The organism is Candidatus Bathyarchaeia archaeon (genome assembly GCA_035935655.1).
GTDB lineage: Archaea > Thermoproteota > Bathyarchaeia > 40CM-2-53-6 > 40CM-2-53-6 > 40CM-2-53-6.
This window is the reverse complement of sequence record DASYWW010000018.1, coordinates 1-42,684: the sequence shown is the minus strand read 5'-3', so window position 1 is coordinate 42,684 and position 42,684 is coordinate 1. Positions and strand designations below refer to the sequence as shown.

The window sequence follows — 42,684 nt, the reverse complement described above, 5'->3', positions numbered from 1 at the left end:
ATCCAGAGGCGAAAGCCTGGTCTAGCGATCCTTTATGTCCCCTTTGCTGGGGGCTGGAGGTGACAGAAAAATTACCCCGGGAGTAATTGGCTCGTCTCCTCCGAGAGTCCTCATCGACGAGGAGGATTGGTTCTCCGTCGTCGTCCCTTCCCATCCTGGGTCCGCAGCAGGACCCAAGGGCGCGGCTGTTCGCCGATCAAAGGGGAATGCGAGATGGGTTTAGACCGTCGCGAGACAGGTCGGCCTCTACCTGCTGGGTGTGTTGGTTGCCTGAGGGGAAGGCGCCCCTAGTACGAGAGGAACGGGGTATCGTAGCCTCTAGTTTACCGGTTGTCCGACAGGGCACTGCCGGGCAGCCACGCTATCGAGGATAAGGGCTGAAAGCATCTAAGCCCGAAACCTCTCCCGAAAATAGGCAACCATTCCAGTCCACACTATTCCGGCGCTGGCGACAGCGTCGTGGGACTGTGACGAGTGCTCCCATAGAAGATGGGGTTGATGGAATCGGGGTGTACGCGTCAAGGCTTCGGCCGAGGCGTTCAGCCCGCGATCCCCAATAGCCTAAGGTGTTGGGCCCATGTGGGATCCACGTTCGGAGCGATATCAGAACGAAGCCCTCCTGCACAGCACGATATGTTCATGTTGGGAAAGGCGGCGAGCCGGTGAGCAGTTACAGGACCATGGTCGTGGTCTTGAGGAAACTCCACCCACATGGCGGAGACCGTTGTGGTCGTAAGAGATGCCAGGTGAGAGCCTGTGCGGGGGCGCAGAAACGAGACCTTGCCAGCCTGGTATGACGATGATGTGTCCTCTTCCCGGGGAGCATTGACGGACGGGTTGGATTGAGGATGAAACGGGTCCCTGCGACGGTGTGAAAGGGGCAGTAGACGCCTATGATCCTCCGCTGGAGGCGCGGGTTCCCCGATTAGACAGATGCTGCTTAAAACAGAAGGTGGGTTACAGCCGGGACGCCGCCCCCAAAAACAAGCCCTTCATCTTTTTCATTAGTTCGAGCTGTTGCTCTCTCGCCCACTCTCGGACACGGGGTGTCTGCAAAAGTTATAAGAAATTCTTTTCTAGATCCAGTTTCTGTCTGCTAGGGGTTCCGGGCTTGTTTTTGCGATACGGGCTTGTTATCAGCTTGTCCTATAGATCTCCGATCCCTGCTGTTTCCCCTAGGATTAAGCGTGGGAAGTCATGATCTAGAAATCATGGGGCTCAAATTCGAGATCAGGGCTGAAAATGGGCGAGTCTGCCTGGACAAAGCGTAAGCTGCTATCTATTCTGGGTTCAATCCGCTTCTGTTGTTTCTTGAGTTTTCGGCAATATTATGATTGGATAACTGGAGAGAGAATAGTTTGTCCTCCCCCAGCTATCCGTTCCTATCAGTCTAACAAAGTAGACGCCAGGATCGTCGTAGCCATGCATCACGTTCAGTGTACCGTTCGATCCAGTTCCGTCGCCGAAGAACCATGTGGGAACGATGGGTGGTGGAGCGCAATGGTGGATTATCGTTCCGTTCGGATAGAAGCTTGTTCCTGCTCCGCATTCAAGATCACCTTTGAAGCTGACTGACTGATCAACTGAAGAACATGGAGAAGAGATCTCCGCGCGAGCTCTTATGTAGGCATATTTTTCCGCGTGATAAAGGACGGACCTGTAGTTTATCCCATATTCCCAATGGCCACCGATGATCGAATGGCCAGTTGAATCGCTTGCACGCAGACAAACCCCGTAGATGATTGCGCCATATTCGATTGCAAGCTGGATATTCTCGCCCTTTATTCTTGTCCCGTTTGACAAGTACCACTTCACATGGATAGGCGCTGTTCCACCTGTCACCGAGGACTTGAGACTCAAGAGGCAACTTCGAAGGATCATTGCGCCCTCGCAAGTCTCCCTACCTGTAGATCGATAGTCGACGGATTGAAGCGGTGTGGCGGGTGAAGCCGTTGTGGGTAATGTTGCTTGAACAGAGGATAGCAAGACGAGACCCACGCCTATTATGAGGACTAGAGCCGAAGTGCGTATTCGCAAGGACGCTCGAATGAGATCAAAGCCTTGCAAGCTTGTTTCCACTCTATGTTGGGTATGAGCATCCACAATAAGAGCTGGCTAGGTGATCCGTTATCAATAGATATCAAGCGAAATATTTCCACGTCAAAAAGATCGACTTTCATCGTCAACATTCATGTCAAAGCCAGCTCCAAACTCTTCCGAGATAGGCTGTGCCGGCTCAAGCTAGCTAAACAAATCAGCTCCAGACCCCAGTGAAAATCCTTGAGAGAAGATTTGATGACAAGCGGCTTGGATCTACTCCGATGAAATCGTCACAAGTGCACCTACGGTGTTCCAGTTTCTTGTAGTCGCCTTGACCGACAGCACCTTTTCAATCGCGTTGTTCGAAAGTTTGGTTCGCCCGTATCCGTTCGGACAATATAGATAGATTTCTCTACCTTTTACCAGGAATCGATCGGGGAAGGCACCCAACGAGTCTAACTTCCCCACGGCTCCTTCAGCGGGTAATTCTGCTGAGAACGTGACGTGTAACTTTGAATGATCGACGCTCTTTTCGCTCAAAAAGGGATTATGGGCGGCAATTTTTTTCAACTCATTCGCAGTTCTCACGATAACAGACACCGGAAAACCAACATCGCTCAAAATCTTCTTTCTGATGATCTTGGACAAGTCGTCCGCCGATGTTTTCGCAGCTTCGAAGATCACGTTTCCACTTTGAAGATAGGATCGTACATGTCGGTATCCTAACGCTTCGAATGAAGAGCGTAGCTTTTCCATATCGACGATTTTTTGCCCGCCCACATTGATTCCGCGTAGCAATGCAACATAGGTTGCCATGGATTAGACCGAAGTCTATAACCGAAACTCGAGACTATAGAATGTGCGATCCAGTGATCAAGTAGGAGGATATGTTCTAGCCGCGGCAAATGCGTCTCCGGACTAACACGACAGCGCCTGCGAGGATGGCAGCGCCGACTCCGGCTAAATAGCCCCACAATGGGTTCTGCGTCCACCACGTCGGATTGAGGGGAGAACCGCTGGGAGGATTGGTGCCGTTGGAAGGATTGGGCGAGTTCTGGCCTGATTTCGACAGCGTAACCACGCCTGAAGGCCCCCCGGTGCTTGTCAGGCCGGCAGGGTCCTGCGCCTCCACTCTAAACATGTAACTCGAGCCTGAGCTCAGGCCTGAAACGGTGTACGCGAGGACGTTGCCTGGGACAGTAGCGGTGACGGTTGCGTTCTTGATGATCAGATACTTACTCACCAAAGTATCGTCGGTAGCACTACTCCACTGAAGTGAAACACTAGATGAGTTCACCTTCGTCAAGGTGAGCGTACTCCCGTTTGGCCATTCTGGCGGTTTCCCGTCTTGGGTGATATCACCATAGAACTTGATCAACGGGTAATTGTCAGAAAGAGGGCTCTGGCTTCTGTAGTGGTAGGGGAGAGAGAACTCGACTATTCCACGGTACAGTGTATCCCCGATACCGTCCGGTTGCCCACAAATATTCTGGTTCGCGCCGCTGCAATTGTCCGATCCTATGTAGTCAGACCAATAGTTCCCGCCAGAAGGGTATCCATTGTCCCATGCAAGAACGATTCCCGGTACGTGATCTGCTTGGTCTTCAATGTTGTAAATGAAATTGTTGTGATACACGATCGTGTTGTACACATAGGATGTGCCTACAGTGTAATCGAAGTCTCGGAAGCTTATCCCAGCAACGTTGTACGTCAAAGTGTTATCGGTGACGTTAAGACCATTACCCCCTAGGATAGATATCCCAATCAAGTTCCCCGAGATCCAGTTCCGCTCAATCAAGCCATTCACGAAGTTAGCAAGGGTCAACCCATCTCCACGATTATCCTGAACGCGATTTTGCGACACGACAGGATTGACAGCATTATCCAACCGAGCCCCCGTAAAATTGTTAGAGGCAAAAAGATTGCTAACTATCGTCGTGTTTGCTGAGTTGTCCACGAAGAGCCCATTCTGACTCTGCGAAACAACGCAATGTGCGAGGGTGAGATCCGTTGACCGAAGAACCCTTAATGCATCGCATCTGTTTGTTGCAAAATCACTTTCCGAAACGTTCACTGCTGCGGATTCGACTACCATTAGACCGTCACAGTTGTCGTTGATATGGCTGCGAACGAGCCTCGCTTGGCTAACGTAGGCTAACAGGAGCCCGACACCGGCCTTGCCGACAGTTGTCACGTTTGATACATCAACCATAGAACAGCTGGCAATGATCAGTTGACCAACGGTCTTGTTGGCCAGTTTGAGACCAGCACACCGACTGTAGTACAGTACAGGCTCTCCGTTGACAAGATTGTTTGCTTGAATGGAGTGCGAGTCGAAATAGGATGGATAGTCATAAGGGGGCGTGGGAGCCTCCATTCGGATCCCAGCTCCGGTCATGATGTTGCCCGAGAGCGTGGTCGAATTTGCGCCAATTCGAATACTCGTGCTCGTCGTCTCCAGAACGTTATCACTAATCCCAATCTTCGAACCTCCAACCACTATGCCCTCAGTGGTATCGAAAACGCTATTCCCGCTAATCGTTGCGCCGACGGCGTACACGTCGATGCCCAAATACGATAAGTTGCGGCCTAGAATTGTGTTTCCTGATACTCTCATGCCTGCTGGGCCGTGGGACGAGAAGATCGAGATTCCTCCGTCGATGACCAAATTATTCGATATTACAAGATTGGTGCTAAACGGGCCTGGATCAGGGTCCGCTACTGATATGCCCCCATATGATACAGTATTCCCTGACACCGTGACATCTTGGGACCCCTCAACTCTAACACCCTGAACAGTCCCGTTCAATTTCGAGGTTAGAACGGATCCGTGGTTCGCGTTGATGAGATAGACTCCACCAGACCCCAGCGTCAGAATGTTCTGCACGATGAAGAACTCAGTAGTATGCTGAATCTTGACCGCTGCCTGGCCCTGTGCAGCTGCTATCGACCAGCCTTCAATAAGGTACGGATTCTGCGCAGTTCCACCGCCGGAAACCACACCATTTGACCCAACGACAAGGCCAGAATTTCCGTCAATCAGAATTGGCACATGAGGCTTGGTGGAGAATGTGGCTGAAGCAAGCCGGACCTGGAAGCCCCCCGATATCGCAACAAGAACGAGCAGTGCCATTAGCCCTAGGAAGCGTCCCCCAACGTTCAGCCTCAAGTTTGGTGAGAACAGCCTGCGATAACCGGACAGTGAAGGCCCACTCGATTGGTAGAGTCATTCGAAGTCATAAGCGTTGGGGATAGCCGCGAATACAAACAGACGGTTGACCATACGATTCCCAGCTCGCCAAGGGAAAGCCGTGAAAGAACACTAGACAAGCTAGCTTGCCGGCACTGTGTCAGTTAGGTTCTCAGATATGTTACGCTTGAATCTTGGATAGAACCGAGCTAGTAGAATGCCATAGACGAGGTAGGCTACTAGTCCTATTACGGTAGAAATGACGTCATACAAGGCGCCAAACTCGGAACCGAGACTTGTCACGCTGAGCACTATCCATAGTGCGATACCAAATACTATTCCTCGAGTTCGGAGGCTGCGGTTTTTCAAGTATCGATCATGTACTAGCGAGAAGATGAGTCCCAGAATTGCGCCGCCAATGACTCCGGAAAGAAACACGTCGACAGCGATCACGTAGATTGTAGCTGCCTCTAAACTTCCAATCGGGCTTGTTGGCGCGAAAACCGTTCCCTCAAGGGTTCTTCCGATAACGTCATAGTTTTCAACAAGGAAAAAGTCGCCAACGGCGGCAATTCCTCCTGCCACCAATCCCGCAACGATGCCAGCCCTAGCTGCCTCGAATCCCGAAATCACCAGAACTATTCCAATTGCAGCCAATACAGCGCCAGGAGTGAGGCTGTTCACCGCGAAAAAGATCACTGACAGCCCAGTCAGATTTATTCCGAGGTAGACGAGCCGCTCGTTCCAGCTCGTATGAATAATATCCTTCGCGACAATCTTCCGATACCTAACAAGAGTCGTTGCTAGAATGATGAAGCCGATTACACCGACGAAAAAATCCGTAGTAAGACTAGACTGGTAATCGCCGAATGTTAAGAGAAGTCCTATTTCGTCTCCGATGAGACCCGCGCCGAGACCGAAGATTATCGCGTATGTTCTGACTAGCCTTGGTCGATTGAAGGCGATGCCAAGCCAACCGGATAGAGTGACCATTCCCAGTCCGTACCAGAAATGATGAAAGTGGATTCCTCCTTTTACAACGACTACGTTGGGGTTCTGTATTGCGAAGGCCCGAGCGGCAAAGAAACCTGTCATGAAAGCAACGGTTCCGACGAAGGTGAGACCGCGGCGATTGATGCTCAGCGGAGCAAGAACGGACAGTCTTCGCCTTACGAAACTCATGTGGAGCCGCCCCCTCATGCTACGAACCTGCGACTGGATATTTATTGAGAAGGCCCCAATGAGCATGACAACGATTTGGGCACGCGTTCCGAGTCGGACATCCTAGGTCAAATGGAATATCTGGATTTGTGGTGGGGCCTGAATCGGTTCCGAGTAGAAAGGATGAGGAGGAACGTGTTTCTTCCGGGCCAATAGAATACCCAACACTAGGACGAGCGTAAAGAGAAACGCGGCGACCATTGTGAGAACCAGTATCTCCAGATTTTTTCGATTAAGCGATTCTTGTTGCATTTGTATTTGCTCTGCGTAAGGATAGACGGACGAATACGGGACCCCCAAGGGCAGCGAGAGGTCCGTTGTTGGATGTCCCTGGCCGTTGAGCGTTGAAGAACTTGCGAGCCAATCGTAGACATAGGCCAAAGCGTAGAAGTCAAGAGTAGACGGCGCTTCAAGCGAGTTCACGGGATTCCCGGCTGTTTGCCCATATGACAGGAACATGAGCTCAAAGGTTCCGTCGTCTGTCCGAGAAAGTGTTGCATGGCCGAGACCAAGCGCGTGGCCGAACTCATGGCTGGCGATATTGATCATGTCCGTATCAGTCAACTGTGTAGTGTTACTCGGGTCGTAAGCGGCGAGCGTCGTTGTTGTTGGTGCCAAGAAGACTCTCGAGTTCTGAATCCTGAGAGAGGTTAGCCCTAATCCCGCGGATTGAGGCCCGAAGGATTCGACGAATTGAACCTGAATATCGGGGCTACCGCACAGGGATTCATTGATGCCTGAAATGCAGGTGACGAAGTTGAGTTTGCGAAGATAATTTGAACCGTAACTATCCGTGTAAGCAGCGATGGACATGGTCCATCGACTAATTGCTCGACTAACATCCAGTGTGTATGAAGACCTGAACCAAGCCGCGCTCGATGAGGGAATAATCACCGTGGTGATTGTTGGGTCTACCCACGTGCCGCCCTCGGTCGGGATACTGCCTCTAGAAGCCGCGTGAGCGTCTAACGCTGAGCCGAGGGAGATTGTTGGGATCAGAAGGATTATGAGAAGAAGGAGTTTCCTCAAATGCAAAGGCTTCTTTTCCGACCGCGGTTGGCACAAAGAGGTGCCTGCTTGAAGGGTTTTTCCTACGAGAATATTCGCAAGCGTTCTTTGCGTATGGAAAGCCCAGAAACGCGAAAAAAGCACGATTGCTATCTGTGGATGTTCTAGCATTTCAGGTAGGTTCAACCGAACGATTGTCGGGTTATTCGTCTCAAACTGAACAACGGGCTTATCTACAGCCCGACTAGAAGACACTATACGGATACCCACGTGATGTAATGTCGGACAAGCGTTTTGTCCAAGGTTCCGGTATCAACGCTTTCAACGGAAACGAGCTGATAGTAAAGGGAGCGCTTGAGAGCAAAGTCGGCTTGATGGCCGGCTATCCTGGCTCGCCCGTCGCAGAAGTTTTCACGATTCTAGAAGAGAACGCGGAGATTCTCAGAGAGTGTGGATTATGGGGAGAAATGTCGAATGACGAGTCCCAGGGTGCTGCCGCACTCAACGGCGCGTTGGATGTGGGTGTTAATGCGGTTGCCGTGATGAAGAGTGTTGGGCTCAACGTTGCTGCTGACCCGATCAACATCATCAATTACGCTGACAAACTCGGCTTGAGTGGAAAGAGAGGAGGGGCCCTCATTGTCTGTGGTGACGATCCGCATGCCTCTAGCACTCAGGTGGCCGGTGATAGTCGCCAGCTTATGGAGCATCTCAAGATGGCGATTATCGAGCCGAGCACTCCGCAAGAGGTCAAGGACTGGATTGGAGAAGGACTTAGACTCTCCCAGTATTCGAACTTAGTAGTAGGTTATCTTATTACAACTTATCTGGCTGAGGGCGGAGGCAGCGTTACTCTTTCAGAAAATCAGCCCTCGGAAATTACGTTCAAGAATCCGATTACCCTCGACATTTCAAAGGTCGATATCAAACGCAGAGTTAGCATACCCCCCAACACTTGGGACTTGGAGAAGGAAATTGTTAGAGATAGATTCCCGAAGGTGCATGAGTACGTTAGGGATCATAAGTTGGACAAGATTTTCTATGATGATGGTCGGAAGCACCGGATCGGATTCATCGCGGCGGGCATATCCTACAGTTACTTGGAACAAGCTCTCTGGGAGCTGGGACTGGATGAGCAATTTCCGATTCTGAAACCTGCGGTTACCTATCCTCTTGAGCCCGAGATCGTTGGCGAGCTGTCAAAGAAGGTCGAGAACATTATTGTTGTTGAAGAGAAGAGTCCAGCAATAGAGAACCAGGTCAAAACGATCTTGGATGACTTGGTGCAGGAGGGAAGGCTCTCTAGCATGCCAAAAGTCTGGGGCAAGTTCTTTCCTCAAGGCGATGGATTCCCGGAAGAGAGCGGGCTAACGCCATCAAACCTCATTGAGAAAATTGGAAACTTGCTCTTGGAGCTTGGCGATCCTGCTGTCAAGATTGACCAGAAGAAAATTCACAGCGAGCTTGATCTTCTCGCTGAAATCAAAGCATACGGGCTTCTCGTGCCACCCCGATCCCCCGGATTTTGCGCTGGTTGCCCCCACAGGGAAACTCTCAGTGCGGTTCATTCTCTAAGAGATACACCTGAGCACAAAGACATCTTCGCGCATGGCGACATTGGTTGCTACTCAATGTCGTTCCTTCCACCTTTCGGTGAAATGCACAACCTGACGGCGATGTCGCTGGGCGGTGCTGCCGGAGCCGGAATGGACCCGTTTGTGACGAACAAACAGTACGCGCTGATGGGAGATTCGACTTTCTTCTGGAGAGGAATGACCGCAATATCGAACTCGATCAAGGAGGGACAAGATATCCTCTATCTCATTCTCGACAACAAGAACACGGCAATGACTGGCCACCAGCCTACTCCCGAGACCGGACACAATCTGATGGGCGACAAGACCACTCCTCAGGACATTGAGAGTATTGTTCGCGCGATGGGGCAGGGGCAGATCTACGTGAAGAAGATGCCCCCCTCCAACCGGGAGAAGTACATGAAAGAACTGGACAAGGTTTTCGAAAAGCCAGGTGTCAAAGTTATCATAGCCGACAAGGAGTGCGGCATTACTTTTCACAAGAGAAAACGATCAGAGAGAAATAGGATCATCGAGAGACAGGGGTTCGTCAAGAAAGAAACATTCGTCAACATCTCCCAGGAAGTCTGCGAGAACTGTCGTGAGTGCACCAAAAACACAGGCTGCCCAGGACTGACAATTATCGACACTGATTATGGGGAGAAGATCGGCATTGACCAGTCGATTTGCGTGTCCGATACTTACTGCACTAAGGTCATGGCGTGCCCATCCTTCGAGAAGGTAATCGTCACAAGAAACAAACCGCCGAAATCGAGGGTCAAGAAGATACCGCTCGACAACATTCCGACGCCTGCTTCCCATCGATTCAACGATACTTGGAAGATTTTCATCAGCGGGGTTGGTGGAATGGGTGTGGGAGTAATGTCCTCAGTTCTAGCTCGGGCTGGAACCAAGGAAGGATATCACGTCCGGTTTAACGACAAGAAAGGTCTCGCAATCAGAAACGGAGCAGTCTCGGCACACGTTCTATACTCTAATGGGAGAGCAAAGATCTCAACAATCGTCCCTAACGGAAAAGCCGACCTCTTGATGGGCGTTGACATGCTCGAAGCCGAGAGAAGTCTGGTATACGCTAGCCAGGTCCACACGACGGCAGTGGTGAATACCACCGTCGTCCCGACCATTCCGATGCTGGCGGGGATGATGAATTATCCTCCGGATGCGGAGGAGAATATTCGAAGACACACGAATTCTGATGAGTATTTCGGCGGAAGAATCAGCGAGATCTCCGAGCTATACTTTGGAAGCAAGCTGTTCACCAACATTATGCTTCTCGGCGCGGCCTTTCAGAAAGGCCTGATACCCGTTAGCGAACAGAACATTGTTGACGCCATAATGGAAACCGTCCCGGCCAGCCAGAGAGCGAGGAACATGGAGGCCTTTCGCTTGGGCCGGAAGATGGTGGTAGAACCGCAGCTTCTCGAGTTCAAGAATATCGTGGCTGATGAGAGGATCCTCACATTATTCGGGGCAAAGGAAAGCTACCAGTCCATTCTTGATATGAAAGCCAAGCAGCTCTCCCATTCCTACTGGATGTTCTGGCGTGGAAAGAAGATCGCAGACGAATACCGACGGCTAGTAATGAGCACGGTTGGTACGATGAGGCTGGACGAAGATGCTAACAGAGCGATCGCTAGGAGGATATATGACCTCATAATGTGGGGAGACCTTCCTTACGCCGAGAAGTACGTGGACAAGGTTCTAGAGGTGTTCAGGAACGATAGGGAGGACAAGGGCTACGCGGCAACGAGGACGGTTATGCTGGACTTGCACAAGGTTATGGCGATCAAGGACGAGATATACACTCCACACCTGCTAACCGACACTGAGAAGCTCGACCGGGACAAGGTACGATACAATATTGATGACGAGAATGGTGACAAGATAACCTACGAACACATCAACAGACCCGAATTCGAGGTCTTCGGCAAACAGGTCCGATTCGACCTACCGCAATGGCTGGCCCACAACTGGCTGATGAAGATCTTCAAGCACATGAAATGGACTAGGACCATCCTTGACAGTTGGGGATGGCACAAGAAAGAACGCGCGTTCCGCGAGTGGTACAAAGACGACGTCATAGGGTTCTATCTGAAGACTGCACCTTCAAACTATGAACTGGCTCTCAGAGCGTTGAGGGTGATCAACGACCCCTACAGACCAAACGAGTTCGCTGTAACAGGATTCCGCGAGGTCATCTATCCAAAGATGGAGAAGGCGAGACGAGATTTTGAACAGCTTGTTGAGCCGGGACAACAGCTTCCTGTCATCCCGATGATGACATAATCGCCTGATCTTTAGTCTACCCGTCAAGTTTTATCCGAGCAATATTTCGGAATGGATATTTCGAGATCCACCTGATTCTGCTCATCATGATCGATTGAGAGAGTATCGGTTATATCACGCGGGATGCGTCTAGCTAGAACTGACCGATAGCGTTTGAGTTCAGAGATCGTCCATCCGATCAACCCCCTCAACGAGGTACTAGCCAGGCGGCAGTACTACCAGGGGTCTCTCTACGCATCGGCGATCAGAGATCCACGTTTTTCCTCCGGGTTCGGGATGTACCCCCCTCCTACTCCAAAGCTGCCGAAGACAGGGGGCTCGATAGCCTGGATACTGCTCAAGTTCGGATTCGTAGGCGGATTAGGAATATTCCTAAACCAGTATGTTCTCCTTGTCTTAACCGGGTTTTTTGGGCTTTACTATCTAATCGGTGCTGTCCTCAGTAGCCAAGCAGCAGTTCTCGTCAACTTTGTCCTAAACAACTTTCTCGTGTTTAGATCGAGAGAGACCGCCGGGGGTTTCGTCCGGAAAGCGCTGCTCTTCAACGCGGTTTCGTCTTCTGATCTGATCGTCAGAATTCCCCTACTCTTCGGTCTTACAACTGCCCTCGGAATCCCCTATCTATGGTCCAACCTTGCGAGCATATTCTTGACTTTCGGAGGAAGATTCTTGGTAAGCGAGAAGAAGATTTGGGCCAAACATGTTGGCCCAAAAAGCCCAGCGTTACGCTAGATCACGAGCGATGTTCTAATATCGCCTGACAAATGTTTCGACTGGATGGACCAGCTCCAGAACAGGCTGAAGCTCGAGTTGGAACAGCTCTCCAGGCGGAGTTCTCGAGAATCCATCTTCTCCCTTCCGAACGAGGTCGTCAACAAGCGCAACTCGTTTCTTGATGTAATCGCTCTCATCCGCAGCGGGCAGTGGGCCAAAGACTTGGGGTGATGCAAGTCGGACTGCGGCGTACATTGACCAAGCAAGGTCGCGGATCTCCCACTGAGCGTCGGGGGCGCAGCGGAGGTTGAAGAAGTGGATGAGTTGGCGTGGGCTCATGCTCATGACGATGTTCGTGGTCGCCGCGTTCGGCCGGAGATAACGACTGTCCTCTGCTTTGATGCCTTTGGCGACAAATCCTTCTTCGGCTTGACGTGTCAAATCCATAACATCCGTAAAGTTCAGTTCCAGCACGTGTCCGTGAATCTGAACCGGTACCTTGAGGTCTTCTGGAACTCCGGGCGGTTTTAAGAAGCCGTAGCTACGTGTGACTTTCACGTACCGCTGACTGTTTCCACACCATACAGGTTTTCCCTTCCTTCTGACGTAAATGATGTGGTTCGGTACCTCAATACACCATACTATTCCACGGTACTGGATAACCTCATGGTGGCTTGAAGTTGTACCATTAAGGCGGATCAACGGGGTGGTTCTATTTTGAATAATGCTGACTATGTAGAACCCCAACCGATTCCGTCGTCTGGGGCCTACGTAGGAAATATTCGCGGCATGTCCAAGCTTGAAGGCTAATTCTTGAACATCGTCTGCCAAGCGCATTGAGGTAGTATAGTATCTTGTCCATCCGCTCTTCTGGTCGACTGAGCCATCTCCCTCGATGAGCGCTTTGAATAATAGACGAAGGTCTCTTGGGTTTCGGTTCAATGCCCAGCGGGGAATGAACTTTTGGTGTGCTTTGCCAAGGGGCTTAAGGAACTCTAGAAGTGACTTGTCCTCGATACGCCATCTCATGCAGCCATATTTGTCGATCGACCGATAAGCACTGAAGGGTAGACGCTTGATACAGGACTCGATGTTCTCCGATGTGCTACCGGTCTTTTGAGCAATCTCGATAATATGCCTCGTCCAGCTTCGTTGAGGCGACTCACAAACGCATCCTTCTGATATGAAGTAGCCTAGAAACTCTAGAAAATTCTGATAATCAATCGTGATGTCCTGTCGTAGGTAGGTTGACTGTCCTGAAGCAAATTGCTTCGCAATTGTCGCACCAGGAATGGTTAGGTCCGACTCGTCCTCTCCCCCGTGCCACACTCCGTCCTTCTTGAACTCAATTTGCCCGTGAGGAATCCGGGAGACCGTCGAGGCTTCGAGGAGTTCCCAACGGGTGCGTCCATAGATTTTTACAAATAGTCTGTGATTAGGCGTTACACACAAGTCGACTTGTTTCGCCTGAAAATGATCCATAGGGCCTTCGTAAGAATAGAAAAACAACGATGTGGGAAGATGGTACTCGATCTCGAACGTTTTCGGGTTGAGTGTAGCTACCGCAAGGTCAAGGCTCAGTTCATGATGGTGTTTCCAACCGACTGCCGTAAGTATCTCCGTTTCGGGGTCGTAGCACTGTTGTGAGAAGGATGCGATTCGGTGTCTGACGATCTGGTGGCTTGCGGCTCTGCTAATCCCTTGAAGGTCGAACGTGAAGCTTCCGTGACGAAGCATGCTGTCCTTGCTCATCTTCACTCCCGCCTCCTCCAAGTTCGCGTTGAGTTCGGGATAGTTGGTGTAGCTGAACAGGATTGCTTTGCTTGGCATCCAATCTAGCTCTTGGTGATTGGTATTGCGAGGGCTGAGGCGATTATGGGAGCGGCCTCGCTTAGAGTCTCGACTAGGTCTTTCGTCAACGGGAGATGGTTTGTGCTTCGGGCTAGTTCGACTAGCACTCGCAGGTTTGTTGTGATGAGCCATCTCTTCTCGTCGATCTGGCTTGTCTCAAAGAATTTGGAAGATTCCATGAGGGAGAGGATCTCCTTCTCGTCCGCCTCCGCCAGCCACGTTATGCTGTTGTGCTCGAGAATGTCGTAGTGTCCCAGCTCGAGGGCACGCTTCAACAATCCGCCAATTCTCTCTGCATCAAAGATTTTCTCCCCGTCTAGAACCTTGTCTTGTGAGGTGTGGGTGAACAGCTCGTAGCCTGGGTGCGGAGAGTAGCATGATCGCATTGCGGCGGCGCAGACCCTTTCGAGGTCAGGCTCATAGCCAACAAGGCGAACACGCATGACGAGAAATCCTTCCGAAGAACTGGTGTTCGGCTTCAATAAAAGCGCTTGTAATCCGGACTGTTCCAAGGGCGAAAATCTCACCTGAAGCATATCTTTGTGACTCTCTGGAGGTTTTGGAAGAGACAGTATCCTTAGCTACGCGCTTTGTCCATAGCCGGGACATACGCTAGGGAGACGGTAGGTCAATGGCCGAAGATGAAGAGTCCGACAGCGAAGCGAGACAGGAACGTGAACAGGACCCTCCGGATGATGCCAGAATAGAGCCTTTCCTGGATATGCGGGATCCTACTTTTCGTCGAATTCTTCGGTCCGCGACGAGCAAGTTCAACCAGATGATATGCCCGCTAATGGCTTCCGTCTGTGTACGGGACTTGTGCATGTTCTGGAATGACCACTCAAAATCATGCTACATTGTTGATACATTGAAGATGAACATCTACCATACAGTCTGCCCGAAGTGCGGGTCTACCAATATCGAAATGTCCGCGAGAGAACAGCGATCCGGAAAGGCGAAACTGTACCGTTGCGACACCTGCGGCAACGAATGGGGAGCAGTACACTAAGCCCAGCTGTCTTACTCACATCCTCGACATTAGCCAAAGACCCTCCAGTTATTATACGAATGAAGAACAGCGGAAGCCAGTCAAATCCTAGGCCATGAGAAGAGCGCGCGAAACATGACTGACATGCTAAAGGGAAGCCAGGTGCTCCAGAAGACCTACACCTACATTGAGAACGTGACGAAGGAATCTCGCAAGGCGTTGATGGAGAACTTCAGCCAGAAGCACAAAGGCATCAGTATGAACTCGGCACCTGACACTCTCCGCCAGAGTGTGTTGGACTGGTTTCCTCGTCGAGATCCGATGCTAAAACTCACTCACGAGAAGACAAGCCCGGGAAAGCCAGGTGAGGTTCGGATGGACTTTCGCGGAGAAACGAAGGCTGTGAAGTTCAAGGTTCACCTTCACGCGGTATTCGCGGTCAGTGGCCAATCGCCTGATTCACCGGCGTTTCTGAAAGAAGTCAACCTCTCGGTCGACCCTAGAGAATTCTCTATGTAGAGCCGAGACTCAATGAGTCTCGTCAGCACATTCACTCTATCCAGTCTAGAGCTGACCAGATTTTTCATTGCCATGGTTCTCATACTCTTCACCGCTCATTCTTTCGGCTTCCTACTCTATGAAGCCAAGCTTCCACGCGTAATCGGAGAAATCTTCGGTGGACTAGTTCTCGGCCCAACCTTTCTCGGGTATGTTGCACCTGATGCTGAGAACTGGATCTTCGGCGCGTTCCCCTCGGAAGGCCAGCTGATTTCCGTAATCTCCTACATCGGGCTGGTTCTTTTGATGTTCATATCTGGTTTCGAGATCCAGAGAGCCTTCTCGAAAGAGGATCACAAGATCGCTACCTCGTTCTTGATTGGTGCTACTGTTGTTCCGTTCATTATTGGAATGCTTATTCCCTTCGTCTACAACTTCTCGCCGTACACGGGGCCAAACGGGAACATGCTCTCGCTGGCCATAATCGTCGGCATCGGGGTCTCCGTCACGTCAATCCCGGTGATCTCGAAAATCTTCATTGATCTGAAGATCATGGACACGCGATTTGCCAAGATCGTTCTGGCGATTGCCACAGTCGAGGATATCATCCAGTTCGGGGCGCTGGCTATCGCCACAAGTGTTGGGGCTTCCGCCTCTGCATCACTATCCCTGATTGGCTACACTGCTTTTGTAACTGTCGCGTTTTTCGGAGGGGCTCTGCTGGGTCTACCCAGACTGATCCGCTACACGATAAGGTCCAGGTTTGACGTTCTGATCAAATATCACCCGTCAAGGTATGCCCTGTTTCTCTGCTTCTCAATGGTGGCATTGGCGAGCCTTCTCAACGTGAACATTGTCTTCGGCGCGTTTCTAGCCGGAATAGCAATTGGAATGATGCCCGAGGAAGTCTTCGCGCTCGCGAAATCTCAGGTCAAATCAATATCCTTAGCCGTTTTCACACCCGTTTATTTTGCCGTTGTCGGATTGAAGCTTGATCTAGTTCACTCATTCGATATTCTCTTCTTTCTGGGATTCATGCTGTTCTCTACCGCACTCAAAGGTGGAGGGGCGTTAGCGGTGGGAAGGCTGATCAAACAGAAGAGGCTGCCGAGCCTCAACCTTGCTATAGCTCTCAATGCAAGAGGCGGGCCAGGAATCGTTCTCGCAACCGTCGCCTTCGACCTTGGTCTAATTTCGGAAACATTCTTCGTTGTACTCGTTCTGACGGCGATCGTTACCTCGTTGATTGCAGGATTCTGGCTGAGGTACGTGAAGAAGAAGGGGTGGGAATTGCTCTAGATTGGGCCCCTATCTTTTAGCCTGAGTCTCCTCTAGTTCTTGGGCTGGACGTTGACAAAAGACTCCGGATCCGAAGCTTTTGCAATAATGAATTACGAGAGGGGTAGACAGCTTGAGCAGACTGAGACCGGTCTGGCGCTAATCATTTTCGGAATATTGTTCTCTCCGATCCCGGTAGTAGGCCCTGTAGGGGGTCTAATCGCTCTCGTCGGAATCATGCTGACGATCATGGGGCGTGAGTCCTATGGCAAAGCTCAAGCTAAGAGCGTGGTAATTGGAGCAGCCCTTTTTGTCGCCGGTGTCTTTCTGACCTTTGTCGAATCAGTTGTCTATACCCTGTTCTTCCTTTCTGTTCCCGGGAGCATCTTTTCTCTCATATGGGCTCCTGACGATGCTCTGACGAAAGCTCTCGTTCCCTATTTGACAACGTTCTTCGCAATCGGGGCTGCGGGTACGATCCTGACGAGTATAGCGCTCATGTTCTTCATCTTTTTTCTACAAAAGATGCCGGGACGACTACTAACGCTAGCGGCGGCCGCTGCTGGAGTTGCGATGAGCGTTCTGGTTTTCTCACTACTAACTTATGACATAACGATTAATTTTCCTGGCCAACACGATTCGTTGTTGATAGCATATCGAGAGGGGTCGGATCAATATGTCGCTCAAGCCTTTGAGTTTCAAGCTCTGATCGTAGGTCTCCTCGGATTCGTTCCAGCGATAATTTACGCGGCGATATACTACAGACTCTATTCCAACCTCAACTAGTCTTATGCCAAAAACAGCGCTTGGAATAACCTCCGAAAGACACTTCAGCCTGTCTGAGGACATTTTGAGTGGTAAGTCTTGAAAGAGGTCTCGTCTGAGATAGTGATTGAGGCCCCTGCGGAACGGGTCTGGGAGGTATTGACAGATTTTGCCAAGTTCCCAGAATGGAACCCGTTCATCAAACAGATGGCAGGGGAGCCAAGGATAGGGGCGAAGCTTGAGGTTCGGCTTGAGCCTCCTGGAGGAAGAGCGATGAGCTTCAAGCCGAAGATGGTCAATGTGGAGACGAATCGTGAGATGTGTTGGCTCGGAAAACTCTGGATTCCGGGCTTGTTTAATGGTGAACACTGCTTTACGATTGAGGCATTAGATGAGAAGGGAATCCGTTTTGTTCAGCATGAAAGGTTTACAGGATTGCTGGTTCCATTCATGGCGAAAAGCCTCGACAGAGACACAAAAAAGGGATTTGAAGCGATGAATCGTGCTCTGAAGGAGCGAGCCGAGAAAACCTATTGATTGCCGACAGATTCTTTTAGGAAAAGATTCAGCAGATGGTTTGGCAATAGAAGTTGAACAACATTTCTATTCGACCCATTCAGTTGGTCTACGTGACACCGTTAAGGAAACTTAGGGATGAAGTTTCGAGTCGTTGACTTAGGCAGAGACTGGAAAGGTCCTCAGCCGATACCAAACCTAGCCGAAGCGCGGAATACCTTTCTTACAGATTTGAAAGACGACGAGTATGTCTTGTTCATAGACAGTGATGAAGAAGCGCCTAGAATGCTTCTGGACTACATTTCTAGACTAAAGCCCCAGTATCCCTACTACGCTATCAGAAGACTCGAGATGTTCAACAATCGAGTAATACCTAGGTTCAATCCCTCCTTCAAAGGATGCTTGCTGTCCAACAAAGTGAAATATGCAGGGCACCCTCACGAGCTTGTCTACCCTAGGAAACCAGTTGGCTGGATTGACGTACCGATGATCCACAACCATGTGGGTAAAAGCAGCTACGTTCAGCCTGATTGGTACACAACCAGACTCTTTCGATTCCTTCAGATACTCTTCAAGCTAAGAGACATCGCAATAGGCTATGACAAGTATGCAACCAGCGTCTAACTAAGCCCGAACTCACTTACCTTTGCATTTCTTGCGAGAGCTCGAATCGATACAGCATGGGTGATCTCGCGCTTTGAAACAGCGCGCCAGGGAGGGAGCTTAGCCTTTCGCTTTCCCTGTTCTTTCGGGAGTTAGGCTTACGCCGATTCGGACGCCTTTGCCCTCGTAGCTTTGGCATTCACAATCGGATTGGCCAGTGCAAACTTCCCATTGGCCGTGGTCGCGGAGAAGAACGTGAATTGGGTAGTCTCTTCTTTCAGATTGCGGGGATTCGTTGCCGCAGGAGTCGCAACGGATTTCCAGGGTACTAATGAATGACTTGCCGTGATGGTGTCCCGGCGAAATCTCATCCGAGCCAAATGCCCCATAAGTTCTTCCGAAATTGTGGCCTGTAGCATTGTAGTGCTGCTTTCGCACCCGTTCGACGAAAACTACCAATCCCTTGAATTTGCCAAAGTCTTCACCGAACTGTTCGGGGAGCTTCTCCAGCACTGACTTGTTGGTGGTGGACTGGTTCTTGGTCTCAGGGACCCGAATTTGGTTGGCCTGTTCAGCTAGATGGTAGACCTTGTCTGTCAGATCCCTAGCTCTATCCGAGGGACCATTTACTGTCGCTTCTCTAAGGAGCTGGTGAAGCTGGATTTCTAGATCTCTCAGCGTCTGCTGGAACTCAAGGAACTCTTTCGTTCTCAACTCCGATGGCATAAGTTCAGGAGTAAGGAATCAGAAAGTTAGAGATGTTGTTACCCGAGAACCACGCAGCGCCGAAGACAGGCATGCCCTCAAGCGTTTCCTCTTCTTTGGATCTCGAGCTTGTCAGTATTCTTTGTCGATGGGTTTCGATAAGAAATTAAGTCTGCTTGAGGAAACAATGAAGCAATGAGAGATAGTCTCAGGAGCTAGAGACCCTTGCAATTTGCGAAATCCGGAATCGACACGCCGTTGAAGGTCTCCTCAATATTTGGGGTCATCATCGGAGCATTGCTACTTTCCAGTCTCGCTACCGTCGTCCCTACCTTGAGTCTGCTGCCTGTGGACCACAGCTCACCTTTTCCACTTTCCCTTATCGAGTTACTGAGCATTATGGACGCGGTATTCGTAATCTTGGGCGGTCTAGTTGTCCTATCTGCTCGTGTGGACATTGAACGTAGGGGAGTGCTTGCCTTCTTTGTATTCGTCGCCTCCTTATTTGCAATGTTTGGGTCGCTGGGCTTTCTCAGTTTCTTACTAAGACCCCAATAGGCTTAGGTCAGAAAGGTCTCAACACGAAGATGGATCTAGCCTGAGATCTGTGGGATCTTCACAGTTTCCTCTTCTTCCTCTTCCAGACGTGTCTTGATCCGTTTCAGCCGGAAGAAATCCTCTCTCGCTCTCTCTTGGAGACTCAATTCTATGTAGTGAATTGTATTCTCGATTCGTGGGATGACGATATTTTCCAGGCTGCTGACTCGTCTTTTGGTGGCGGAGATGGCTTCGGCTAATCTGCGAATGGCGGCTTCCGCCGCTGAGAGTTCAACCACGTTCTTGACTGCCTCAGTCATTAGTGCGACGGCCTCGTCGAGCTTGGCACTGCTTCCAATCATTGAATAAGGAAATCCTTCTAGTGCCTTCAGTTTCACAGATACGTGGGGTATAGAGACACCGATGACGTTTCGAGTCGACGCGTCGACATCAAACCGGTCCTGGCTTGTTAGCGATGTCTCTTCCACCCTTGTGAAGCCCATGAGCATCTGAGCCTCTGTGAACTTCTCGTAAGCTTGGAACAATAAATCCTGCGTCTTCTGACGGAGGGCTGTAATCTCCCGCGCGAACTGGAAAAACTCGATCATCAATGCATCAAGTTTCTCCCGCAACAAGTCTCCGCCTCGCTGAGCTATGCGTCGTCGTCGCCGGAGGGCGATGAGCTCCATCCGGGTTGGACGAGCACCCGCGACAGTCTCTGACACTATGCTGTCTTCCCGCGATATTTCGGATGATACTTCTTGATCGTAGCAGGGTCGATACGTTTCAGCTCGCTTTCAGGGAGAACGCTGAGCAGGTTCCAACCGAGATCAAGGGTTGCGTCGATGTCTCGGTTTTCGTAGAGTCCTTGGTTGATGAACTTCCTCTCGAAATTCTCCGCGAACCCGAGGTAGAGCTTGTCTCGAGCAGAGAGCGCTTCCTCACCGATGACGGCGACTAGGTCACGGAAGCTTCGTCCCTCCGCATAAGCGTAGTAAAGTTGGTCTGAGACTTCCCGATGATCTTCTCTTGTGCGGCCCCTGCCGATTCCCTCCTTCATCAATCGTGACAGGGATGGTGCGGGGTCGATTGGTGGATAGATTCCTTTCCGGTGTAGTCCTCGATCGATGTAGATCTGGCCTTCAGTGATGTAGCCAGTGAGATCCGGGATTGGATGGGTAACATCGTCTCCGGGCATGGTGAGAATCGGCATCTGGGTGATTGACCCCTTACTCCCATGCAGTCTTCCCGCCCGTTCATAGATCGTAGAAAGATCCGTGTTGTGGAGGAGGAGGAGACCGCAGGCGTCTACAAAGTTGTCGGATCCTTCCACGTCGATGTCGTAAACCCATTCCTCTGTGGATTCAACCTGCTCTATTGCTTTGATTTTCACGCAGTCAGTGTCGTTTAACGAGGCCGTTTGGCTTCTTACGTAAGTAGAGAGGTAGACTTGGTGGGCTTTTCCTCCAACTCCTGCAGGTGTGAGTGAGGGTGACCGGTCGGGGTAGAGCGTACGACACAAGAAGACGAGATCGTCACGGAGTCCAGGGCTAATAGTGGTCATGCAGTATTGTTTTGTCTTATATCGTTCGTTCTGCGAAAATCCGTCTCCGTCATAGTATGCTTTGAAGAACGCACCTCGGATTGGCCTAGGTGCGGATAGTATGGCGCTGGGTATTCGTTTGTGGGAAGCTCGGTGACCGCATCCTAGAGAGGCGTTGAGAAAGTCGTACACGTGTTTGCGTTGAGTTCCAACCCTCCACGTTCCGGACCTCTTATCACCCATGTGAATCGTAGGGGGGGCTCTTCCAAAGACGCTCGTGTAGCATTCAGCTGCATCATTGATGAAATCGGTAGAATTGTTGCTAATGAGAACCTGGTGTTGCCAAGTGCTGTGCTTGCGATTGTACCATCGAGAGGAGTGCCCTTCGGAAACATAGTAGCCGAGGTATCTAGCAAGTTCAGGAGTCAGGGCGATCTGTCGATGGAACCGTTTCTTAACGCTTGGAATCTCTACGGTTTCCTTAGAAACCCAGTCTTCCGGGATTTTGGAAACATGTGCGATTGAGTCGCCAACTCCAAGCTGTCCGGCTTCCACGGCTGATAGTTGCCCGTCGTTTGCACTGAAGACGCTGTGGTTAGGGGTTACGATTGTTTCTCCGAGTTGTGTCTTGATGCGGGTAAGCTGACCCTTGTAGGGATGCCGAACGATATGTCTGATCGGGTGGAACCCGCTCTTACCGTCGTTCGTCGTGGAGAGCGCGTACCAACCATCTATGTTCTTTCTTTCTACGACCCCATCGTTTTCGATGGGACCTTCAATCATCTGAAAGAATTCACTGAGAGAAACGATTCTGACTGATCCCTCAGGGTCTCGAAGAACAACTCTACGGCTGCCATCGACGCTGTACATGTAGCCGGGGTATCCTCGGCGTCCGGGGACCTCTTCTCGCGCTGCAGAGATTTCTCGAAGAGCTTCTGCATAGTTTGTCATGTCGGTGAGTATGACGAGAACATGGGTTCCGAGTTTGACTGCGAAGTATTCGGCTGCTGTCAGGGCGAGTCTTGGGGTTAGAATTCGTTCTATGGCGGGGTCGTCTGCGAGGTTAACGAACATTGTTACATGGTCGAAGGCTCCTTGTTTCTCGAAGTCGTCTCTGAAGAAGCGGGCTTCGTCGGCGGTGATGCCCATGGCTGCAAAGACTGTGGTGAATGGCTCATCGGTTCCGCGGACCTTGGCTTGCCGCGCGATCTGAGCTGCAATCTGGTTGTGGGGCAGTCCGGACGCGGAGAATAGCGGGAGTTTCTGGCCCCGGACGAGAGTGTTCATTCCGTCGATGGCCGACACGCCTGTTTGGATGAACTCGCGGGGGTATTCGCGGGCGAAGGGGTTGATGGGACTGCCGTTTACATCAAGATAATCATCAGGGATAATTCTCGGGCCGCCGTCAGTTGGTCGGCCGCTTCCATCGAAGATTCGCCCGAGCATGTCCTGGGAGACTGGAAGCTTGACTGTTTCCCCTGTGAACCGGATGCTGGTTGATGCTATGTCGAGTCCGCTGGTTCCCTCGAAGACCTGAACAACCGCGACTCCACCGCCGATTTCTAGGACTTGGCCCCTTCTCTCCTCGCCACTCGGGGTCCTGATCTTCGCTAGCTCGCCGTATCCTACCCCTCGGACTGATTCGACGAAGATTAGGGGTCCTGATATTTCTCGGACGGTTTTGTATTCGAGGCCGGTGAGTGAGACCATGTGTTATTTCGCCTTGACAGCGGGTGTTGTCAGCATCTTGAATTCCTGATCGAGACGCTCGTTCAGGGATTGTGCGTAGTCGGTGAATTTGTCTGCCGGGGTGAGTCTCATCCGACTGATGTCGTTCTTGACTGGCAGCTCGAGAACTTTCTGGAGCGGTATGTTTTCGTCGACTGCCTTCTGCATCAAGTTGTAGTAGTGTAAGATCAACCGAATCATGTTGTAGGTTTTGGTCTTGTCGCAGTAGCTGTCGGCGGGGTTGTAGGATTGCTGCATGAGGAAGTCCTCCTTGATCATCTTGGCAGCTTCCAGAATGACCCGTTGCCCCTCGGAGAGGGCGTCGGGACCGACAAGCATGACTATCTCACGTAGCTCCTCGTCGCGCTGGAGAAGATACATGGCTACTTTTCTGAGGTCGACCCATTCGGGTCCGACTTCTTTCGGATACCATGTTTCGAGGGTGTCGAGGTAGAGAGAGTAGCTTGTCAGCCAGTTTATGGCGGGGAAGTGGCGTCGCTTGGCAAGTTCGGAGTCGAGGGCCCAGAAGACCTTGACGATACGAAGAGTGTTCTGAGTGATCGGTTCGGAAAAGTCGCCCCCTGGAGGGGAGACCGCTCCGATGACGCTAATGGAGCCTACTTTGGATTCCGAGCCCAAGACTTCCAGTCGTCCGGATCGCTCGTAGAAATCCGCAAGGCGTGATGCGAGGTAGGCTGGGTATCCTTCTTCGCCCGGCATCTCTTCTAGACGTCCTGAGATTTCTCTGAGAGCTTCTGCCCATCTGCTCGTGGAATCCGCCATTAGCGCCGTGTCGTAGCCCATATCTCGGAAATACTCGGCGATTGTGATGCCGGTGTAGACGCTTGCTTCTCTGGCAGCGATTGGCATGTTGGAGGTGTTCGCGACTAGAGTCGTCCGGTTCATCAGGGGCTGTTGTGTGCGCGGGTCAAGGAGGGTTGGAAATGTTTCGAGAACTTCAGCCATCTCGTTCCCTCGTTCTCCACAGCCGACGTAGACAATGACCTGGGCGTCTGCGAATTTTGCCAATGCCTGCTGAAGCACCGTATTGTGACAGACCATGGGTCCCCATCCAGCGATGAAATTCTCGTAACCTGGGACCGTGATATCGTAGACTTCAGAAGTGGTCGTGATTTGTCGAATGTTGGAGATCTCGTCGAAGAAAGAGAAGTTGGACAGCTCGGAGAGTTTCTCCAACTTCTTCAGCGCTGTATTGTCGTTCGAGCCCGGGGGGGACTTGTCTTTGATTGCGGATATGAGACGTCTGATAACCGTAATGCCCGGTTTCTCTCCATGTGTTGTGTAATTGTACATGTTGAAACCGGATTTTCGCAAGCTCTTTCTCGAGGTCTTACCAAGGGCCGCGGCTTCAGAGAGGACCGATGAATCGATGGGAACAACGTCTACAGCGCTGTGCACTCGCTTCTCAAGTTTCAGAAAACGATCTACCTTCTTGATGTAAGGATACGGGAGTTGTTTCGGCAGAAATTCGTAAAATTCCGAGATCGCCCGGCGCCCTTCAATTGCCATGCGATGGTAAATGTGTCCGCCAATCTCTCTGTGCCTGGTTCTATGGAGGACTCCCAACCGTGCCAGCAGATAGGAGAGTCCTAACGCCATCTCTTCGCTTGCAGTTGTGATCTCTAGAGTGCGGTTGCTGAATGATCCGTCGCCAGCGACGTAGCCTGCGAAGAATCCCCCGATCACTTTGTCCGGGGACATTGAGACAAGGTCTGGAACTTTCAGCGTGCGAGATTTCCTCTTCTTGGGAAAACCGACGCCAACAAGAAGATGGACCAGTGCTCTGCTGTCGATTCTCTCCAACAGTCCTCCACTGTGTGTCCCGCGATGAGGTGTCAAACCGAACAGTCTGTTTGCGAGCTGAGAGAATCTGCGGAGTACCCGCTCGTCGTTATTGAACAGGATAACGCTTCCGCGTCCCCGGAGCATGCCATCGGAGAGGATTAGCCCGAGAAACTCTGCCAGTTCAAGCGTCATTTCCTTCGGGAGTATTATGCTCCAGCCCTGTCGTTGAGCTCTGACCGACGCAACAGGAATCCTCTTGCCTGTGACCTGCGCGAGGCGCCTCAGAAAGCCGAGTGTAGGCCTCGCTTTCCTACTCCAATAGTTCAGGAGACTCTTGTAGCTCACAACTAGGTTCCTCGCAAGGACCTTGAGAGTAATGTCCACCTTCAGGCTCTCTATTGTTGCGATCATCGTTTCGATGGCTTTGGGATCGTCGACTCTGATGTCGTCGGGTAGGAGTTTGTAGGGGTCGATGGATTTCAGGTCTAGATTGAGCGCGATCTTTCTCGGTGTTAGAAGGTACGCACCGGGTTGGAGCAGTTTGGCAGACGTTTCCTCTATTGTGCCGTCGCGGCGCAGCTGCTGAAGCTTGTGAACGGGAGTGACTCTGACCCTACGCCCACTTCGGGTCTCAATTTCGAGAAGCTCATTGCTAGATCCTTTGTAGCCCATTGAGGCCTCGGCGTTTGTGAACTCGGGATTGGAGAGCGATACAACTCTGGGAGGGTTAGAGTAGGAATAGAGAGTCTCATCTCCATTGTCATCGATGGCCCGGGAGTTTCCCTTATCATGTACAAGTTCTCGAATTCTTCTTATCCTGCCATCCGCAAGCAGAACAGGAGTTTCTCCGTCGAGGCACTTGCCGCTTCCGAAGGGTCCGGGGACGGCGGCTGTTCCTCCTTTTGCGACGGGGAAGAAGAAGTCGATGATTCGTTGGCCGGTGATGAGTGGGATTTCGCTTGGGAGTTTGCGTTTGAAGGGCCTGGCGATTCGTACGGGCCAGGTGTGCATCATGAACAATGAGATGGGTCCGGTCTTGGTTTCCATCTCACCGATAGGCTCGGTGATAGTGTAGTCGCCCTCAGGAACGATTGAAGTGATTTTTCCGGACTGGTTGGGAGGGACCATTATCCGTTGCGTAATCAGAGTGGTCTCTTTGACTGTCCCGAGAACATCACCGCCGGAAACTTCCACTCCCCTATCTGCGGTGGGAACGAAATGCCATTTCTTGGATCGATCGATGGCGGCGGGGGCTAGTCCTCTCTTGATGAAGGGTCCGGTCTTTTCGAAGAGAACTGTTAGGGGCCGTTGAATGCCGTCGTAGATCTGGCCCAAGATTCCGGGGCCGAGTTCTACTGAAAGTGGTTTGCCAGTTCTCTCGACTTTTTCGCCAGGTCGGAGGCCGGCGGTTTCCTCGTAGACTTGGACTGTCGCGTTTTCGCCGTCTATCTTGATAATCTCGCCGATGAGCCCTTGGTCGCCGACACGGACGACTTCGTACATTTGGGCGCCGAGCATTCCTTCGGCGACGATGACGGGGCCTGCGACCCGTGCGACCTTTCCAGGCTTGAAGTCAGGCATGAAATGTGACCTTGTAAGTGATGGAGGGTCGAGTTTCTGGCCGGTTGTCATTAAAACCTTCCTCGTTACACCAACGGTTACGCCAACCTCATAACCAACTGCGAGGTTGGACGCTTGTTGTCGCATCCCTTCCTTTCAAAGAGTGATGATGAATTGTTTAGAGGAGTAGCATCGAGAACCCCACTGTCCAGCTTCAAACGTCTCATACAGATTTTGGTGATTGGATCTGATGGTGATCATTGTCCTGAGAGCACTTACGCGGCTGCAAAAGAGGTTGGAGCTGAGATTGCCTCTAGAGGAGCAGTTCTTGTCACGGGCGGTCTTGGTGGAGTCATGGAAGCTGCTTGTCGTGGCGCGAAGGAGAAGGGTGGAATGGTGGTCGGGATCCTTCCACAAGAAGACATGAGCTACGCGAACCCCTATTGCGATATAATCGTACCAACAGGAATGGGATTCTCACGGAACTACGTGACAGCATACTCTGCTGACTCCGCTATTGTGGTAGGCGGAGGAGCTGGAACCTATGTGGAAGCACTAGTCGCCTACGGGAAAGGAAAACCGATAGTGGCGTTGAAAGGGACAGGGGGAACAGCGGACAAGATCGCCGACAGCTACCTAGACGATCGAAAAACGGTGAAAGTCATGGCCGCCCCAACACCCAAAGACGCCGTCGACCAAGCACTAGACCATGCCCTCAACGGCAAAAGAGGAATACGGTACTTCCAAAGCGTCGCAAAAATGCTCTAACAGGTCCTCGGGATTGAGGACCGTGTTTGGGATTACATTCGCTGCTCACTACGACTAATCAAAAAATCCTTGGAAAGATAGTAGGAGACGCATGTCAGCGGAAGTACAGATCACGAGTCAGAAATGGGAGTGCCCTAATGACGGGACAGACCTTACTGAGCTCATTCGAAAGCATAAGATAGAGGGCATGTTCAGTAGAATTGAAAATACCCCAGAACTATCTTTAGATCCATTCGTCAAGTGTCCCGGGCTTTGTGGACTAAAGGTAAAACCCAGATATATTGAACCTTTTATTCGCTCTTCGCCTCCTTAGAATACACCTTTCTCGTTCACTGTTCGTCTGGTTTCCTGCTGGTGAGAGCATCACGAGTTCTCGAGGATGCCGCAGTGCTAATGCAGGGCATAGTGAAGCTTATCGATGATCGGGTTTATGATCTCCTAGTTGCTCTGGCCGAAAGAGTCGATGTCCGGGGCTTGAACTGAGATTGAAGGATGTTCCGGGTCTTTGTTGGGGTCTATTTTCCTACGTATCGCGGCTTTCGTGGTCCGCCCTTTGTCCTTTGCGAAGCTTTGGAACTGGCCGGCTTGTTGCGCTTGTTGGGTATTTCAGGTCGGCGGCTCCCTCGTAGGACCTGTTCAGGGGATGAGAGGGATCGGGTGGGCTTATTGCTATGACTTGGTCGTCTGTCACGAAAATGTCGGTTCCTAATCCTAAGTGTGAGAATGCAGCCTTGACAGCTTCAGCATAGAAGATGCTGGCCTTCAATCCCATATCGTGTTTGACGATAAGTGTGTGGCTCCTTCCGTCGAATGCGTAGTCTGAGGTGAAGGCTCGGCCGTATTGGGCGCCGAGGAATTCTAGCGCTTTCAGAACACTGTCGAAGTCGAATTTTTTGAACCAGAAGGTTATGATTCCAGGTGCCTGGTTCTCGCCCCACCAGCTTCCCATCTCCTTTGCCTGTTCGATGGTCAGATAGTCGAAGAATTTCTTAATGGTACTGATTGAGGTTGTGACTGTTCCGAATTTTTCGGCGTTTACCTCCCACTCTACGTACCGTCTAAGAGCCTTGTTGGCCATCTGGTTCATGCTGACTCTTCCTTCTGAGGAGAGTCCTTCCATTTTCTTGTCGACGTCGCGGTCTATACGGAACGTTCTCGTGACTGTGTCGGGAGATCGTCGGGTTTCAGTTTTTAGAGCGGTTTCAATCGATGTCATTACAGACTATCACATTCTATAGCAACTGCAATCATGTACAGGCATTTAGATAAGCTTGGCCCTACTCTATCACAGAGAGTGTGTTTGCGACCGCATGTGAAGGATAGACTTCTTATGCTGGCAATAGATTGCAAACGGTCTAATTGCACACATAACGCAAAACCTTGCATTGCATACAGTCAATAGGATTGCCAGTTGCAAGCGGAGAGAGACGTACCCCTTAAGTGCTTGCAATGGCTTACTGGTGCTAAGAGGAGCAAAAAGTGACCTTAGCAACTTCGCGGACCACGCTCGAGCTCAAACAAGCACCGGTTTCAAGCTCACGAAGCGTCACCAGGACCCTTAGACTAGATGAGGACGTGGAAGCAGGTATCGTCGAGATGGCTGAAAGAGAACAGTTCTCTTTCAACCTTCTAGCCAACAGGGCACTCAGGAAACTTGTAGAGTGGGATGACAAGGCCGGGAAGTTCGGCTTCATCCAGGTTCCCACATCGTTGGTGGAGAAAGTCTTCAGCATCCTTACTGATCAGGAGGCAAGGGAACTCGGCAGAGAGGCGGGGACCAACACTATCCCCGAGATGGTCCTGTTCTGGTTCAAGAAGTTCAACCCAGAGAATGCATTGAAAGCCCTAGAGATGATAGGTAGCTACGGAAACGCTTTCAGACTCCAGTACACCCTCGATGGAGAAACTGATACCGTGGTGTTGAAACACGATCGAGGCCCTAGGGTTTCAGCGTTCTACACGGAACTGCTCGGGTCCCTCTTCAAACCCATGGGGGCCAAAGTCGAGACCCGCGAGACCGACGGTCAAGTAGTTGCGACCATTACTCGTCCGGCGGTGAACGTAGGCGGTGGACAACGAGATTCTCCGTTGATTCCCAGCTTTCCGGGGTTTAAGAATGGAAGAGGCTACAGGGGATAAGCGGAGCTCGGCGATAGAGTCGAAGAAGGACCTGCGTAAGACGCAGGGGTGGATTCGGATGCATTCCGATGAGAGTGCAAAGACTCTTTCAGCCGATGATCCGGAGGATAGTGCGGCCAAATCGCAGGATCACAAGGTTCGCAAACTTGAGAAACCCGCGGAATAGTCAAAACGGTTTTGAAGGCGGAAACATCGCCAGGTCGTACCGTTGTCAGCTATGATCCTTTCAGTTCGATTATCGTTTCTGAAATTTGCATTAGTATGGTCGGTCTTATTTGGCGTAGCTTAACTGATTCCCGCGATGCTGCGGAGATTCTTTAACCGCGTTGCGCTCAATCCAGTCGGGAATGACGACCGCTCGAAAGAGCTCCTGAATGGATATGTTCCGCCTTCTCGCTACCCGTTCAAGCTCATTGAACCTTCCATCTTCTATGGTGACCATGAACTTATGCAAAGGCCATAACCTAAACTTCTGACAAATGTTTTACCGCTTCCCGCGAAGACCTGTTTACTTGTTATCTCAATTCGAAACGTGTTCAGATACGATCCTTCTTCGACATCGCAAGTGTGATCTGGGATTTCGACGATAATAACGAGGTGTCCACAGTGTGTTAGGATAGGTTACTTTGTAAACGTCGTGGTTAAATGGAAAAATTACGAAATGTAGCGATAGATAGACGATGGATGCGATGCTATCTAACAACGAAAAAAGGGGAGGATTTCCCTTCTTGGAAAGTCGAGAAACAGAGACCGATGGCCGACTAAAAGATCTACTTGTCGACCTCATAGATTCTTCAAAGACATTGGAGGTAAGAGTCTGGCTCGACGGAGTGTATGCTGACATCGGTGACGACCAAGTCCGTGGAAATTGGATGAATGATCGCGATGTGTACTTCAAAGTCGAAGGAAGAGTAGACAAGAGGAACGGTTCATGATGGTGCTCGATCAGGACTTGGATGCGAATCTTTGCTCGTCGTGCCTGGAACCCACAAACCTAACATGTGATAATTGCAGACTGTGTCTCGAACACTGCTGCGCTTGCTCAATCGACATTGAGCCGACTGACACAATGGCGGGATGATCGATGAGCGAGTTGAGAGACAGAATCCAAGAGAACTACAGGTGGACGGCTTACATGAAACTGAAGGGACAGACATGGGCCCGAGGAGAGGACGAGATACTGGACGAGTTCGACGGTTTCGTCCAGTCGCTTCGAGGCGTAGGCATAGACTACCACATCATCGTCACGGTTGACGGCAGAACCCCTCGACAATTCAACCCTGAATCTAAGGTGAAAGAGGCAAGCGCCAATATCGCTGGAGAAACGTCCGGAGAATAACGTTGGCCAAATTCATACTATCGGTGGGAGATGGCACGTTCAAGATACTCGAGTCTGAAGCCAAGAGAAGGGACGTCACAGTGCAGCAACTCCTTCGAGCGGTCATTGTACCTGAATGGGTAAGAGAGAATCTCGAGTTGGACCGACCGTCGATGCCGTCAAGGGAAATCGCACCCCACTTGATGCACCAGTCCATATATCCTGGCCAGCGTGATGCAATGCTGCAAGCACCTGTGAACCGGCTCAGACCTTGATCTGGGAGCAAGGCCTGTAGGTTGACTCGCTAAAGGCATGTTACAGAATCCCTCAATTTCTGTCCATGTGTAGACGTTCCAATCAGATGGGCCACTTCTGAGTTGAGGAGACAAATGGAGCGCGCCTTCGGGAAAGCTTTTGCAAAGTATGTCGGTTATGCGACACTCACTGTTTTCTTTGTAATAATTCTTGTCGGTGCCTATTATTTGGGAAAGTAATCCAAGGTTGGCGCGCTCGCAACTTGCCTGCAATTGGCATACGCCAAGAGTATCTGGTCTGGCAGAGTAAGAATGGGGATTGATGAATCAATCTGTTGCTGTCACGATCTATCGCGCTTACCAAGGGTGGGCTAAAGTGTTCTATTGTGGTTAGTTCTAAGACTCTGTGGACTGACCGTTCAAATATCTCTGTTGAGAAACTGGTATGAATAGGAGAAAAAAGGAATGAGAACAGTACTCGCGAACAAGAAGGCTCGGACTCTAACCTTCACATTGATAGCTCTTGCTCTCACAGGGGTCGTTGTTGCGTCACAGTTTGGAAATCATACGAGCGCAGTCGGGGACTCATCGATTCAAGACAGAGCTCACAGAAGTCCTCCAACTATAAGCCGAACGTCAACCACTGCGGCATCTACGCCAACTGGGGCTGGCACTTATTTCGACCACATTCTGATCGTAGTCATGGAAGACCATGGTCTAATCGACATTTGTGCACGGAATCCACCCCCTTGCTTAAGCACCAGCGGAGACCCATACGTGGCTGGGCTGGCAAACACGTATGGAATCGGATCCCACTACACCGGTGTCTCACATTTCAGCCAAGCTGACTACGTTGCTCTGCTAGGTGGGGACACCTATGGCTGTGTCGGTTATCCCTGCACGCCATCAGCTCACGTGAACCTCGTGGATAGCCTGGAGGCCGCAGGACTAACGTGGAGAGGTTACATGGAAAACCAAGCCGTCGCAACTGGCTGCGACACGAACTACAACCAACCTTACACTCCGGAGCACAACCCCTTCGTGTTTTTCACCGATATCACATCCAGCGCGACTCGATGTTCCAAAGTAGTACTCGCGAATCCGAGTGGTTGCGTGGTGACTGATTGCACACTGCTCAACGACCTCAACTCAGGGTCTGCTCCGAACTTCATGTGGCTTACACCGAACAACTGCGATAACATGCACGGCTACACAAACGGATGTTCCGCCTCCATTCCATTCGGAGACGCATATCTCAGCAGTCTTGTCCCGAATATCCTTAACAGCACTACATTCACGACACAGAGAGCCGCTCTATTCGTTGTCTTTGACGAAGGAAACGGATATTGCCCCCTCAACAACAGCTCGGAGGACTGCGTCTACGCTGTCTGGGCTGGTCGAGGAACAAAGAACAGCCTCGTTACAACCAATCCTTACAGTCACTACTCGTTCACTCGCACGGTAGAGACGAACTGGAACCTTCCCAGCCTGTCCACAAACGATGCCACAGCTACTCCGATGACAGAATTCTTCACATACACCCCACCCTCAGTCAGCTTCACGTATACACCTGCGAACCCGGGACCCCTTCAGACAGTCCAGTTCACTGCCACAGCAACAGGCGGGATCCAGCCGTACACCTACGCCTGGGACTTCGGCGACGGTTCCACTGCCAGTGGACCTACAACTAGCCACTCGTACACTCTACCAGGAACCTACACGGTAACAATAATTGTCAAGGACGGCGTAGGTCAGAATGCTTCGATGTCGAAGACGGTAACCGTCAGCATCGTACTACCGCCAATCCCATAGGCCAGATTGTCCTACCTAATTTTCCTATTTTTTCTTCTTCCAAGTCGTTAGGAAGAAACGTCATTACAAAACGCTTCTCTTTTCGAAGCGAGGCTCGGTCCGCGGAAAAGCCAAGGCGTCTCTGAGATTTCTCCGATTCAATCCTCTGGGGAACAGCCAAAAGAGCGGTCGGGATCTCCATTTCCGAATCCACTCAGCTTCAGCAACTGATCGTGGCATCGAACGCAGCGTTGTCAAGCGATAGGAATTCGGGGATGGAACAACTGGTTTGTGGTACATTGTGGTAGCTTGTGCTCTTCCATAGACGTGCCGGTTATATCGAGAGAGCGAGAATTGGTCATTGACATGATGCCATTGAACATATCGGTGGTAGGTGCCGGTTATTGGGGGAAGAAAGTAATACGGGAAATCTTGAACGTGTCCCGTACTACTCGTCGGGTTAATCTCTGCTCCGTTGTTGACAACTCACCGTCTATGCTTGAGCAATGCAGGAAAGAATTCGGTCCCTTGGACTATCGTTTGAGCTATCAGGGATTACTGTCCGATCCCGCTATTTCGGCTGTTCATATCTGCTCGCCAAACACCACGCACTTCGAAGTCGCATCAGAGTTTCTCAGATCGAAAAAGCACGTCCTCGTCGAAAAACCCCTAGCACTACGGTCCACGGACGCCAACGAGCTAGTTAGACTCGCGGAGGAGAAGCATAGAGTCCTCGCCGTCGGACATGTTCATAGGTTCAACAATGGGCTCAATGAGCTAAAACGTATTGTCCAGAGCGGGCTGCTTGGGGACATCTACTACCTCCGCCTACAATGGACAGGCTACCTCCCACCCCAAAGAGACCGCGACGTAATAACCGATTTAGGCCCACACCCCTTCGATATATGCAACAATATTCTCGGAACATGGCCCACAAAGATCTCGTGCAGAGGTAGAGGTTACAGGGGTGGAGCAGGCGACGAGGTTGCCTTCATCATAGCCGAACACATAGACGGAGTCAACGCAAGCATTGAACTCAGCTGGCTGGACTCCGAGAAACACAGAGATGTCACCGTGGTAGGAAGCAACGCAGTCGCCCGACTGGACTGCCTGGATCAGAAACTAGTCCTTCAGAGGTCAGACAAGACAGAGACAATATCCACCGTTCCAAGTAACACGCTGCAGGGAGAGATCATCCACTTCGCCAGATGTGTTGAAAACGACACCGCATCCAAACCATACTCAAACTTGTCGGATGGAAGCATCGGAGCAGGAGTAGTGAGGCTCTTGGAGGCATCGAGGAGATCTCTGCTTGAAGAACGGACAGTGCAAGTTCCAGTTCCATCATCTGAGGAACTAGTTGTAGGCGAACCAGCTCAAATAGGGTTTCGAAAAATTACGTCTTACTAGAGAGTCGGTCTATCGAGAACCATGTGTTGAGCCCGCGAACCTAGACCTGGGATCTAACAGGTGCAGGTGAAAGAAGAATCTCCGGAAGGTAACGAGCACTCCCACAAACTCACCAGACTGAACCTTCACACCTGCAGGACCTGTGGAAGACTTGTTGCGACAACAGTTAGGGAGACAAAACCAGGGGAACTAATAATCGAAGAGACAGAGCTTGACGTGAAGATTGTGTCATCGCGAATGAGCCGATTGCGCATCGCTACGCATTGGAGAAACGCGCATTCCGAGCAACCTTCCGATTCGATCATGAAGGTAGAAGATACCTGCTGGTGACCATCAGAATCCAGAATGGCTTGCACAAATCCCTGGTTCTGAATTCGGGATAGAGGCCGCTCCTAGAGCTCAGCGTTTGTCACTCCGATCTTGGTTCGCCTTGCGGCTTTGAGGATTCGTGCCGCGTTTAGCGTAATCATCCTGCTAGGACCTTTTCGCCCCCAGTCCACCACTTCGACGTTCGACACCAATGCTTTCGATTTAGTCAATGGTGTCCGCCTCATGTTCCAGTAATACTTATCCGCGTGCCATAGTCCGTCGGGACCACTCTTCTTCTCTACAATATCCAGCGCTTCCTTGGTTCGTGGGTCATCTAGTTTTCCTGCCCTTGAGAGTATCGTGAGTTCCTGTAGAATGTCGCAGTGCCAGTAAAGCGGATAGTGCAGCTCGACCATACTCGGATGAATGATCTCTCCTGTATGGTCCGAACGGAAGAGATGGTGTTGAAGAAAGAACTCTGACGCTCTCGCAATCGGTTTCAAGTAATCTCGATCTCCTGTTGCTCGTTGATACTCGACAAGACCCCAGAGAGTTGATAGAGACTCGTTGACTGAGGAGTGGTCGGCCTCGGGTCTCCTGTCGCAGTTCCATCCTCCATCGGGCCACTGCCACTCGACCAGCGACTCGGCAAGCTTCGCAACCCGCGGGTCCTCCGCGAGGCCCAGCCGGCTACACCCTGCCAGCGCGTTACCCTCTTGTGAGGCACATCTCCGATATCGTCCATTGATCTTGGGAACATTGCGAAGATGAGCCTCACCAAGCAACCATTTCAAGACAAGATCCGTTGCCTTAACCGCTGGCCGAAATCCCGAGGGTATTCCTAGTTCGACAAGAGAGACTAGACGCCAGTGTGCGCCTGTCCATTTCTGGTATGGATGGACCTCGAAACCACCATCAGACCTCTGCCCCGAGAGAAGAGTCTTGACAATCGGTCCGTTAGGAATAAGTTTCTTTGCCACGAGAACTTCCTTCGAGTCGGACGGTCTCTCCAGAATCTCTGTGAGAGTGAGATAGCGGACCGAGGGATCGTCCGAGTTTAGGAGCCAATTGACTGCCGGGTCCTTGAGGGTCGTGACCTCAGAATCAGTGAGCACAAAGAAGATAGAAACGGGTCCAATCTAATAGGTGCTACTAAGGACGATAGATGCCCGGGCACTCCGGTCCCCGGTTTGAACGGGGGATCAGGGCTAGTTGGGTTCAAGGACTGATCGGATGAGAAAGAACTGAACGGACTGATCAAAGGATATTACGTCACTGCCCATGACTCCGATATGAATGACTGTTCCATTGAGGTAGCGGTGAAGGTATGCGGCTACTAGGTCATGTTGTCCTGGGCTGGCTTGTACCCAGCGCGCGAGAATCGTAGTACCTGTCATGTTTGTTACCTGGTTCTCTTCGTGACCGCCATAGGTTTTGAAGACTCTCGATCCGAAGTGTTCCTTCAGTGCCAGACTGATGGGGTGGGTTCCGTTAGTGATGGCGCCATCGTAACGACTGTACGTTCCGCAGCAATAGTTGCTTGCGATCCAGTTCTTGTTCTGTTCTCCCCAGCGTTCGAACACGTCGCGCCAGACTTTCTTTCCGTCGAAACCCCAACCATGTCCCATGACCAAAGACAAGTGATGGGAGTGTGAATGGTATTTCACCTCAGCTAGGAAGTTGGTTGCGTCCAGAAAGACGAGCCGGCCGCCGTTCTCTACGAAGTGTTTGTAGCCAGAATACTGCTGAGATGTAACGTACTCGGTGAAGCCGAGGATGACAACATCGAACCTGTTCACGCCTTTGTCGTCAAACAGTTGTCCCTCGGTCACGCTGATGTCTGTCAATATCGTCAGGCTCTTGCCCAAGACCATGCCATTCCGACTTGCTGCTCTGGAGTTGATGAATTGTCGCAGCCCATCGCTCCAACCCCATCCATCGACAATGGTCGCATTCAGTTTTTCAAGATCGGATCTGATCTGTTGACCCTTCGGGGTATTGGCGTATTTGGAATAGAATCCGTAGAATGATGAGTAGGCAGTAGCTGTGAAAACTGGCTTTACGACAGCCACCCTCACTCTCAGATGGTCGGCGCGTGAAGCTGATCCTGCTGGACTGCCTATGATGGCAGGGGCGGTTGCAGGCAGGGTAATCATGAAAATACAGAAGGCCGCTGCCGCCACCTGTGACAGTCGGGGCTTTTTCGGGTGTATTACCTTCCCGTAAGCCTGGGGTCTAACTGTGCGTCTGCGAGTCTTTGCAAAGGAATCGATTTCCGATCCCAAATCTCCCATCAAGGGGATCCCTTCTCAGTTTTTAATATGAATCAATCGGGGGCTTGAATCCATGCAGCCAATCACTTACACGGTATCCAAAGGGCTGAGGATCGGCGCGATAGGCGGTTTCATCGGATCAATAGTCCTTGGCATTACCGGGGAGATCGGCGCTATTTCGATGAACCAGGAGCTCTTCTACACCACAGTTGCGCGGAAGCTAGGTTTCGGCGATTACTCCGTTCTTGGAGGATGGACACTCCACTTCCTGGTAGGAATAATCGCGGGATCACTGTTCATCGGAGCGACAGCAGCAATCAGGAGATTCATTTTGACCACGACTAAGAAGGCCATCTGGGTTGGCATACTAGGAGGGGTCGCAATCTGGATAGTCGTCTACGTTCCCGTCACAGGCATCCTGATCCCAGGGGATCTGACCAACGCCACCTTCGCCGTAGGAACCTTTGTGCTCCATCTGCTCTACGCCGTGGTGACTGCAATCGTGTCGCTCTCGCTTCTGCGCCGAACGGTCAAGACAAAGACAACCTGATCAAGCTTCCGTCTAACACGAGCGGTTTCGCTACTACAGAGCCCCGCTTGCGGAGACAAAGAACATAGCCACACAATTCTAGACAAATCCGAAAACAAGGAACACTGCTAGGAAGATGGCGACTACTGCGTAGAAAATGGCTTTCTTCAAAAGTTGCTTGAGCCTAGCTTTAGGTGAGGCTCTTCCTCTCGACCCGTTTTCGTCTCCCCATATTACCCACCTAGTTAATAGAAGAACTGCTCCCGCACCCGTGGCAGCCAAGGATCTGATGATCAAACGTTGGCTGCACGAGCTACCCGTCAAGCTGCTGCAGCCGAATACGATAGTGAATGCTCCCGCAATCAATGTTAGCCACCCGACAAACCCAATAACGCTTTTCCAACTGATTACCGGCTGTGGCTCGCCGTCCACTTCACGTCACCTCCAAGCGCTAGTAGTCGACTAACTGAAGATAATACGTTCACGAATCATTCTACTCTGTCCATTTCTCGATGTTCTTGCATGGATCTCCGCATTTCTGGATTTCATGGAATATGGCGTCGATGACTGGTTCGTTTGTCGTCACGCCTGTTCCATTCTTCAACCACAATGAGACGCCCAAATGGTGAGACTGGAAGACACGCAATACCTGCCCGGTGTACAGAATCGAAACCGCCTTCTCCCAGGAAACGCTAATCGGATTTGACGGTCGGGTCAATGGAAAATAGGTGAAAGCTGACGAGCCAACAATCAGAAGAGACAGTACGAGAATCCCGAATCGCTTCCGCATCGATCAGCAGGAAGTCACAGACGGAACGAATAGGTTTTGCGGGTCAATAATTGCTTTCCATCCTCAATCTCTTTCTGAAGAGAAAGCGGTCGGACTGTTGGAAGCCCACGGATTTCCAGAACGTTGCTGCGGTTTTGTTCTCGTGGAGTACTTCGAGCCCGATCTCATCTATCTTCATCCTTTGACACTCTCTTACCAAACGTCTCGCTAGCAGTCTTCCCACTCCCCTTCGCCTGTGGTCGGGTCTAACGAAGAAATCGTTTACAGTCATGACCCGTCCAAGCTCCGCCGAGGGCGTGTAAACCACCAAGGCCACCCCAACTACTGTATCCTTCTCCCGAGCAACCAAGAGTAGGCCTGGGGACTCGCCGCTCAGTTGATGGTCGACTGCCCAGGAGATTCTCTCTTTGATTGGGGTTATCCCTTCCGACGCGTGGTATTCCGCGATGAGTCTCTCGATCTCCACGCGATCTGACATTTCTGCCTGCCCGACGGTTACCATTCTTGGACCCGAGCTAATGGCGCTAAGGAAATAAGCCGAGAGCAAAGGCTAGATGCAAGCGGACGTTGGTGCGTTTCCGTGAAGAATGTTTGTCCTGAATGTGGGTACAATGCCGGCGAAAACGGGGAGAGAATTCTTCAGCTCCACATGAACGTTGCACACGGCAAGAATGCTTCTCTAGCTAGAACACCTGAAGAGCTTGCGGCTTCGCGTCGGGAAATCGATCTTCTCGTTGCCCGGCAGAGCCTCATCGCCCGAGCGGCGCTACTCCTAGGAATCATCACGGTCATTGTAGGCCTTGCGCTGGTGTCCGTCGGTTCTAACAACCTAGGCATACTAACTTGTAGAGCATCTGCGTGTTTCATTCCTCAGTCCCTTATCGATCAGATCAGATCATCAGGCTACGGACCCGTCTACGTTGCGGCGCAGCAAACCGTCTTTGGTGGATTGCTGCTCGTCGCGATAGGCTTCACGGGACTGGCTTATTGGCCCGCACTAAGAGTTGGCATGGCGCAGAGAATACAATTCGTCCTGCTCGTCGGAATCTTCATGCTCGTGCTCGTGACGAGTCTGGCCATCGCTGGTGGAATAATTCCGTTCGGACAACGCATCATTCCCCCGTCTTCATAGCTTCTCGATCTTTTTGCGGTCTGAAAGACTTGTGAGGCTATTCTCACGAGACCGTGAGCCCTTGTGGTCTGGACGAACAGACTCCACAACTCTTATGGACTATTGTTCAAGGTCCTTCGATAGGAAGGGCAATGGGTATCGTCTCTGACATCGAGAAGGCCTTGCAGATCCCGCGGCTAGGGACCTCGTTGCTGGCCATTCTTATCGGCATCTTGCTTCTAATGATTCCTTGGCTATTGAACTACCTGATCGCGATAGGTTTGATCGTTTGGGGAATCTCTGAAGCAGTAAAGGTGAACAACGCCTCAAAGACTTCTGATTCGACCAAGTGAGCCTCAAGCACAATGGGTAGAGAGCCTATGGCCGGCGACTGTTGAATCTTAACATAGGTAACATCTTACATATAGAAAACAAAACAAACTAGCTAGCTAATCATGACCGCTCGCAGCCACCTCAAGCTAGTATCTCTTCTCCTCGCAGGATTAGCTGGAGCTGGATCGCTCGCAGTCGGCTTCGGACTAACACCATTGAGCGGTTCGGTGCTCGGTTCCTTCTTGGGTCTCGGTCCCAAAGGCGACTTCTCACTTTCATCCAGCTCTAACTCGGTCATTGTCCCGCAAGGCTCCACGGGAACCGCCTCGATAACAATCACGAGTCTGAATCATTTCAGTGGAGACGTAAGCATAACCGCGACGATAACGGCTAGTTCGAATGCTCCAGTTGTAACAACGAGCCAGTCCTCGGTCAAACTCAAACCAGACGACTCAGCATCTTTCTCGGTCACCATTGCAACAACAAGCTCCACCATTATCGGATACCACAACGTCACCGTCCAGGGAAAGACGAACACTCTCACACACTCGATAACGTTTTTGGCAAAAGTAAGCTCCCCGCCGCCCCCTCCGACTCCAGACTTTAGCCTCTCATCGAATTCGGCATCTCTTTCGATTACCCAGGGAGCATCCACCAGCGCAACTCTGACAGTTTCGAGCATTCTCAGCTATTCAGGAAACGTTGCACTGAGCATAGTCATCTTCCCCTCCGGGGTCAACACTCCCGCGGTTTCCCTGAATCTTACCAGCCTCCGTCTTCCAGCAGGAGGCACCAATGCAACCAACTTCTTCGTCAACGGGTTTAACTCGACAGCCGCGAGCTACGCGATCATAATCACAGGAACCAGCGGCTCCTTAGGCCATAGTCTTCAAGTCTCTCTCCTAGTCAATCCTGTGAGCGTTCATGAATCGCTGAATCTGGAATTCTTCAGCGTGAGCTCTCCTACCAATGCGATCCTTAACCTTCGGAACACGGGCACTGTGACAACCACCCTCGTTTCATACTTCGTCACAGATGCTAGTGGCGACAAGTACACCCGCTCAAACTGGAACGGTCCCGTTATCAATCCGAACGGACTTGGAACCGCAAACGTCACGATTGGGTCGAGCTGTAGTGGGTGCGTGTTATCTGGGGCACCTTTCACTTTCACCCCTGGCAACAGCTACACGATAACAGTAGTTACGAGCTATGGGAACCAGTTCGCTTACAGTTTTTCGATCTCAGCTCAGGAATCTCTTAATCTGGATTCATTCTCCTTTCCGGGTAGCACAAGCGTCATCATGTACATTCGGAATACTGGAACAGTTTCGGTTCAGCTTGTAAGCTATTACGTGAGAGATGCGTCAGGCGACACCTACTCGCTCGCGACCTTTGCTGGGCCGACCATAGCCCCGAACGCCGTCGCCGTAGTAACCGTCAACATCGGGTCGAGCTGCCCAGGCTGCACGCTTACCGGCAATCCTTTCACGTTCATGTCGGGATACAGTTATTCGATTATCTTCGCCACAGCGCGAGCCAATCAGTTCACATGGACAGTAGTCCGCTGAGGACCCGATCCTTAGTAAATTGATAAAACATCGGACAGACTCTACTGCGCATGATGCGCATGACGAGAATGCCAACTCGTCGAAGAACGATCCTGATTATTCTCGCCATCGCAATAGTTGCATCCATCACATACGGCGCTGTTACGTACCAGACTCCATACGGTTGCGACTCTAGCGGCGTTTCAACTGGACCAAGTATCGACTGGCAAGTATTGGCCAAACCGTGCTTTTACATTTACTTCACTGGAATTGTTGGCGGCAGTACACTACTGATCCTACTCATTCCAGTACCGGAGAAAAAGGGTTCCATAACGGCCTAGCTTCACTCGACAGTTCTCGTATCCTTACCAGCTCTTTTTGCAGCAACAAAGTCCGCCGAGTCCACACGTCGCGTGAGTGGACACTGAATATTACAAACTCATACAATTGGGTCCATCTGTAGACGCTATGCCCAAATAGCCGCATACCACTTCTCCACTGGGAAGCGACAGGTCAACCGCTTCTGCACAAGAAATGTTCGCTAGATACTTCGGCTATATGGCGCTTGGCGTATTGCTTGTGATAGCTCTGATCGGTGCGTACTACCTAGGCAAGTAACTATCATCACGGTTGCAGTCATTTTCATTTGCGCAGGGCAGGTGCAGTGTTGAAGAACCACTGGTGCCCGAACGGGTCTTCTAGCTTGCAGATTCTTCCATATGGCTCACTTTTGATGGGCTGAAGTACCGTCACCCCGGCCGCAACTGCCCGTTTGAAAAACGAATCAACATCCTTCACGTTGACATGAATGATGACAGGTGTTCCGCCAAGAGTCTTAGGACTCTTGTTGTAAGTCGGGAACTCATCGGCCAGCATTACGCGCGCGCCTTCGATCTCAAACTCCGCGTGACCAATCCTTCCCTCCCACGGCATCCGCTCAGAAACCTCCTTTGCACCGAATGCCTTTGCGTAGAAGGCTAGCGCGTGCTCAGCATCATGGACCGCTAATGCTGGCACGGCCTGATTCTTGATCTTGTCAGTTACCGCTTTGCTCGGCATTGAAGATGAAATTCGCAGGACAGCTCATAAGCGTATCTGAATCGATCGACAAAGAGCCAGAGTATCCGAGGCCTTTGTAAGTCACCCATGCTTGCTGCGGACTATGAAGAAAGGAGGTAGTGGTGGGGCTGGCAGGATTTGAACCTGCGATTTCGTGGGTTCCTGGCGCGACAGCATCGCTCCCAAGCCACGCGGATTGTCCGGACGCATCGAGGAAATCTTGTCCTCTAGACCTGGCTATCCGACAGCCCCTCGGCGCTTCCAAAGTGCGATGTCGCTTTAGCTCTTACCTTCGGAAAAATCCATCTTCGACTCTTTTGTTTCTAAGGTTCTGCCAAGTCTTCGTCGAATGATTGACTTTGCTTGCCTCCATCGACTTTGAGGATTAGGGTCGTGTTCTCCGGTTCCTGTTCCTCTACCATTGCTTCACCTGGAGGCCCGTTGGGGCTGAACCTCAGCCCTCCCGCGGCTATGTTCCTGGCCGCGTTCTCGTCCCTGTCTAGCGTGGCTCCACAGTGTGGACACCATAGTCTTCGTCTGGTGTTCTCTAGGGTCTTGTACCCGCATATTGAGCACCGTTTTGACGTGTCTCTAGCAGGAACGTAGATTACCTTCACTCCT

Annotated in this window: 39 protein-coding genes, 1 tRNA gene, 1 rRNA gene, 1 other RNA gene and 4 pseudogenes; 23 read left to right on the top strand and 23 right to left on the bottom strand. The window is 51.2% G+C overall.

The annotated features are described in order from the left end of the window. Both VGS11_04130 and rnpB read left to right on the top strand, forming a co-directional pair. Positions 1-577 (top strand): 23S ribosomal RNA (locus VGS11_04130); the annotation flags it as partial. Positions 578-654: 77 nt separating this feature from the next. Then, positions 655-972, top strand: an RNA gene (gene rnpB, locus VGS11_04125) — RNase P RNA component. 318 nt (positions 973-1,290) lie between these two features. On the opposite strand, the gene VGS11_04120 is transcribed toward rnpB, so the two are convergent. The 5 genes from VGS11_04120 to VGS11_04100 form a co-directional block, all read right to left on the bottom strand. Further along, positions 1,291-2,037: a PKD domain-containing protein gene (locus VGS11_04120; protein ID HEV2119281.1), complete on the bottom strand. Its 747-nt coding sequence runs from the start codon at positions 2,035-2,037 to the stop codon at positions 1,291-1,293. Positions 2,038-2,313: 276 nt separating this feature from the next. Beyond that, positions 2,314-2,856, bottom strand: coding sequence for a DUF1697 domain-containing protein (locus tag VGS11_04115; protein HEV2119280.1), 543 nt, complete (start codon positions 2,854-2,856; stop codon positions 2,314-2,316). Positions 2,857-2,932: 76 nt separating this feature from the next. Further along, entirely contained in the window at positions 2,933-5,209 is a 2,277-nt protein-coding gene (locus VGS11_04110) for a NosD domain-containing protein (GenBank protein HEV2119279.1), read from the bottom strand. A gap of 162 nt (positions 5,210-5,371) precedes the next feature. After that, positions 5,372-6,412, bottom strand: coding sequence for a DUF6789 family protein (locus VGS11_04105; GenBank protein HEV2119278.1), 1,041 nt, complete (start codon positions 6,410-6,412; stop codon positions 5,372-5,374). A 102-nt stretch (positions 6,413-6,514) separates the two neighbouring features. Then, positions 6,515-7,714, bottom strand: a complete 1,200-nt coding sequence (locus VGS11_04100) for a hypothetical protein (protein ID HEV2119277.1) — start codon at positions 7,712-7,714, stop codon at positions 6,515-6,517. Between the two features lie 23 nt (positions 7,715-7,737). Between VGS11_04100 and VGS11_04095 the strand changes: the two genes are divergently transcribed. Further along, the gene (locus tag VGS11_04095) at positions 7,738-11,340 is read left to right on the top strand and encodes a 2-oxoacid:acceptor oxidoreductase family protein (GenBank protein HEV2119276.1); all 3,603 of its coding nucleotides are present in this window, start codon (positions 7,738-7,740) and stop codon (positions 11,338-11,340) included. 153 nt (positions 11,341-11,493) lie between these two features. Continuing rightward, positions 11,494-12,072, top strand: coding sequence for a GtrA family protein (locus VGS11_04090; protein HEV2119275.1), 579 nt, complete (start codon positions 11,494-11,496; stop codon positions 12,070-12,072). 15 nt (positions 12,073-12,087) lie between these two features. On the opposite strand, the gene VGS11_04085 is transcribed toward VGS11_04090, so the two are convergent. The 3 genes and pseudogenes from VGS11_04085 to VGS11_04075 form a co-directional block, all read right to left on the bottom strand. Then, positions 12,088-13,083 (bottom strand): FAD-dependent thymidylate synthase, encoded by a 996-nt coding sequence (locus VGS11_04085; GenBank protein HEV2119274.1) that lies wholly within the window; start codon positions 13,081-13,083, stop codon positions 12,088-12,090. A gap of 609 nt (positions 13,084-13,692) precedes the next feature. After that, positions 13,693-13,884 (bottom strand): annotated as a pseudogene (locus VGS11_04080) (FAD-dependent thymidylate synthase). Positions 13,885-13,889: 5 nt separating this feature from the next. Next, positions 13,890-14,348 carry an FAD-dependent thymidylate synthase gene (locus VGS11_04075; protein ID HEV2119273.1) on the bottom strand — a complete coding sequence of 153 codons (459 nt, stop codon included), beginning with the start codon at positions 14,346-14,348 and terminating at the stop codon, positions 13,890-13,892. 188 nt (positions 14,349-14,536) lie between these two features. Here VGS11_04075 and VGS11_04070 point away from each other — a divergent pair, with 188 nt between their 5' ends. The 6 genes from VGS11_04070 to VGS11_04045 all read left to right on the top strand — a co-directional run bounded on the left by VGS11_04070 (position 14,537) and on the right by VGS11_04045 (position 18,574). Then, positions 14,537-14,914 carry a hypothetical protein gene (locus tag VGS11_04070; protein ID HEV2119272.1) on the top strand — a complete coding sequence of 126 codons (378 nt, stop codon included), beginning with the start codon at positions 14,537-14,539 and terminating at the stop codon, positions 14,912-14,914. A gap of 114 nt (positions 14,915-15,028) precedes the next feature. Beyond that, positions 15,029-15,412 carry a hypothetical protein gene (locus VGS11_04065; GenBank protein HEV2119271.1) on the top strand — a complete coding sequence of 128 codons (384 nt, stop codon included), beginning with the start codon at positions 15,029-15,031 and terminating at the stop codon, positions 15,410-15,412. A 12-nt stretch (positions 15,413-15,424) separates the two neighbouring features. Beyond that, the gene (locus tag VGS11_04060; GenBank protein HEV2119270.1) at positions 15,425-16,690 is read left to right on the top strand and encodes a cation:proton antiporter; all 1,266 of its coding nucleotides are present in this window, start codon (positions 15,425-15,427) and stop codon (positions 16,688-16,690) included. A gap of 51 nt (positions 16,691-16,741) precedes the next feature. Next, the gene (locus VGS11_04055; GenBank protein HEV2119269.1) at positions 16,742-17,455 is read left to right on the top strand and encodes a hypothetical protein; all 714 of its coding nucleotides are present in this window, start codon (positions 16,742-16,744) and stop codon (positions 17,453-17,455) included. Positions 17,456-17,533: 78 nt separating this feature from the next. Next, on the top strand, positions 17,534-17,971 hold the full coding sequence (locus VGS11_04050; protein HEV2119268.1) for an SRPBCC domain-containing protein: 438 nt from the start codon (positions 17,534-17,536) through the stop codon (positions 17,969-17,971). Between the two features lie 117 nt (positions 17,972-18,088). Then, entirely contained in the window at positions 18,089-18,574 is a 486-nt protein-coding gene (locus VGS11_04045; protein HEV2119267.1) for a hypothetical protein, read from the top strand. Positions 18,575-18,673: 99 nt separating this feature from the next. Here the strand turns inward: VGS11_04045 and VGS11_04040 are convergent, their stop codons facing one another. Continuing rightward, positions 18,674-19,279, bottom strand: coding sequence for a hypothetical protein (locus VGS11_04040; protein HEV2119266.1), 606 nt, complete (start codon positions 19,277-19,279; stop codon positions 18,674-18,676). Positions 19,280-19,483: 204 nt separating this feature from the next. Here VGS11_04040 and VGS11_04035 point away from each other — a divergent pair, with 204 nt between their 5' ends. Then, positions 19,484-19,816 carry a hypothetical protein gene (locus VGS11_04035; protein HEV2119265.1) on the top strand — a complete coding sequence of 111 codons (333 nt, stop codon included), beginning with the start codon at positions 19,484-19,486 and terminating at the stop codon, positions 19,814-19,816. A 35-nt stretch (positions 19,817-19,851) separates the two neighbouring features. On the opposite strand, the gene VGS11_04030 is transcribed toward VGS11_04035, so the two are convergent. The 5 genes and pseudogenes from VGS11_04030 to VGS11_04010 all read right to left on the bottom strand — a co-directional run bounded on the left by VGS11_04030 (position 19,852) and on the right by VGS11_04010 (position 26,504). After that, positions 19,852-20,520 (bottom strand): V-type ATP synthase subunit D, encoded by a 669-nt coding sequence (locus VGS11_04030; protein ID HEV2119264.1) that lies wholly within the window; start codon positions 20,518-20,520, stop codon positions 19,852-19,854. After that, positions 20,520-21,074, bottom strand: a pseudogene (locus VGS11_04025) (V-type ATP synthase subunit B). The gene VGS11_04030 and the pseudogene VGS11_04025 overlap by 1 nt, the downstream one beginning before the upstream one ends. 12 nt (positions 21,075-21,086) lie before the next feature. Next, positions 21,087-22,121 (bottom strand): annotated as a pseudogene (locus tag VGS11_04020) (hypothetical protein). A 78-nt stretch (positions 22,122-22,199) separates the two neighbouring features. Then, positions 22,200-23,048 (bottom strand): annotated as a pseudogene (locus tag VGS11_04015) (V-type ATP synthase subunit B). A gap of 3 nt (positions 23,049-23,051) precedes the next feature. Continuing rightward, complete coding sequence (locus VGS11_04010) at positions 23,052-26,504, bottom strand: V-type ATP synthase subunit A (GenBank protein HEV2119263.1); 3,453 nt, start codon at positions 26,502-26,504, stop codon at positions 23,052-23,054. Positions 26,505-26,570: 66 nt separating this feature from the next. On the opposite strand from VGS11_04010, the gene VGS11_04005 reads away from it, so the two are divergent. Beyond that, positions 26,571-27,200, top strand: coding sequence for a TIGR00725 family protein (locus VGS11_04005; GenBank protein ID HEV2119262.1), 630 nt, complete (start codon positions 26,571-26,573; stop codon positions 27,198-27,200). Positions 27,201-27,723: 523 nt separating this feature from the next. Here the strand turns inward: VGS11_04005 and VGS11_04000 are convergent. Next, entirely contained in the window at positions 27,724-28,416 is a 693-nt protein-coding gene (locus tag VGS11_04000) for a hypothetical protein (GenBank protein ID HEV2119261.1), read from the bottom strand. A 263-nt stretch (positions 28,417-28,679) separates the two neighbouring features. Between VGS11_04000 and VGS11_03995 the strand changes: the two genes are divergently transcribed. The 6 genes from VGS11_03995 to VGS11_03970 all read left to right on the top strand — a co-directional run bounded on the left by VGS11_03995 (position 28,680) and on the right by VGS11_03970 (position 34,112). Beyond that, positions 28,680-29,339 (top strand): hypothetical protein, encoded by a 660-nt coding sequence (locus tag VGS11_03995; GenBank protein ID HEV2119260.1) that lies wholly within the window; start codon positions 28,680-28,682, stop codon positions 29,337-29,339. Between the two features lie 728 nt (positions 29,340-30,067). Beyond that, entirely contained in the window at positions 30,068-30,274 is a 207-nt protein-coding gene (locus VGS11_03990; GenBank protein HEV2119259.1) for a hypothetical protein, read from the top strand. A 149-nt stretch (positions 30,275-30,423) separates the two neighbouring features. Beyond that, complete coding sequence (locus VGS11_03985) at positions 30,424-30,678, top strand: hypothetical protein (protein HEV2119258.1); 255 nt, start codon at positions 30,424-30,426, stop codon at positions 30,676-30,678. 2 nt (positions 30,679-30,680) lie between these two features. Then, complete coding sequence (locus VGS11_03980) at positions 30,681-30,932, top strand: hypothetical protein (protein ID HEV2119257.1); 252 nt, start codon at positions 30,681-30,683, stop codon at positions 30,930-30,932. A 444-nt stretch (positions 30,933-31,376) separates the two neighbouring features. Further along, entirely contained in the window at positions 31,377-32,723 is a 1,347-nt protein-coding gene (locus VGS11_03975; GenBank protein HEV2119256.1) for a PKD domain-containing protein, read from the top strand. A 345-nt stretch (positions 32,724-33,068) separates the two neighbouring features. After that, entirely contained in the window at positions 33,069-34,112 is a 1,044-nt protein-coding gene (locus VGS11_03970) for a Gfo/Idh/MocA family oxidoreductase (GenBank protein HEV2119255.1), read from the top strand. 392 nt (positions 34,113-34,504) lie between these two features. Here the strand turns inward: VGS11_03970 and VGS11_03965 are convergent, their stop codons facing one another. Continuing rightward, positions 34,505-35,536, bottom strand: a complete 1,032-nt coding sequence (locus VGS11_03965) for a hypothetical protein (protein ID HEV2119254.1) — start codon at positions 35,534-35,536, stop codon at positions 34,505-34,507. Between the two features lie 93 nt (positions 35,537-35,629). Continuing rightward, positions 35,630-36,715, bottom strand: a complete 1,086-nt coding sequence (locus tag VGS11_03960) for a N,N-dimethylformamidase beta subunit family domain-containing protein (GenBank protein ID HEV2119253.1) — start codon at positions 36,713-36,715, stop codon at positions 35,630-35,632. A gap of 52 nt (positions 36,716-36,767) precedes the next feature. Between VGS11_03960 and VGS11_03955 the strand changes: the two genes are divergently transcribed. Next, the gene (locus VGS11_03955; GenBank protein ID HEV2119252.1) at positions 36,768-37,244 is read left to right on the top strand and encodes a hypothetical protein; all 477 of its coding nucleotides are present in this window, start codon (positions 36,768-36,770) and stop codon (positions 37,242-37,244) included. 78 nt (positions 37,245-37,322) lie between these two features. Here VGS11_03955 and VGS11_03950 read toward each other — a convergent pair whose 3' ends face one another. The 3 genes from VGS11_03950 to VGS11_03940 form a co-directional block, all read right to left on the bottom strand. Continuing rightward, on the bottom strand, positions 37,323-37,655 hold the full coding sequence (locus VGS11_03950) for a hypothetical protein (GenBank protein ID HEV2119251.1): 333 nt from the start codon (positions 37,653-37,655) through the stop codon (positions 37,323-37,325). A 61-nt stretch (positions 37,656-37,716) separates the two neighbouring features. Continuing rightward, positions 37,717-38,013, bottom strand: a complete 297-nt coding sequence (locus tag VGS11_03945) for a hypothetical protein (protein HEV2119250.1) — start codon at positions 38,011-38,013, stop codon at positions 37,717-37,719. A 43-nt stretch (positions 38,014-38,056) separates the two neighbouring features. Beyond that, on the bottom strand, positions 38,057-38,515 hold the full coding sequence (locus VGS11_03940; protein ID HEV2119249.1) for a GNAT family N-acetyltransferase: 459 nt from the start codon (positions 38,513-38,515) through the stop codon (positions 38,057-38,059). A gap of 147 nt (positions 38,516-38,662) precedes the next feature. On the opposite strand from VGS11_03940, the gene VGS11_03935 reads away from it, so the two are divergent. From VGS11_03935 to VGS11_03920, 4 genes are all read left to right on the top strand, one after another. Continuing rightward, a complete protein-coding gene (locus VGS11_03935; protein ID HEV2119248.1) occupies positions 38,663-39,145 on the top strand; it encodes a hypothetical protein in 483 nt (160 codons plus the stop codon). Between the two features lie 131 nt (positions 39,146-39,276). Next, complete coding sequence (locus tag VGS11_03930) at positions 39,277-39,477, top strand: DUF3096 domain-containing protein (protein HEV2119247.1); 201 nt, start codon at positions 39,277-39,279, stop codon at positions 39,475-39,477. Positions 39,478-39,579: 102 nt separating this feature from the next. After that, the gene (locus VGS11_03925; protein ID HEV2119246.1) at positions 39,580-41,025 is read left to right on the top strand and encodes a hypothetical protein; all 1,446 of its coding nucleotides are present in this window, start codon (positions 39,580-39,582) and stop codon (positions 41,023-41,025) included. A gap of 68 nt (positions 41,026-41,093) precedes the next feature. Continuing rightward, positions 41,094-41,345 (top strand): hypothetical protein, encoded by a 252-nt coding sequence (locus VGS11_03920; protein ID HEV2119245.1) that lies wholly within the window; start codon positions 41,094-41,096, stop codon positions 41,343-41,345. A gap of 301 nt (positions 41,346-41,646) precedes the next feature. On the opposite strand, the gene VGS11_03915 is transcribed toward VGS11_03920, so the two are convergent. The 3 genes from VGS11_03915 to VGS11_03905 all read right to left on the bottom strand — a co-directional run. Continuing rightward, on the bottom strand, positions 41,647-42,063 hold the full coding sequence (locus VGS11_03915) for a VOC family protein (protein HEV2119244.1): 417 nt from the start codon (positions 42,061-42,063) through the stop codon (positions 41,647-41,649). A 120-nt stretch (positions 42,064-42,183) separates the two neighbouring features. Then, positions 42,184-42,315, bottom strand: a tRNA-Pro gene (locus VGS11_03910). A gap of 71 nt (positions 42,316-42,386) precedes the next feature. Next, on the bottom strand, positions 42,387-42,684 hold a 298-nt coding region (locus tag VGS11_03905; protein HEV2119243.1), incomplete at its 5' end, for a transposase.

Coding starts and splice junctions, on each gene's coding strand:
- VGS11_04115 (HEV2119280.1), bottom strand. CDS start 2,856: ATGGCAACCTATGTTGCATTGCTACGCGGAATCAATGTGGGCGGGCAA.
- VGS11_04105 (HEV2119278.1), bottom strand. CDS start 6,412: ATGAGTTTCGTAAGGCGAAGACTGTCCGTTCTTGCTCCGCTGAGCATC.
- VGS11_04095 (HEV2119276.1), top strand. CDS start 7,738: ATGTCGGACAAGCGTTTTGTCCAAGGTTCCGGTATCAACGCTTTCAAC.
- VGS11_04085 (HEV2119274.1), bottom strand. CDS start 13,083: ATGAGATGGCGTATCGAGGACAAGTCACTTCTAGAGTTCCTTAAGCCC.
- VGS11_04075 (HEV2119273.1), bottom strand. CDS start 14,348: ATGCGTGTTCGCCTTGTTGGCTATGAGCCTGACCTCGAAAGGGTCTGC.
- VGS11_04070 (HEV2119272.1), top strand. CDS start 14,537: ATGGCCGAAGATGAAGAGTCCGACAGCGAAGCGAGACAGGAACGTGAA.
- VGS11_04065 (HEV2119271.1), top strand. CDS start 15,029: ATGACTGACATGCTAAAGGGAAGCCAGGTGCTCCAGAAGACCTACACC.
- VGS11_04060 (HEV2119270.1), top strand. CDS start 15,425: ATGAGTCTCGTCAGCACATTCACTCTATCCAGTCTAGAGCTGACCAGA.
- VGS11_04045 (HEV2119267.1), top strand. CDS start 18,089: ATGAAGTTTCGAGTCGTTGACTTAGGCAGAGACTGGAAAGGTCCTCAG.
- VGS11_04040 (HEV2119266.1), bottom strand. CDS start 19,279: ATGCCATCGGAGTTGAGAACGAAAGAGTTCCTTGAGTTCCAGCAGACG.
- VGS11_04010 (HEV2119263.1), bottom strand. CDS start 26,504: ATGACAACCGGCCAGAAACTCGACCCTCCATCACTTACAAGGTCACAT.
- VGS11_04000 (HEV2119261.1), bottom strand. CDS start 28,416: ATGACATCGATTGAAACCGCTCTAAAAACTGAAACCCGACGATCTCCC.
- VGS11_03985 (HEV2119258.1), top strand. CDS start 30,424: ATGAGCGAGTTGAGAGACAGAATCCAAGAGAACTACAGGTGGACGGCT.
- VGS11_03975 (HEV2119256.1), top strand. CDS start 31,377: ATGAGAACAGTACTCGCGAACAAGAAGGCTCGGACTCTAACCTTCACA.
- VGS11_03970 (HEV2119255.1), top strand. CDS start 33,069: ATGATGCCATTGAACATATCGGTGGTAGGTGCCGGTTATTGGGGGAAG.
- VGS11_03960 (HEV2119253.1), bottom strand. CDS start 36,715: ATGGGAGATTTGGGATCGGAAATCGATTCCTTTGCAAAGACTCGCAGA.
- VGS11_03955 (HEV2119252.1), top strand. CDS start 36,768: ATGCAGCCAATCACTTACACGGTATCCAAAGGGCTGAGGATCGGCGCG.
- VGS11_03945 (HEV2119250.1), bottom strand. CDS start 38,013: ATGCGGAAGCGATTCGGGATTCTCGTACTGTCTCTTCTGATTGTTGGC.
- VGS11_03940 (HEV2119249.1), bottom strand. CDS start 38,515: ATGGTAACCGTCGGGCAGGCAGAAATGTCAGATCGCGTGGAGATCGAG.
- VGS11_03935 (HEV2119248.1), top strand. CDS start 38,663: ATGAACGTTGCACACGGCAAGAATGCTTCTCTAGCTAGAACACCTGAA.
- VGS11_03930 (HEV2119247.1), top strand. CDS start 39,277: ATGGGTATCGTCTCTGACATCGAGAAGGCCTTGCAGATCCCGCGGCTA.
- VGS11_03925 (HEV2119246.1), top strand. CDS start 39,580: ATGACCGCTCGCAGCCACCTCAAGCTAGTATCTCTTCTCCTCGCAGGA.
- VGS11_03920 (HEV2119245.1), top strand. CDS start 41,094: ATGCCAACTCGTCGAAGAACGATCCTGATTATTCTCGCCATCGCAATA.
- VGS11_03915 (HEV2119244.1), bottom strand. CDS start 42,063: ATGCCGAGCAAAGCGGTAACTGACAAGATCAAGAATCAGGCCGTGCCA.